The organism is Pseudomonas sp. NY15364, from assembly GCF_048068235.1.
Taxonomy (GTDB): domain Bacteria; phylum Pseudomonadota; class Gammaproteobacteria; order Pseudomonadales; family Pseudomonadaceae; genus Aquipseudomonas; species Aquipseudomonas mendocina_D.
Genome location: NZ_JBLUPX010000030.1, coordinates 1 through 46,487 on the forward strand (window position 1 = coordinate 1; position 46,487 = coordinate 46,487).

The window sequence follows — 46,487 nt, forward strand, 5'->3', positions numbered from 1 at the left end:
CCAGTAGCGTCGAGGATTACGAAGCGCTGCTGCCGTGGAACTGCTCGCCAGCTTCTGCCTCTGCTTCCTGAAAAAAACCGTCCGCTAGGACGGGGTTTATGGAGCGGTTACCCTTGACCAAGATTGCTTCCGGCCGTCTGAACCTGTCCAAAGGAGAAAAGACAGCTTTGAAGTACCTGTTGGAACGATTGGAGATCGAATGCTGAGCAGAGACTGGCTCAGGTCATCGCGAGGTGCTCGCTGGGGCTGGCTGGTCGGAGAGGTTGGGCCAGGCCAGTGAATGGTAAAGCGGCGAAATCTTATGATTTACGCCGCTTGGTCATTTCAGTTCGTCGCTGAGCGCTCTGTCAGGCTCAACACTTTCTTGACGTCGCGAGCTGCGAGATCTGAATCGCCCCTAGTTTCGTAGACACCTCCAAGCCTCATAATGAGGCCCATCAGGAGGTGCCATGAGCAACCAGCGTTACCCCGAAGAATTCAAGATCGAAGCGGTCAAGCACATCACTGAGCGCGGCTTGCGTGTTGCCGATGTGGCAGAGCGTCTAGGTGTGTCCGCGCATAGCCTGTACGCCTGGGTAAAGCGCTACAGCAAGCCCCAAGTACAGCGGCAGCAGGTAGATGATCAGCAAGCCGAACTGCGTCGTTTGCGCGCTGAACTCAAGCGAGTGACCGAAGAGCGAGACATCCTAAAAAAGGCCGCCGCGTACTTTGCCAAGGAGTCCGGCTGAAGTACGCCGTTATCAGCAAGCTGTCGGTGGAGTACCCGGTGCGGCGCCTCTGCCAGACCCTCCAGGTACATCCCAGCGGTTACTACGCCTGGCTGGCCGAGCCGAAATCTGCACGCGCCAAGGAGGATCAGCGTCTGCTCGGATTGATCAAGCATGCCTGGTTGGAAAGCGGCGGGGTCTACGGCTACCGCAAGATCCACGACGACCTGCGTGAGCTGGGCGAGTCTTGTGGTCGGCACCGCGTGGCTCGCCTGATGCGGGGAGAGGGACTGCGCTCGCAGACCGGTTATCGTCGGCGCCCCGGGTACTATGGTGGCAAGCCGACTGTGGCCTCGCCCAACCGTCTGGAGCGGAAGTTCAACGTCAGTGAACCGAACAAGGTCTGGGTCACCGACATCACTTACATCCGCACCTATGAGGGTTGGTTGTACTTGGTGGTGGTACTGGATCTGTTTTCGCGCCAAGTGATTGGCTGGTCGATGAAGCCACCCGCGCCTTCTTCCACTCGGCGTAGACGTAGGGTTGCACCGGCAAGGGGCGCAGCGCCAGACGATCCAGAGCCTCGAAGGCCGAGTGCCGGGAGCCCGGCAGCTTGCGAAACGGGCGGCGATTGAGCCGCTCCAGCAACACGGAGATGGCGCTGTTGAGTTCATCCAAGGAGAAGAACTGACGGTTGCGCAGGGCCGCGAGGATCCAGCGCTCGACCACCTGCACGCCGACTTCGGCCTTGGCCTTGTCGCGCGGCTTACGCGCCCGCGCCGGCACCACCGCCACTCCGTAGTGCTCGGCAAGGTCGCGGTAGCTGGGGTTGATGTCCGGCTCGTAACGATGGGCCTTGCTTACCGCGCTGCGCAGGTTGTCCGGCACCACGATCTCCGGCACGCCGCCGAGGAAGGCGAAGCAACGGGTATGCGAGCCTAGCCAGTCCGGCAGCTGCTGCGACCAGGTGGCTTCGGCGAAGGTGTAGCTGGACGCGCCAAGCACCGCGACGAACACCTGCGCCCGGCGGATCTCGCCGCTGTGGCGGTCGATAACCGGCACCGTCTGCCCGGCGTAGTCGACGAACAACTTCTCGCCGACGCGATGCTCCTGGCGCATCACCACGTCCAGCTTGCCCTGCCAGGCCCGGTAGTGCTCGCAGAACCAGCTGTACTGAAAACCCTGCGGCTGGTTCAGGCGGTACTCCTGCCAGAGCAGCGCCAGGGTCACGCCGGGGCGACGCAGCTCGGCATGCACCCAAGACCAATCAGGCAGCGGTCGTTGTTCGGAGGGTACCGCCGGCGGTGGCGGGAACAGCTGCTGCTCCAGTTCGGAATCGGACAACGAACAGGGCCAGGCTAGACCGCTGGCGGCAAAGCGGTTGAGGTAATCGCCGACGGTGACACGACCGACCTGCACACTGACTGCAATCTGGCGAGCCGATAGCCCGACCTCGAACTTGAGACGAAGTACTTCGCGAATCTTACGCATGGATAAACGCTCCACGACGACCTCTCTGCTTCGAAAAAGAGGTCGATGGTAGTGAAGAAATCCTGCGTTACTGCCTGCCCGGTTGAGTGGCCGGATGGCCGTGGAATCAGTGGCCGGATCACCGTGGAATCGGTGGTCAGATGCTTATGGAATGGGTGGCCAGATGACCGTGGAATCCGCACTATACCTAGTGAGAGGCTATGAACCAGCTGTTCCTTTGGACTTCGATTCTGCGGCCCGACGGAGCGTCCCGAATGAGTTGTCTCAAACCGGGAAGCGAATCTTGCGTTGTTTTCGGTAGCTGCTGCTCAGTTTTGAAGTCAGCGCGACTTCTAGCTCTTTCGCCGCCATATTCCCGGCCGCCTTTCCGCTCTGGTTCTACCCGATCACTCTCCTGCTGACTAGAGTGCTACTCCTAGGTTGGCAAATCGGGCTCGTTTGGATTTTCGGCACGTTGGCCTTTCGTGATGGCTACCTGCGTATCGGGCTATGAACGGTTGGGCCGGTGGGGCACTGGTGGCATTTGGGTTCCAGAAGATCTTCGCGCGCTGAGACGCCTGAGCAGTTCAAGGTCGTCGTGTAATCCTGACGCGTAACCTGCAGGCGACGTTGCGCAATCGAGAGCGAACCCAGTTCGCTCTCGAGATCGCCGCCGAAACGGGGTTAGAGCACCGACCAATCCTTGATGATCGGCGCGTGATAGGCATCTACGGCGTAGCGTCTGCTCGCCAGTGGACGTTACGCCGTGCTCGATGACGGTAAGGGATTCAGCCTAATGCCGTGAACCCCATCATCGAACAACGACTCGGGCAGCAAATTGCAGTGACCCATGCGCCATGGCAGAGTGTTCTGGGAGATTAGTCGGTCGCAAGGCTGAGATGTAGAGTCGAAGCATACTGGTGAAAACCAAGTGAACCTCGTAGCCCTCTAGATTGTCTCGAGTTTGTCCAAGTTATCGCGATGCAGATGGCCGGGCTCGAACATGTTGGCATCTCTCCTTCAGCGATAGGCGATGGCGCTGTAATCCAGGCTGATCCGGGTACCGGATTTGCCCTGGACGATGGCCTCGATATTTTCCAGCGAGCCGATCACCGCCGTGCTGCCAGTGTTGCGGGCGAACTCGCAGGCGGCTTGCACCTTCGGCCCCATGGAGCCGGCGGCAAAGCCGAGTTTGTCCAGCTCGTCGGGGTGAGCTTCGGCGATGGATTTCTGCGTCGGCTTGCCCCAGTCGATATAGGTGGCGTCGACGTCGGTGGCGATTACCAGCAGGTCGGCGTTGAGCTGTTCGGCGAGCAGTGACGAGCACAGATCCTTGTCGATCACCGCCTCCACGCCATGCAATTTGTTGCCGTCGTACATGGTGGGAATACCGCCGCCACCGGCGCAGATCACCACGCTGCCTTTTTCCAGCAGCCATTTGATCGGGCGAATTTCGAAGATGCGTTGTGGCCGTGGGCTGGCCACGACGCGGCGGAACTTGTCACCGTCCGGGGCGATGCTCCAGCCTTTCTCGGCGGCCAGGCGTTCGGCTTCTTCCTTGGCGTAGACCGGGCCTATAGGTTTGGTTGGTTTCTTGAACGCTGGATCGGCGCTGTCCACTTCGACCTGGGTGAGGATGGTGGCGAAGGGCACCTCGAACGGCAGCAGGTTGCCCAGCTCCTGCTCGATCATGTAGCCGATCATGCCTTCAGTTTCGGCGCCGAGTACATCCAGCGGGTAAGGATTGGCGGCGTCGAAGGCATTGCCCTGCAGGGCCAGCAGGCCGACTTGTGGGCCGTTGCCGTGAGCGATCACCAGCTCGTTTCCGCCTGCAACCTTGGCTATCTGCTCACAGGCGATACGTACATTTTCACGCTGGTTTTCCGCGGTCATGGCTTCGCCGCGACGAAGCAGGGCGTTGCCGCCCAGGGCGATGACGAGTCGCATGATGGTTGCTCCTTGTTCTCGTTCGTAGCCCGGATGCAATCCGGGGATGGCGAGGGGGCGATTGCCCCGGATTGCATCCGGGCTACGGTTTAGATGTCGGCCAGGGTCGCGACCAGAATCGCCTTGATGGTGTGCATGCGGTTTTCCGCCTGCTCGAAGGCGATGTTCCATGGCGACTCGAAGACGTCCTCGGTCACTTCGATGCCGTTCTTCAGGTGCGGATACTGTTCGGCGATCTGCTTGCCGACCTTGGTTTCGCTGTTGTGGAAGGCCGGCAGGCAGTGCATGAACTTCACCCGCGGGTTGCCGGCGGCCTTCATGATTTCGGCGTTGACTTGGTACGGCAGCAGTTCCTGGATGCGTTCACCCCAGGCTTCCACCGGCTCGCCCATCGACACCCAGACGTCGGTGTGGACGAAGTCGACGCCCTTGACCGCTTCCTTCGGGTCTTCAGTGAGCAGCAGGCGGGCGCCGCTTTCCTCGGCGAATTTCTTGCAGGCGGCGACATGTTCGGCGCTCGGCCACAGCGCCTTGGGCGCGGCGATGCGCACGTCCATGCCGAGCTTGGCGCCGATCAGCAGCAGCGAGTTGCCCATGTTGTTGCGCGCATCGCCGAGGTAGGCGTAGGCGATGTCGTGCAGCGGCTTGTCGCTGTGCTCGCGCATGGTCAGCACGTCGGCGAGCATCTGCGTGGGGTGGTACTCGTCGGTCAGACCGTTGAACACCGGCACGCCGGCGTAGGTGGCCAGTTCCTCGACAATCTCCTGCTTGAAGCCGCGATACTCGATGGCGTCGTACATGCGTCCGAGCACGCGAGCGGTGTCCTTCATCGACTCCTTGTGACCGATCTGCGAGGAGCCGGGGTCGATGTAGGTGACGTTGGCGCCCTGGTCGTAGGCGGCCACCTCGAAGGCGCAGCGGGTGCGGGTCGAGGTCTTCTCGAAGATCAGCGCGATGTTCTTGCGGCTCAGGTGCTGCTGCTCGGTGCCGGTGTACTTGGCGCGCTTGAGGTCGCGCGACAGGTCGAGCAGGTAACGCAGCTCACGGGTGCTGTGGTGCATCAGGCTGAGCAGGTTGCGGTTGTGCATGTTGAAAGCCATGAGATTTCGCTCCGTTGGCAAGGGCAACTGTAGGGCGGACATGCTGCAGGCTTGTCCGCCTTCTTGCTGGCAAAGGTGGACAAGGCTGCGCCATGTCCACCCTACGAATATGTGTCCGTCAGTAATCGATTGGGTCGCGGATGATCGGACAGGTCATGCAGTGGCCGCCGCCACGGCCGCGTCCCAGTTCGCTGGCGCTGATGGTGATGACCTCGACGCCGGCCTTGCGCAGCAGGGTGTTGGTGTAGGTGTTGCGGTCGTAGCCGATGACCACGCCGGGTTCCAGGCAGACCACGTTGTTGCCGTCGTCCCACTGCTCGCGTTCGGCCTCGTAGGCGTCGCCGCCGGTTTCCACCACGCGCAGTTTCTTCAGGTTGAGCGACTCGGCGACCACGTCGAGGAAGCTGCGCTCGTCGCGGCGCAGGTCGATACCGCCAGGCTTGCTTTCATCCGGGCGCAGCACGAAGGGCACGATGGAGTTGGCCACTTCCGGGAAGATGGTCACTAGGTCGCGGTCGCAGAAGCTGAACACGGTGTCCAGGTGCATGGCCGAGCGCGATTTGCCCAGGCCGGCGACTATCACCTTGTCGGCGGCGCCTTTGGCGAACAGGGTACGCGCCACCTGGCCGATGGCCTGGTGCGAGCTGCGCTCACCCATGCCGATCAGCACGGTACCGTTGCCGATTGGCATCACGTCGCCGCCTTCGAGGGTGGCCGAGCCGTGATCCTGATCCGGGTCGCCATACCAGACCTCGAACTCTTCATTGATGAAGTCCGGGTGGAATTTGTAGATGGCACTGGCGAGCAGGGTTTCCTGGCGGCGCGCCGGCCAGTACATCGGGTTGAGGGTTACGCCGCCGTAGATCCAGCAGGTGGTGTCGCGGGTGAACTGGGTGTTGGGCAGCGGCGGGAAGATGAAGCTGGACTCGCCCAGATAGGCGTTGAACATCTTCGCTGCTTCCGAATCTTTGTATTTCTGCAGGTCTGCGCCGGACACGCCGCCGATCAGGAATTCGGCGATGCGCCGTGGCTCCAGGCTTTCGATAAACGAACGAACTTCGTTCTGCAGACCGAGGCCGACGCTGTTGGGGGTGATCTTGCGCTCGAGAATCCACTGCAGCGCTTGCGGGTTGCGCACGGTCTCTTCGAGCAGGTTGTGCATCTCCACGACCTCTATACCGCGTTCACGCATCTTGGTCATGAAATCGAAATGGTCGCGCTTGGCCTGCGATACCCAGATCACGTCGTCGAACAGCAGTTCGTCGCAGTTGGCGGGGGTCAGGCGCAGGTGCGCAAGGCCGGGCGAGCAGACCATCACCTTGTGCAGCTTGCCGGCTTCGGAATGAACGCCTAGGGCTTTCTTGGACATGTCAAACTCCTTCTCGTGGAACGTGGCCCCGGAAGGTCCGGGGCGGCACTTTTACAAACTCAGGAAACCGTCATACAGGCCGAATGCGGCAATGCCGGCGCCGATCAGTACGGCGATGAAGATCAGCTTCTCGACGCCCGTGAACACCGGTTGGCCCAGCTCGCGCTTGGCCTTGGCGAACAGGATTGCGCCAGGGGCATAGAGCAGCGCGGAGAGCAGCAGGTACTGCACGCCGGCGGCGTACACCAGCCACACCGCATACAGCGTGGAGATCAGCGCGATCAGCAGATCCTTGTTGCGTTCGCCGGCGGCGTTTTCGTAGGTCTCGCCGCGCAAGGCCAGCAGCACGGCGTAGGCACTCGACCAGAAGTACGGCACCAGAATCATCGAGGTGGCCAGATACAGCAGGCTGAGGTAGGTGGACTCGCTGAACAGGGTGATGATCAGAAACAGCTGGATCAGCCCGTTGGACAGCCACAGCGCGTTAGCCGGGACCTGGTTGGCGTTCTCCTTGCGCAGGAACTCCGGCATGGTGTGGTCACTGGCGCTGGCGAAGAGAATCTCGGCGCACAGTAGTGTCCACGACAGCAGCGCCCCGGCCAGCGAGATGATCAGGCCGATGGAGATCAGTTGCGCCCCCCAGGGGCCGACTACCTGTTCCAGCACGGCAGCCATCGACGGGTTTTTCAGTCCGGCCAGTTCGGCCTGGGCGAGGATGCCCTGACTGAGGATGTTGACCAGCACTAATAGCAGGAGCACGCCGATGAAGCCGATGACGGTGGCCTTGCCGACATCGCTGCGTTTCTCGGCGCGGGCGGAGAAGATGCTCGCACCCTCGATACCGATGAACACCCAGACGGTGACCAGCATCATGTTGCGCACCTGATCCATCACGCTGCCGAGCTCGGTGTTGCCGCTGCCCCAGAAGTCCGAGGTGAACACGTCCATCTTGAAGGCGACGGCGGCGATGACGATGAACAGCGCCAGCGGCAGCATCTTGGCGATGGTGGTGATGGTATTAATGAAGGCCGCTTCCCTGATCCCGCGCAGCACCAGAAAGTGCAGCAGCCAGAGCACGATAGAGGCGCAGATGATCGCCGGCAGGGTGTTGCCCTCGCCGAATACCGGAAAGAAGTAGCCGAGGGTGGAGAACAGCAACACCATGTAGCTGACGTTGCCGATCCAGGCGCTGATCCAGTAACCCCAAGCCGAGGAGAAACCCATGTAGTCGCCGAAGCCGGCCTTAGCGTAGGCATACACCCCGCCATTGAGGTCGGGTTTGCGGTTGGCCAGGGTCTGGAAGACGAAAGCCAGGGTGAGCATGCCGACACCGGTGATCAGCCAGCCAATAAGGGTGGCGCCGGCACTGGCACTGGCGGCGATATTCTGCGGCAGGGAGAAGATCCCGCCGCCAACCATTGAACCAACAACCAGAGCGATCAACGCGCCGAGGCGCAGTTTTTGAGTCGAGTCAGACATAGCGAGACCTCCTTGGTCTAGTAATAACTACCGGGCAGACTCTTTCGGAGTTTTCCTAATGTTTAACAAGTTCAATGCAGTCGTGATAAATGGGGTTAGAAAGTTTGAAGGTGGTATCACGAAACCGCTGTCATTGCTGAATCAGAGCGTCCTGATGGTATTCACCTGATCTTTATTTATACGTTGGGGTTTCCCGTCAGGTTGCTTAAATTCGTAGAAACCACTTTTTGCATCGTATTTGGGTTCGTCTAGTGTCTGGATTTCCTGACCGCTGTTGAGCACGATCAGCGAGGGGGTAGAACAGCCAGCAAGCAGGCTGAGAGTCAGAGCGGAAAGTACAAGGCAGATTTTTTTCATGATGATGCTCCTAAGTTGTCGTCAGTAAAGTTGGCTTCTAATGTTTCTTCCGGTAGGAAGTCTTTGTCCGGGTTGTAGTCAGGCTTGAGGAAGCTGTCCAGCGCTTCCAGGTCAGCCGGACTGAGGGTGCCGGCGGCCTGCTTCAGGCGCAGGTTGTTGAGGATGTAGTCATAGCGCGCGTCGTTGTAGTTGCGCACCGCGCTGTACAGCTGACGCTGGGCATCGAGCACATCGACGATGTTGCGGGTGCCGACCTGGTAGCCGATCTCGGTGGCTTCCAGGGCGCTCTGGTTGGAGATGATCGACTGGCGGCGCGCCTGCACGGTCTCCACGTCGGTATTCACCGCACGGAACAGGTTACGGGTGTTCTGCACCACCTGGCGGCGCAAGCTTTCGCGCAACTGCTCGGTCTGCCCCAGGCGCTGATAGGCCTCACGCACCTGCGAGCTGGTCAGGCCGCCGCTGTACAGCGGGATATTCAGTTGCAGGCCGATGGAGCGCTGCGAAACATCGCCACCGTATGTAGTGGGTGACGCAGCAGAGTTGGTAAAGCCCAGGCTGTCATTGTCGCCCTTCTGATAGCTGGCCACGGCATCCAGGGTCGGCGCATGGCCGGCCTTGCGCTGGCGCAGGTTTTCCTCGGCAGCATCGACCGCGAAGAAGCTGGCCTGCAGATTGAGGTTCTGCGCAGCGGCGGTATCGACCCAGGTTTTGGCGTCGTTCGGTGTCGGCGCCAATACCGGCAAGGTATGCACGATACCTTCGACTGCCGTGTAGCTGCGATTGGTCAGCGCCACCAGGGCCTCGAAGGCATCATCCACGGCGCGCTCGGCGAGAATGCGGTTGGCTCGGGCAGTGTCGAAACCGGCCTGCGCTTCGAGCACGTCGGTCTTGTCGGAAAGGCCAACATCGAAGCGCTCGTTGGCCTGATCCAGCTGGCGCTTGAACGCCGCCTCTTCGGCACGGGTCGAGGCCAGGGTGTCCTGGGCGCGCAACACGGCAAAGTAGGTCTCGGCGCTCTGCAGAATCAAGCTCTGCTCGGTCGCTGACAGCTCCAGCGCCGCCTGCTCACTGGTCGCCTCGGCCGCCTGCAGCTGGAACCATCGATCGGCACGGAACAGTGGCTGGCTCAGGTTGGCCTGATACACCAGGCCGCTGCGCGACAGGGTGTTACTCGGCGAATCGAGCTCGGTGCGGGTATCGCCATAATTGGCCCCCGCCGACAGGTTGGGCAGCAGCCCGGCACGCGCCTGCGGCACCACTTCGCGACGCGCCTGGTAGTCGGCGCGAGCGGCAGCGATATCGGCGTTGTTCTTCGCTGCTTGTTTGTACACGGTGACCAGGTCGGTTTTGGCCGGGGTGGGTAGGGAGGTTGCCCAGCCCTGTGCTGGGATGCCCAGGCAGATGGCTGTCACCAGGGCCAACCTAGCGGTTGTGGTTATCTCCACGTATTAGTTTCCTTATTTGGTCTGTCTTGCATGTCTATTCGAATGGCACCGTGTGGATGGCCTTCTCAATGCAGGGATTTGCGCAGCCGCGACAAGGCACCGATGAAAAACACGCTACCGATGGCGCCTAGGGCAAGCATTTGCGGCCAGACGACAGCCGGGCCGGCGCCACGGAAGAGAATGGCTTGGGCTAGCTCGACGAAGTGCGTGGTGGGTGCCGCCAGCATGACGTTCTGTACGACTTCCGGCATGCTTTCGCGCGGGGTCATGCCGCCGGAGAGAATCTGCAGAGGCATCAGCACGAGAATGATCAGCAGGCCCAGCTGTGGCATCGAGCGGGCCAGGGTGCCGAAGAAGATGCCCATCGAGGTGGTGGCGAACAGGTGCAGGGCGACACCGCCGAGGAACAACAGCACGGAGCCGGGAATGGGGACGGCCAGCCAGCCCTCGATGATGATGCGCATGGACAGGGCGGTGGCGGCCAGCACCACTAGGCCCATCGACCAGACCTTGGCCGACATGATCTCGAACGGCGTGACGGGCATCACCAGCAGGTGCTCGATGGTGCCGTGTTCGCGTTCGCGGATCAGTGCGGCGCCGGTGAGGATGATCGACAGCATGGTGATCTGGCTGACGATTGCGTTGACGGAGCCGAACCAGGATTGCACCAGGTTGGGGTTGTACTGCATGCGTACCACCGCTTCGACGGGTACCGCGTTGGCGCCACGAAAGCGCCTGAGGAACTCGCCGACCTCGTCATTAATGATCTGCTGGATATGTCCAGCCCCCGTGAACGCTTGGCTGACTTGTGTGGCATCGACATTGAGCTGGATGGTTGGCTGGCGTCCGGCTAGCAGATCTTGCTGGAACTGCGGCGGGATGTTCAGGGTGAAGGTATAGCGCCCGGCGTCCATGCCGCTGTCCATGGTTTCCAGGTCGATGGCCGCGGGCTTGATGAAGTAGGGCAACTGGAAGCCGCCGACGATGCGCGTCGACAGTTGCGAGCGATCCTCGTCGAGCACGCCAATGCTGGCCCGGTGCGGCGACTCCGGCACACTGTTGGCTTGGGAGTAAATGCTCAGGGTGAAGGCGTAGAGGATCAGCAGCAACAGGGCCGGGTCGCGATACAGGCTGCGCAGTTCCTTGATGCCCAACTGCAGGATGTTGTTCAGTTTGCGCATCTTATTTCTCCTGCTTCTTCAGGCCGGCGACGCTGAGCAGGGTCAGTGTGGGGATGGTGATCAGCAAGGGAATGAAGTAGGGGTAGAGTTCGGCCAGGCCCAGCGCCTTGGAGAACACGCCACGGCTGATGATCAGGAAATGGCTGGTCGGGTAGAGGTTGCCGATCAAGGCGCTGGCGCCTTCCAAGGCCGATACCGGGTAGATCAGACCGGAGAATTGCGTAGCCGGCACCACGGTGGCGATGGCGGTGCCGAAGATCGCGGCGATCTGGCTATTGAGCACCGAGGAGATCAGCAGGCCGAGGCTGGTGGCGCAGGTCACGTAGAGCAGTGCGCCGAGTGTCAGGGTCAGCATGCTGCCCTTGACCGGCACATCGAAGAAGCAGACCGAGAAGGCCACCAGCATGAAGAAGTTGGCCATGCCCAGGGCGATATAGGGCAACTGCTTGCCGATCAGGAACTCCAGGCGGGTCACCGGCGTGACGTAGAAGTTGGTGATCGAGCCCAGCTCCTTTTCCCGCACCACGCCCAGGGCGGTGAGCATCGCCGGAATCATCATCAACAGGATCGGGATCACCGCCGGCACCATGGCTTGCAGGCTTTGCACATCGGGGTTGTAGCGGTAGCGCAGGGCGATGTCGAACTGGCTGCGGGCCGCATTCCCGGGAGCCGTCGCGGCAAGCTGCTGCAGGTAGCCCTGGTGGATGCCCTGTACGTAGCCCTTGACCGTATTGGCGCGGGTCGGCATGGCGCCGTCGACCCAGAATCCCAGCTGTGGTACGTCACCGCGCTTGAGCTCGCGACCGAAGCCTGGCGGAATCTCCACGGCCAGGCTGATATCGCCCTGGCGCATGCGCCGTTCGAGTTCGTCGTAGTCGCGCAGTGGCGGTTTTTCCTGGAAATAGCGCGAGCCGGTAAGGGCCTCGGCATAGGCGGCGCTGGTGGTGGTCTGGTCGCGATCGAGTACCGCGTAGCTCAGATCCTCGACATCCAGGTTGATGCCGTAGCCCATGATGAACATCAGCAGAACCGTACCGATCAAGGCCAGGGTGGCGCGAACAGGATCGCGGCGCAGTTCCATGGCTTCGCGCTGGGCGTAGCTGTACAGGCGCCGAGGGCTGAAACATGATTTTGCCGCGCTGGCATGGACGAATTCCGCCTCCTCTGGTGCCTGCTGCGGGGCGTCCGCCGGTGTGTCGTCAGCGGCATCGCGCAGGTAGGCGATGAAGGTTTCTTCCAAGGTGGACAGGCCGCGCTTGGCCATCAGCGCCTGCGGCGTGTCACTGTCCAACACGCGGCCGGCGTGCATCATCGACATGCGGTCGCAGCGCAGCGCCTCGTTCATGAAATGGGTGGAAATGAAGATGGTCACGCCATCCTTGCGCGACAGGTCGATCAACAGCTCCCAGAAGCCGTCGCGGGCTACCGGGTCGACGCCGGAAGTCGGCTCGTCGAGGATCAGGATCTCCGGCTGGTGAATCACCGCCACCGCCAGCGACAGGCGCTGGCGCACCCCCAGGGGCAGATCCTCCGGCAACTGCTCGGCGACTCCCTGAAGATCGAACCTGTCGAGCATTTCCTGAATGCGCGCGGGACGCCGTTGCGGCGGGATTTCGAACAGCCGGGCATGCAGGTCGAGGTTCTGCAGCACACTCAACTCGCTGTACAGCGAGAACGCCTGGGACATGTAGCCGACCCGGCGGCGGGTGTCGATGTTCCTTGGGTCGACCGGTTTGCCGAACAGGAAGGCTTCGCCTTCGCTGGCCGGCTGCAGCCCGGTGAGCATCTTCATGGTGGTCGACTTGCCGCAGCCGTTGGAGCCGAGGAAGCCGAAGATTTCCCCGCGCTCGATGCGGAAATCTACATGATCGACGGCGACGAAATCACCAAAGCGGCAGGTCAGGCCGTGCGCCTCGATGGCCACCGCATTCTCGCCGCTGGCCGCCGGGCGCGGTGGAATCACTAGGGTATGGTGGCCGCTGCGCTTGGCTTCGGGCAACAGGGCGATGAAGGCTTCTTCCAGATTGTCGGTGCCGGTGCGTTCGAGCAGTTCGCCAGGGGTTCCGATATCCAGCACCTTGCCGTCGTCCATGGCCACCAGCCAGTCGAAACGCTGGGCTTCGTCCATGTAGGCGGTGGCGACCAGCACGCTCATGCCGGGGCGGCGCTTGCGAATGCGCTCGATCAATTCCCAGAACTGGTTGCGCGCCAGCGGGTCGACGCCGGTGGTGGGTTCGTCGAGGATCAACAGATCCGGATCGTGGATCAGCGCACAGCACAAGCCGAGCTTCTGTTTCATGCCGCCGGACAGCTTGCCCGCCGGGCGTTCGACAAACGGCGCCAGGCCGGTGCTTTGCGTCAGGTCGGCAATCCGCGCCCTGCGCTCCTGCTCATCCTGGCCGAACAGGCGGCCGAAGAAGTCGAGGTTCTCGAACACGGTCAGGGTCGGGTAGAGATTCTTGCCCAGGCCCTGGGGCATGTAGGCGATGCGCGGGCAGACGTCGCGGCGGTGGCCGGCATCGGCCATGTCGCCGTCGAGCACCCGTATCGTGCCGTCCTGCATCCTACGCGCCCCGGCGATCAGGGCCAGCAGGCTGGACTTGCCCACGCCATCTGGGCCGATCAGGCCGACCATGCGGTTGGCGGGGATGTCGAGGGTGACCGCGTCCACCGCGCAGGTTTTGTTGTAGCGCAGGCTGACCTCGATCAGTTGCACCACGCTGGGGTCGTTCGCTGTCATGGTGTGATTCGCACGTGCAGGCTTTCGGGCCACTCGGCGGCGGCGTCAAGTTTCAGGTAGGCCATGCCGGGAACCCCGGTCTTGACCTGTTCGAGGTGTTTTTGCAGCAGTTCTGGATCGATTCGGGCCTTGACCCGGAACATCAGTTTTTCCCGTTCGTTGGCGGTTTCCACTGTCTTGGGGGTGAACTGTGCGACGCTGGCGACGAAGGTCACCTTGGCTGGAATTACATATTGCGGTGCGGCATCCAGGATCAGTCGCACGTCCGCGCCCAGGGCGACTCGACCAGCCTGTTGCGCCGGCAGGAAGACGTTCATGTACACGTCGTTGAGGTCGACCAGATTGAGTACCTTGCCGCCGGCACCCAAGACTTCACCTGGCTGGCTGACGCGATACTGCACACGGCCACTTCGGGGCGCCTTTAGCCGGCTGTCCTCGATATCCGCTTGCAGCCGCTCGACGCTGGCCTGGGCTGCCTCCACGCTGGATTCGGCCTCGATCACCTGCGATTGCGCAGCATCTATGGCGGCCTGGCTCGACAGAACCTGGGAACGGGCGGCGCTGAGTGCGGCCTGGCTGCTTTGCAGGGCGGCCAGGTCATCGTCGAGTTTCTGCTGGGGCAAGGCATTGCGTCTGACCAGGGTCTCGGTACGGGCGTAGCGCTTCTGCGCCGCAGTCAGCTCGGCCTGACGCTGGTGCACAACGGCTTCGGCGGTGGCTTTCTCGCTGATGCGCAGGGAAACTTGGGAATGGGCCGTGCGGGTGGCGTTCTGCGCCTGGCGAACCTGGGCCTGGGCCTGGCTCAACTGGGCGGTGAGCACCTGGATGTCCATTTGCGCGAGTACTTGTCCGGCGGCGACGAAATCGCCTTCGTCGACGTCGATCTGCAGCAGACGGCCAGCTAGTTTCGTGGCGACGTCCACTTCGGTTGCCTCGATCCGGCCATTGGCGCTGGCGAAACCGGAACCCAGGCCGCTCGGGCGCAGTTCCAGCCAGACCAGTGCGGCCACGGCGGCCAGGGCGACGGCGGAGGCCGTGTGGATCAGGGTTTTCTTCTGTTGTGGCTTCATCGAGGGTTTTCCTAAACTTCGGGCGGTCATTGCTTCACGTAGCGCCCAGGCGCTTGTTCTAGGGGAGGGTATTCGGCATTGCCCATCCGCGTGATGGCGGGCCGGAGCTCGCCGGCATGCCCGGCCAGCCAGGCGAACCAATCGACCCACCAACTACCTGCGTGTTGTTGAGCGCTTTGTAGCCAGTCGTCAGCAATCGGCGTGATGTGCTCGTTTACCCAGTAATGGCGTTTGTTGCTTGCTGGTGGGTTAATCACTCCGGCGATGTGGCCAGAAGATCCGAGGACGAAGCGTTTCGATCCCCCAAGAAGAGCCGTGCTGGCATAGGCACTGCGCCATGGGACTATGTGGTCATCGTGGGTTCCGAGGAGGTAGGCTGGCGCCTCTATGGAGCGCAGATCCAGCTTGACCCCGCACAGCTCCAGCTCGCCCGACTTGAGGTCGTTCTGCAGGTAGGTGTGGCGCAGATACCAGCAGTACATGGGGCCAGGTAGGTTGGTACTGTCGTTGTTCCAGAACAGCAGATCTAGGGCGCGTGGTTTCTGTCCCTTGAGGTACTTGTCGACGTTGTAGTTCCACCACAGCTCGTTGGGCCGCAGCAGGGAGAAGGTGTTGCCCATATCCTCTCCGCGGAACAGGCCACATTTACCACCATGGCCACCGATGGTGCGCTCGCGGTAGGCCACCAGTTGCTCATCGACAAAGACACTGATCGGCCCGGTATCAAGGTAGTCGAGGAAGGTGGCGAACAGGCTCAGACTGGCAATGTCGTGGTCGCCCCTCGCAGCCAGCACTGCCAACGCGCAGCTCAGCAGGGTGCCGCCGATGCAGAAGCCCAGGCAGTTCAGATGACGCTCGCCACTGATGACCCGGGTAGTGCGTAGGGCGCTGATCACTCCGTCCTGGATGATCTGCTCCCAGGTGATGTCAGCCTGTTTCTGGGTGAAGTTGCGCCAGGACATCAGGAATACCGGGTGACCCTGTTCCAGCAGATGGCGAACCAGAGAATTTTCCGGGCTGAGGTCGAGGATGTAGTACTTGTTGATGGCCGGCGGGACGATAAATATTGGCCTCTGGTACTGTGTATCGGTGAGCGGCAGGTATTGGATCAACTGGAACAGCGGAGTTTCCAGCACCACCTCACCGGGAGTGACGGCGAGATTCACGCCAACTTCGAAGTCGCCTCGGTCGCATTGACGCAACTTGCCTTCTTGTAGGTCTCCGGCCAGATGCAATAGACCACTGAGCAGGCTGGCCCCCTGGGTTTCCACCAGGCATTTCAGGGCATCGGGATTGCTCAGCAGGAAGTTGCTCGGGGCGCTTGCGGCGATTGCCTGCTCGATCAGGTAGCGCAGACGCTGACGTGGCTTCTCTTCTTTGATGGTGAGCAGCTCCAGCAATTTCAGCAGAAATCCGGAATTCAGCAGGTAGAAGGCGGCCATGGAACCGAACAACGGTTCACTCCAGTTGCCACTAGCGAAACGCCGGTCGTCGAAGTCGAACGGTTGACGGGCCAGCAGTTGCTGGCCAAGCGCTGTCCATTGTTGCTGGTAGTCAACCTGCAATTGTTCCAACGCTTCGGGGGAGACATTGAACCACTGGCTTTGGTCATGCCCGTTGAACCAAGAGTTTTGCGCTACGTACAGGCGCAGTTGCTGTAGGGCGAAGCTGGTGATGAAAGGCGCCTGTCCTGACCAGTAGTGAGCGAAAGAATGTGAATTGTTCATGTTCATGGTTTGTCCAAGAAAATGAAAAAAGGCCGCGCCCGGCAAAGGGCACGGTGCGATCATTTCGGGGAATACCCTCACCGCCATCCAGGCGGTGAGGGTGCAGGGGAGCTCGCCCGATAGATCCGCGAAATCGTTAGTCAGCGTTCAATGGCCAGCGCCACGCCCTGGCCGCCGCCGATGCACAGCGTTGCCAGGCCTTTCTTGGCATCGCGGCGGATCATCTCGTGCAGCAGGCTGACCAGCACGCGGCAGCCGGAGGCGCCGATCGGGTGGCCAAGGGCGATGGCGCCGCCGTTGACGTTGACCTTGGCGGCATCCCAGCCCAGCTCCTGACCAACGGCCAGTGCCTGGACGGCGAAGGCTTCGTTGGCTTCGATCAGGTCTAGCTCGTTCAGGCTCCAGCCGGCTTTGTCCAGGCAGTGGCGGCTGGCCGAGACCGGGGCGATACCCATGATCGCCGGATCGACGCCTGCGTTGGCATAGGCGCTGATTTTCGCCAGCACCGACAGGCCCAGCGCTTTGGCCTTGGCTGCGCTCATCAGCAGCACGGCGGCGGCGCCATCGTTGAGGCTGGAGGCATTGCCGGCGGTAACGCTGCCGTCCTTCTTGAACGCCGGCTTGAGTTTGGCCAGCGACTCGGCGGTGGTGCCGGCACGCGGCTGCTCGTCACGGGCGAAGGCGATTGGATCGCCCTTGCGCTGCGGGATCAGCACCGGGGTTATCTCGGCGTCGAAACGACCAGCTTCGATGGCGGCCACGGCCTTCTGCTGCGAGGCGGCGGCAAAGGCGTCCTGGGCTTCACGGCTGATGCCGTACTTGTCCACCAGGTTCTCGGCGGTGATGCCCATGTGGTAATCGTTGAAGGCATCCCACAGGCCATCGACGATCATGCTGTCGAGCATCTGCGCATGGCCCATGCGCAGGCCGGTGCGGGCTTTGGGCAGCACGTAGGGCGACAGGCTCATGTTCTCCATGCCGCCGGCAATGATCACCTCGGCATCGCCGCAACGGATAGCCTGGGCAGCCAGGTGCAGGGCCTTGAGGCCCGAGCCGCAGACCTTGTTCAGGGTCATCGCAGGAACGACGTGGGGCAGGCCGGCGCGAATCACAGCCTGGCGTGCGGGGTTCTGTCCGGACGCGGCAGTGAGCACCTGGCCGAGGATCACTTCATCGACCTGGGCAGCATCGAGGCCGGTCTGCTCGAGCAGGCGCCGGATGACGATGGCGCCGAGTTCCGGTGCCGGAATCTCGGCCAGGCTGCCTTGGAAGCTACCGATGGCGGTGCGGGTTGCAGCGACGATAACGACGTCGATCATCTGGAATGCCTCATGTTATGACTAGTCGATTGCGCATCACTGCATATTCATGCCGCCGTTCACCGAGAAGTCGGCGCCGGTGGCATAGGCGGATTGATCAGAGGCTAGCCAGGCTACGATCGAGGCAATTTCCTCAGGCTGGCCGAGGCGACCGACGGGGATTCCGGCAATCATGCCTTCAAGGATGTCTGGGCGAATTGCCGCAGTCATATCTGTCTTGATATAGCCAGGGGAAACCGTATTGACGGTCACGCCCTTGCCACTCACTTCTCGGGCCAAAGCCATGCTGAAACCATGGATACCGGCTTTGGCTGCAGAGTAGTTGGTCTGGCCGAACTGACCCCGCTGTCCATTGATCGAGGATATGTTGATGACACGCCCCCAGCCCTTGGTCAGCATGCTCTCGATGACCTGACGGGTTGTGTTGAACAGGCCGGTGAGGTTGGTATCGATCACTGCTTTCCAGTTTTCGGGAGGCATCTTGCGTAGCGTACCGTCTCGGGTGATCCCCGCATTGTTGACCAGTACATCAATCGGGCCGACATTTTCGCGCACCATCTCAAAAGCCTGGCGGGTGCTGTCCCAGTCGGTGATGTCGCAGTCGATGCAGTGGAAGTGGAAGCCAGCCTCTAATTGCTTCGCCATCCAAGAGGCTTTGCGGCTTGAGTAGGGGCCGCAACTCACCACTACGGTGAAACCATCCTGGTGCAGGCGCTGGCTGATCGCTGTGCCGATGCCGCCCATGCCGCCGGTGACCAGTGCTATACGTGTCGAATTACTCGAAGTAGCCACTGACCATGCCTCCTTAATCGAAGCCTTGATATTTTGGTCAAGCTTCCGGTGCTTCACGGGCAGGAACAATGTTTCTGGGTGACGCTGGGTTGTCCTTGCGCGCCAATTCTGTCGCGTTTTGACAGTGGTTCGGCCTGGTCTTGATCTGGATCAGGAAGAATGCCTTGCGGGCCTCTAATATGCGTATTTCACGGCGATCAATCGTTTGCCTTTCGGCTGGGAACGGGCGCAGAGGGATGCTATGTACAGGATCAGTTCCAGTTACGTCGGGATGCTGGTGGCTATGCTGCAGGCGGAGGGACTGGATGCGGTGCGTTTGTGTCGTGAGGCAGGAATCGATATGTGTTTGCTGGCACAGGAGGATGCGTTCTTCACGCGCGCTAGCGCCTATCGACTGATGGCGCTGGCCGAGTTGGATTCGGACAATCCGAATCTCGGCCTCAAGGCTGCCGTGCATTTCAAACCTGGCAGTTTCCAGTTGGTGGGCTACGTGATGATGTCCAGTGCCAACCTGAAACAGGCTCTGGAGCATTTTGTGCGTTTTCACTTGCTACTTGGCAATGGTGTCACTCTCGCACTGTCTCCTGAGCAAGGCGGGCGTCTGCGTTTGACATGTTTGGAGCATCCTGAAGAGGGCTGTCCCAGAAATCGAGCGTTTGAGGATGCCGGTGCCGCAGCCCTGTTGGGTTTTTGCCGTTGGCTGATGGGGGGAGGGCTGCCGCAACCGCTGCAATTCGATTTTGTCCATGACGAGCCGGGTAATCTCCCTGAATATCAGCAGTTATTCGGGTGTTCGTTACGTTTCGGTGCCCAGCACACTAGTGTCCTGTTCGACCAGCAAGAATTGTTGCGCCCGTTGAGCACGGCCAATGAGGCGCTTGCGTTGTTACATAAGCGCTTCGCCGAGTTTCGTCTGGGGCAGTTGGGTGGTGTCTCCTTGGGGGGGCGCGTGCGTGGCCTGATAATCGAGCGCCTGGGTCAGGAAGGATGCGACATGGAGTCGATCGGACTGGCTCTTTGCATGAGCAAGCGTACCCTGCAGCGAGGCCTGGAAAAGGAAGGGCTGAAGTTCAAGGACATTCTCGGTGATGTTCGCCGGCAGTCGGCCGATTATTACCTGTGCCGCAGCTCATACAGTCTGACCCAGGTGGCCGAGTACCTGGGGTTCCACGATCAGAGCAGTTTCCACAAGGCCTGCCTGCGCTGGTTCGGGAGGTCTCCGGGTCGATACCGGCTGGACGAAGGCGAGCAGAGTACGCCCCATGAGGATGTCTCAGATGCCGCTCATCAGGCTGATGATCAGTGCATTGACGATATCGATGAAGAAGCCGCAGACCAGCGGAACGATAATGAACGCCTGGTGCGCGGCTCCGTAGCGCTGAGTAACTGCCGTCATGTTGACGATGGCCGTTGCAGTTGAACCCAGGGCGATGCCGCCGAAGCCGGCGGCTATCACGCTGGCTTCGTAGTTGCGGCCCATACAACGGAAAACCAGCAATACGGTATAGAGGATCGTCAATGTTATCTGCAATGTCAGGGCTGTGACGACGAAGACCAGAACACCGCCTAACTGCCACAACTGCAGTCCCATCAGCGCCATGACTAGAAACATACCCAGGCAGATATCGGATATCAGCGCCAACCCTTGGCCGGCTCCGCTCCAGTGCTTGATGCGTTGACCGCCGATGGCTGCTTGCAACAGGTTACGAATGACGATCCCGGCCAACAGGCAACTGACAAACGAGGGGAGGGTGATTCCGCTGTTGAGCAGCAGCAAGTTGAAGCCGTGGCCCAACATCAGCGTCATGTTCAACCACATCCAGGCCCACAGGATGTCGTAATGGCTGATGGGGGCGGAGATGTCTGCCGAGGTTGCTGGTACTCCAACTTCCAGGTCTGAATCGCGAGAGGGGGTTAAGGCGTGGCGGCGTATCAGGTAGTTAGCGATCGGCCCGCCGATACAGCACGCTGCGATCAACCCCACTGTGTTACTGGCAATACCTAGCTCCATGGCATTTTCGATGCCCAATTGCTCGGTGAACAGCGGTGCCCAGGCCAGGGTGGTACCGACGCCGCCGGTGAGCGAGATCGAGCCGAGCATCAGGCCGGCTCTGGGATCCAGGCCGAAACCGCTGGCCACGCCCATACTCAGCAGGTTCTGCAAGACGATGAACACGCTGGCGAGTACCAGCAGAATTAGCAGCGGGCGGCCACCCTTGACCAGGTTGCGGATATCCGACTTCAACCCGATGCCTGCGAAGAAGTAGAGCAGCAGTACATCGCGTACCTCCAGGTCGAAGACCACTTCGATATCCAGTATGTAGAACAGAACGGCGGTAACAGCGGCACAAAGGAAGCCACCGAGCACTGGTTCTGGAATGCTGTAGCGGCCTAGTGGTTCGTAACGCTGTGCGAGCCTCTTGCCCGCGAACAGCAGCATGATCGCCAGAGTAAAACTGACCAGCCCCTCAACGAGAAAGGTATTGTCCTGCATGAAGAGTCCTTGCGGTTAGCCGAGGATGTTCAGGCCGCCATCGACGAAGTGGACGCCGCCAGTTTGGCCCTGACTGGCATTACTGACCAGCCATGCGCACAGACCGCCGACTTCTTCCAAGCTGACTAGGCGGCGCAGGGGCGCGCGATGGGTAGAGGTTTGCAGCAGGTGATCAAAGTCTTTCAGCCCGGATGCTGCTCGAGTCGGCATGGGGCCGGGGGAAATGGCATGCACGCGGATGTTGTGTGGCCCCAGCTCGGTGGCCAGGTAGCGCACACTTGATTCCAGGGCGGCTTTGACTGGGCCCATCAGTGCGTATCCTTCGATCGTTTCCTGGGCTCCCAAGTAACTCATGGTTACCAGACTGCCGCCCTGGGGCATCAACGGCTCGGCCAGGTGCGCCATGCGGATGAAGGAGTGGCAGGAAATGTCCATGGCCTGCTGAAAGCCGCTGCTGGAACTGTCCAGCAGGCGGCCGCGGATTTCCTCTTTGGGTGCGCTGGCCAGGCAGTGTACGACGAAGTCCAGTGATCCCCATTGCTCTGTAATGTGCTCGAATAGAGCCTCTAGCTCGCCGGGCCGGGTGACGTCCAGCGGCATCCGCACGCTGGCTTGCACCTGTTGCGCCAGGGGCTCGACATGCGCCCTGGCTTTCTCATTCAGCCAGGTGATGGCCAGTTCCGCGCCCATTTCATGTAGCGCTTGGGCACAGCCCCAGGCGATCGAATGGGTGTTTGCGATGCCTACCACCAGGCCGCGCTTGCCAGCCAGGGACAGACTTTCTTTGATGCTCATGGGTGTTGCTCCTGATACAGGTGCCAGCTATGGCGCGCGATGATGCTCTCTTCGTCGGTGGGGATGACCCATACTGATCGGGTGCTGGATGTACCGGATATAAGCTCGGCGTTGCGTCGGTTCGCCGTGTCGTCTAGCTGCAGCCCGAAGAGCGGCGCGAGATGCTGTAGTACCTGGGCACGCAGCTCAGCATCCTTCTCGCCGATACCGGCCGTGAATACCAGTGCGTCCAGTCCGCCCAGGCATGTGGCAAGCCGACCGACTTCCTGGGCGATACGGTAGGCGTAGTAGTCGATGGCCAGGGCCGCGCGCGGCTCGTTGCTGGCGCGTAGCTTGCGCATGTCGCTGCTGACCCCGGATATGCCGAGCAGGCCGGATTGTCTGTACAGCAGTTTTTCCAGCTCATCAACAGATATGCCTTGCCCCAGCAGGTACAGCAATACGCCTGGATCCACGGCGCCGCAGCGGCTTCCCATGGGTAAGCCGTCGAGAGCACTAAAACCTGTTGTCATTTCGATGCTGCGGCCAGCTTCGATAGCGCAAAGGCTGGAACCATTGCCTAGGTGAGCGATGACCAGCTTGCCAGTAGCGAGCTCCGGTGTTTTGTCGATTAGGCGCTGGCTGACGTATTCGAAGGACAGGCCATGAAAGCCGTAACGGCGTACGCCCTGTTCGTATAGCGCGTAGGGCAAGCCGAAGAGTTGACTGATTTCATTGCGTCCAGCATGGAAAGCCGTGTCGAAGCAGGCGATCTGGGGCAGTTGAGGGTCGTGCTCGAGCGCGGCATGGATTGCCGCGAGGTTGTGCGGTTGATGCAGTGGTGCCAGAGGCTCCAGCGTCTTCAGACGTGCCAGTGTAGTGTGATCCACGCGCACCGGTGCGCTGAAATCCATGCCCCCGTGCACCACACGATGGCCGATCAGCACCGGTGGGCGATCCTGTAGGCCTTCTTCAAGGACACGATAGATCTGCTGGAAGGCCGCCTGCATATTGGCAATCTGTTCCGGCTCGAAACTCGTGTCCTGCATTATCGTTCCGTCGGCCATGACGACCTGTAGACGTGGCGCCACGCCAATCCCGTCCAGCTTTCCGCGCGCCAGCAAGCGAGGTTGATCTTCGCCCCGGCGACCGGAGAATAGGCCGGTCTTAATGCTCGAAGAGCCTGCGTTGACGGTGACGATGAGTTCGTCCTGAACAGGGCTCATACAGGTATCCCCAGGCGAGCGCGCCGTGCTTCGGCAAGTAGCACGGCCAGCCCACAACTGGCGATGCGCGCTCTTGGACTGTCAGCGCGGCTGGTGAAAACAATAGGTACTCGGGCGCCAAGGACGATGCCAGCAGCTTCGGCTCCGGCTAGATAGATCAGCTGCTTGGCGAGGATGTTGCCCGCTTCCATGTCCGGTACCAGCAGGATGTCCGGGTCGCCGGCGACTTCTGAGTGGATACCCTTGACCCGCGCGGCTTCGGCGTTGATCGCATTGTCGAAGGCCAGTGGCCCGTCGAGCAGCGCGCCGTCGATCTGTCCGCGCCGGGACATGACCACCAGTGCGGCGGCCTCCAGGGTTGAAGGCAGCTTGGCGGTGACGGTTTCCACCGCCGACAGCAGCGCCACCTTGGGCTGTTCGATGCCGAGAGCGTGCAGCATCTGGATCACATTGCGGCAGATGTCGGCCTTGTCTTCCAGGCCGGGGAAGATGTTGACCGCCGCGTCGGTGACGAACAGCGGCTTGTGGTAGCTGGGCACGCTCATGGCGAACACATGGCTGAGGCGCCGTTCCGTGCGCAGACCGTTTTCGCGGTCGGCCACGGCATGCAGCAGTTCATCGCTGTGCAGGCTGCCTTTCATCAGCAACTCGCCACGGCCTTGGCGGATCAGGGCGACACCACGCTCGGCGGCGGCGTGGCTGTGTGGCACGTCCTCCACGGTCAGCCCGTCGATATCCAGACCGGCTTCGCTGGCGGTTGCCGCAATCTTCTGGCGCGGGCCAACCAGAATCGGTGTGATCAGCCCGGCCTGGGTGGCCTCCAGCGCCCCGCGTAGCGCGTTCGCCTCGCAAGGATGCACGACGATGGTGGGCAGCGGGCCAATCTCGGCGCAGCGGTTCAGCAGCGCCTGGTAGTGATCCAAGCTCATTCGGCGTTGCCTCCCTTGTCCGGGCTCGCGAGGCCAGGTGCGGGCGCGGAGCGGGTTGCCTTGATGCGTGCTGGTTTTTCCGGCGCGGCCACTGGGCTCCTGCTCCGGGTCGCTGCCGGGGGCGGGCTGGCATCAGTCTGTGCCTGCGCCTTGGCAGGCCGGGCGGCATTTTTCTTCCTTGGTCGCGTGGCGGCCTTGGACGTAGGGGCGTCCGCCTCGGGGAGGCGCAGGCTTGCCTGGATTTGCTCTGGCGGGCTGTCCACCGTGATGAGTGGCACGGATGGTTGGGCGAAATCCGGCAATGGGTGTTCGAGCAGATCATGCAACCGACGCCAAAGATCACCCACGGCACCCTCGGCGTACAGCAACTCAGGCACGAGGTGCGTGGCGGCTGTCAGGACGACTTCACGCTGGCTGGCCTTGGCTAGCAAAAGGGGCAAGGTGTTCAGGCTTTCCTCGGGGTGGGCGAAGACCAGTAGATCCTGCAGGCGGACGCTGTCACGTACGGCGAGAGGGTCGATGCCGAGCTGTTGCGAGAGCGTGCGAGCGCGCTGGGCGAGCTCTTCGATGCGTTCTTTGCCGAACCTGCCGCTGGCACGTGCGAGCAGGCAGAAAATGCGAATGAGCGCTTCCCGCTCCCCACCCTGGAGAAGCGAGTCGTGCAGATGCTCGATCAGAGCCTTGTCCCGTTGTTCTATGTGGCTCTGTTGCGAGCGCGGTGCTTGCCCTCCGGTCAGGGTGCTCAGCCCGCCGTAGAAGCTGTGGAAGAGCAACTCCTGGGATGCATCGCGGATGTCGCGATAACCATCGAGCTGGGCCTCGATGACGCTGGAGAATACCTCTTGCCAGGCAAGCAGGGGGTTGTTGGGGGATGCCGGGCGGCGATTGGTGCGGGTCAGGGCCGCGCTTCCCGCCAGCCACCAGAGGGCTGGATTGAGGCTGCTCCAGACGATCTGCTGCTGGTGAAATGGGTGGCTCTTGCGCAGGGATTCGGCGAGTGGTTCGTTGATCGCCCTGCGCATCCAGGGCCGCACGAACCAGTCGTAAAGCGTGCTGTTGAGTCCGGAGACGCGGTCGACCAGGGCGAATTCACGCTCGTCGCTTCGGCCATCTTCATCGTGGGCGAGAATATCGGCGATACGCCGGGACTCGAAATGTACCTGATACGCCTGGTCACCACTGGGGGATGCCGGTAGATCGTCGATCATCAACTCGTACAGGCCAGGCGACAGCAGGGCGATGGCATCGATGGCGCCGAGCAGCTGCCGGTGTTCGCGCCGGGCGACCTTGCCGGAGACGAAGATGCCCAGGTGGCCGATGCTGGCATGCTGCAGGTAGACGATGGTGCGTCCGGCGCTGCGCAGTGCCAGGTCGCTGGGGTAGACGTCGGCTATCCAGTTCAGTGCCTGCTGCGGCGGAGTGATGTTGTCGCCGTACGAGCAGAACACCACCACGGGCGCCTCGATGCGTTTCAGATCGATGCCGCTCGTGCGACCGGAACCGCCGGCCAGGCGGTTGCCGATGAACAGGTCGTCGACGATCACCTCGATCTCCTCGCTGTTGAGCAGGGTCGGGCTGCCCCACCAGCGTTCGAAATCGAGAAAGCGCGGGGTTTCGGCGTCGACGTCGCGGAACAGGTTGTAGTACTTGCTCCAGTAGGTGTTGGCCGGGTTCAGGCTCTCGAAGTTGCTGACCAGCCAGGTGCCGTCGAAGCGGCCGTTGCCCAGGTCGCTGCCCAGGCGGGTCATCCAGGCGCCGCCGAGCAGGCCGCCGGCATAGCGCATCGGGTTGCGCCCGTTGACGCCGGCCCAGTAGGACAGCGGCGCACCGTTGACGATCACCAGGCCCGGCAGTTCCGGACGTGCCGCCGCCAGGCCCATCAGCGCCCAGCCGGCCTGGCAGTTGCCGATCACCACCGGCTTGCCGGCCTCGGGATGGCGCGCGCTGACCGTTTCGATATAGCGGGCTTCGGCCTCGGCGATGTCGAGCAGGGTCTGGCCGGGCGCGGGGGCATGGCTGAAGGCGATGAAATAGGTCGGATGCCCGGCGCGCAGGCTTTCGCCAATTTCGGAGTCTTGCTTGAAGCCGCCGATGCCGGCGCCATGACCGCCGCGCGGATCGATGACGATGACCGGCTGACGCGTGGCATCGCTTGGCTGGTCAGCCGTTGGAAGGATGCGCAGCAGGGAATAGTTGACCGGATGAGGCAGGTCGTGGCCGTCGATCAGCACCTCGTAGGGAAACTTGAGCAGCAGGGGATAGCCGGCGCGCTCGTGGGCCAGGGTATTGTCGCCACGCTGGCGCAGTGCATCCCAGAACAGCAGGCCGCGTTGCCCGCAGTCGACCAGGTATTCCCAGCAGTCTCCCGGGCTGGGGGCACGCAGGCGACCTTCGTTGAGGGGCGCGAGCAGGGCCGCATGGCGTTGGCCGAAGGCATCGAGCATAAGCTTGCCGTGCAACTGCTGCAGACGGCTGAGGTGTTCGAACAGATTATGGAATGAGGAAAAGCTGTCTTCTCGCTTCGCAAAAAAACTTTCCTGGCTCATGAGCATTTCCTATCTCGGTGGCGTGCTAAAGGCCTGCGCTCAATCCTCCCCTTGGAGAGGCTGCATGGCGTTAAGGCTAGGTTTATAGCGAATCGCTGCGGCTTGGGCAAAATTTTTTTGCAGTGCAAAAAAGCTCTTGCGATCTTTTTTGTGCGGTGCAATATTATGCTGGCGCGGCAGCTCCATCATGGATGGCTTTCGCGTGTCAGGCCGTAGGTGGCCTTCCCCATTGCCAGGAGATCCGACCATGTCTTTTTTTGATTCGGAAAAACTGCAAAGCGCACAGAAAGCCAACCTTGACCTGCTGCAGCAGATCAGTGGCAAGGTATTCGAGAGCGTCGAGCAGCTCAGTCAGTTGCAATTCAAGGCGCTACGCGCTTCCAGTGGCGAGCAGTTCGACAGCTTGCGCAAGCTGCTGTCAGTGCGTGACCCGCAGGCCTTCGCCGAGTTGCAGGCGTCCTTCGCTCAGCCGGCAGCCCAGGCGGAGCGCCTGCTGGAGTTCAATCGCGAGGTGTACGATCTGGTCTCCAGCACGCAGGCGGATATCGCCAAGCTTGCCGAGCGCCAGGTCGAGGCGGGCACCAAGCAGGTGCGGGAACTGGTGGACGTTATCGCCAAAAACGCCCCGGCGGGTGCGGAACCGGCGGTAGCCGTGCTCAAGTCGGCACTGGAAAGCGCCGGCAGTGTCTATGAAAGCGCGCAGAAAGCCGCCAAGCAGGCAGCCGAGATCGCTGAGAACGGCATCGCTGCCGCCGCTTCCGCGGCCGGTCAGGCCACTCGTGAAGCCGGCAAGGCTGCGGGCGGGCGCAAGTAAGGCAGGGCGGCCGTGTCACGGACGGTGATGAGTTTCATTGCTCATCACCGTCTTTTTTCGTCTGCCTGAAATTGCCGGGTGGGATGCCGCCGAACATACCGAATAGGTTCTGGGTGCCCAAGTAGAGCTTCTTCGACTGTTCTACGTACTGGCTCATCATCTCCTGCATGACGGGCACCTGCTTGTGCATAAAGTCGCTCCAGGCCTGTGAGGATTGCACCCCGGTCTGGGTCTGGATTTCGATCACAGTCTGGATGCTCTTTTCCAGATAGTTGCCGAGCATGCCCTGGAATGGGCCATAGAAACGGATGATGCCCTTGAGCATATCGCTGGAGAAGAGCGGCTCGCCGTCGCTTTCCGCTTCCTGAATGATCTGCAGCAGGATGCTGCGAGTCAGATCCTCGCCAGTCTTGGCGTCGACCACCTGGAACGGTACTTCGTCGATGACCAACTGGCGGATGTCGGGGAGGGTGACGTGGGTGCTGGTATGGGTGTCGTACAAACGGCGGTTGGCGTATTTCTTGATCAGGCGTGGGGCTCTGTGGCCGTCATCGGACATGTGTAGCGTCTCATTATGAGTCGGAGTGTCTGTGGCAGGTATTATCTCAGGCCTCTCCCGGTGTAGATATATTGTTAATGCGGGGATAATTGGTTGTTTTAGTTTTTCGGATATAAGGCCGTAAGATATTCGCAGATACTTACTTGGGGCTGGCATCTACCGCCAGCAGAATCACTTCGCGCTGTATCAGTCGAGATGGCGTCTGAACCATATGCGGATCGTGATGATCCGCGCCATTTCCGACGTAATGGGTATCTACCGATTGTGAGCTCTTCAACTTATACCACCACTTCGTTCACTGTGAGTCGTTCACTGCGTTGCTTTCCGTCAGTCCTGCTGGTTCTAGTGCTGGCCGGGTGTGCAGGGGTCAAGGTCACGGCGGTCAGCAACAATGATTACCTGGCCCAGCGCCGCGGTGATGTGTTGACCACCGGCAACCTCAGTGCTTCGGCGGTTGCTGCCCTGCAGGTCGTGGGCAGTGATGAGAAGCGCTGCCTTGCTGACCTGCCGGCCTGCCGCGAGGCGCTGGACAGCACAACGGGGTTGCGTGACGAACAGCGGCTTTCCACGCTGGCCGAGCTGTGGCTGAAGGAAGCCCAGGACGGCGGCAAGGTGATGGCGGCGGAGGCCCGCACCGATGCCTACCTGGAGAGTGCCCGGTATGCCTACGCCTACCTCTTCCTGACCACCCGCACACCGAGCCAGCGCGCCCTGGAAGACCGGCAGACGCAGGTGCGCGACTACTACAACTTTTCGGTGCAGCAGGCGCTCGTCGAGGTCTTCGATCGCTACCGTGGACGGCCACCATCACCCGAGGACACTCAGGGTAATTTCCGCCTCAAGACCGGGCGCTGGACGATCGGCGGGCGCATGACCGATGTGAGGCTGGCCGATGACCGCCTGTTGCCGAAGGAGCTGATTCCGGCTGCGTCCCTGTCCTTTGGCGGGTTGCGCAACCAGTACCGTCGGGATGGACTGGGTGCCGAGTTGGTAGCGGTGACGGCCAAGCGCGTGGTGAGCAAGGGGAGCGATGAAATACCCTGGAGCGAAACCCCCTTCCCGGCGATTACTGCCGTGGCGCGCTTTCCCGGGGAGACCCTGGAGCAGGTGTTGTCCACCTATCAGGTGGAAGTGATCGGTTATGACCCCTACCGGCAGGATTCGGTGGACATGGCAGGTGTGCAGGCGCCCCTGGCGGCCAACTTCACGTCGGGCTATGGCCTGTGGCTGGCGCGTTCCGGGTTTGCCCGGCAGTCCCTGCTGACTCTGGTCGGACGCGGCGAAGTGTTGGAACGCCCCCATGTCTACCTGCTGCAGCCGTTCGATCCCGACCGGCGCATCGTGGTCATGCTGCATGGCCTGGCCAGCAGCCCGGAGGCCTGGATCAACGTGGCCAATGAAGTGCTGGGCGACGAGGAACTGCGCCGCAATTACCAGATCTGGCAGGTCTACTACCCGACCAACCTGCCGCTGGCCGTCAACAATCAGGCCATCCGCGAGGCCATCGAGCAGACCTTGGCGAATTTCGATCCGCAAGGCACGGCCAAGGCCAGCCACGATATGGTGCTGGTCGGGCACAGCATGGGGGGCGTGTTGTCACGGCTGATGCTGTCCTCATCGGGTGACCAGTTGTGGGATGCCATGCTGGGAAGTTACGGGATGCAAGGCGCGCGCCTGGAAAAAGCCCGGGCGAAGCTCGGGCCCTACCTGTATTTCGAGCCATTGCCTCAGGTGAGCCGGGCCGTATTCGCTGCGGCGCCACACCGGGGTACCCCGTTTGCCGAAAATCGCGTGTCGCGCTGGGCCGCAGGGCTGGTGAAGATGCCGGTGTCGATGTTGAACCGTTTCAAGGAGGTTGCCCAAGTGCTGGTTGACCCCAATGCGGCGGCACCGGTCGCGTTGGTGCGCCCCCTCAACAGCATCGACAACCTGAGCAACCAGGACCCCTTCGTCAAGGCCGCAGCCGACCTGCCCATTTCGCCACGAGTGCACTATCACTCGATCATCGGCAACTACACGCCAGACCTCGAGGTCCTGCTGTCCAGTGACGGCGTGGTGCCGTACGCCAGCTCGCACCTGGCTGGCGCCGACTCGGAGCTGGTCGTGCCATCGTGGCACAGCGTGCAGGAAACACCGCAGGCGATCATCGAAATTCGCCGCGTGCTGCATGAACACCTCACCGGCCTGGCCAGCCCCAAGGTGGCTACGGTACGAGCGCCATGAACGGGCTGTTGGGTCTTCTCCTGCGCAGTGTCCTCGCGCTGTCGTTTTTTCTGATCATGGCCTGGGGCGTGCTGGCGCTGTTCTACCAGACTGGAGGGCTGGCAACCTGGGTGCTGATTGCGGGCTGGTGCCTGCTTGGCTGCATTCTGCAGGTTCTGCTGTGGCGCGGGCGTCCCATACTGGCGCTTGTCGGTCAGGTGCTTGTCTTCGCCGCGTTGCTGGTCTGGTGGACAAGCCTGGAACCGTCAAACCAGCGTATCTGGGCTGGTGATGTCGCGCAGATGACCCAGGGCGAGCTCGTGGGCAATCAGCTCATCCTGCACAATGTGCGCAACTTCAACTGGCGCAGCGATGATGACTATGACGTTGCCTGGGAAACACGTCGCTACGATCTCGACCAGCTCGCCTCGGTCGACCTGATCACCTCCTATTGGGGCATGCCGGCCATCGCCCATGTTCTGGTTTCTTTCGGCTTCACGGATGGGCGTTTTCTGACGTTCACCGTTGAGGTGCGCAAGGAGCAAGGCGAGGCCTATTCGGAGATTGGTGGTTTCTTCAAGCAGTTCGAGTTGAGCATCGTCGCCACTGACGAGCGTGATGCCTTGCGCGTGCGCACCAACGTGCGCGGCGAAGACAGCTATCTCTATCGTATTGCTATGCCCGACGAGGCGATGCGTGCGTTGCTGCTCTCCTATGTGCAGCAGGCCAACGCCCTGGTCGATCAGCCGCGTTTCTACAACACCATTACGGCCAACTGCACCACCATCGTTTTCGACATGCTGCAGACGATCATTGGCGGACTGCCGGTCGATTACCGTTTGCTGCTGACAGGCTACCTGCCGGCCTATGTCATGTCGGTCGGTGGCCTGCAGGGTGGCTACAGCCTCGATACGTTGCGTCAGCACGGGCGCTTTACCGAACGGGCACGGATGGCCAACGATGCGAGCGATTTTTCCAGGCAGATCCGGCGCGGAGTGCCCGGCTGGGTGTCTCCCACCGATACCAGCCACAATGATGAAGGCAGAGACTGATGCGAGAACTTGAAGTGATGATTGGCCTGATCGGCCTGGGATTCCTGCTCCTGATGGTCGGCTACAGCCGGCGGGAACGGGACAGTGGTGTGCTGGTGATGGCCACAGGGATAGTGGTGATGTTGGCTACCATTGGTTACAAAATCTACATTGAGCTGAGGTAATGAACCATCCTGCACTCGTTGTTTGTTAGTTTTTGCAGCAGAGCGCCCGTTCCGTGAGCTTAAGTCGGGGCGGAGGCTCTCGATGGGGTATTGGTGAGCTAGTTTTGAATTTCGATAAAGTAGCCTGATGACTTTACCAATGGGTGATGTCGCTTGGGTTGCCACAACTATGTCGAACCGTCTACCGTCCCCGAATGAAGTGAATCCCTCACCCAGGCCACCCGGCCCCGCGAAGAGGTCCACCACCTGAATGGCGTGGTCGAGCTCACCTGTAGGGTCTGTGGGCGTACTATCGAAAAGATTCTTTTGGCCTTGAGTCATGGACATAGTCAGTAAGGAAGTCAGGTCTCGCATGATGGCGGGCATTCGGGGCAGCAACACGTCACCAGAAATGAAGGTCCGACGCCTGCTGCATCGGCATGGTTTCAGGTATCGCCTGCACCAGAAGGATCTTCCTGGAAAGCCTGATTTGGTGCTTTCTCGCTATCGTGTCTGCATTTTTGTTCACGGTTGCTTTTGGCACAGACACCCCGGATGTCGCTACGCTACTAGCCCCAAGACCCGGTTGGACTTCTGGCAGAGAAAATTTGACCAGAACGTCGCCCGAGATACCAGGAACAAGGCTGTGTTACTGGCATCGGGGTGGCGGGTGATACAGCTGTGGGAATGTGGGATACGTGCACCTGATGCCGAGATAATCTGGGTCTTGGATGCAATCCGTAATTCTAATCAAAAAACGGTCTCTTGGCCTGACCTCTCGACGGAACTTGCTCCATATCGCGGCGTGGTGACGTCATCCACACCGCATAGCCAGAGCCCGGCCCACATTCACCAGGTCAAGCTAGATCAACCGATTTCCGTTTTTGGGGTGCAGCGCGACTTGATCCACGTCCCGATATGGGAGCCAGAGCCCAGCGGGCACACCATCGAGAAAGACCACACCGCCTAAAGAATCGTAAGCCCAGGCTTATGTGTGTATTCCAGTGATGCTGACACCCAGCTCCAGCGATTGCGCCCTCGCACTGAGCCAATCGAACTCTCAACGCACCAGATGGCGCGCTAGCCTGCGGGGCGTACCTGAAACTCCGGGGCGGCTCTTCCTTTCAGGTGCAGATCCATCCAGCGCAGCAGGTAGTGAATGCTGAGACCACGGTGGCGCGCGTCATTACTTCCTCTAATAACGTGCCCCGCACCCTCGAATTGAATCAGTGCAGTGGGCACTCTCAGGTGCTTAAGCAACTTGAACATCAACTCGCTGCCTACGGATGAAGGCGTTCGATAGTCTCTGGTTCCACTCATGAAAAGCGTAGGCGTCGAGACGTCGAGCCCATGAGTTATCGGCGACCGAGCCTTATCCTTTTCATCCAGCCAGGGATATTTATCGGGGTCTGCCATGTCAGGCTGATCGCCCAAGAACCAATAGAGCGAATTATCCGCAACGCTACTGATCGAAACGGCAGCGCCGAATCGGTTCGTGTGGGTTATGGCCCAGTCCGTCAGGATCGCGCCTGCTGAACCACCTGCGATGCCGATTTTTTCTGCATCGATCTCATGGTGGGCAAGCACGTAATCCACGCCCGCCATCGTGTCATCATACTCAGGCCCTGGCCATTCTCCGGCGAGGCTGCCGGCAAAAACTTGGCCGTATGACATGCTGCCTCGCGGGTTCACATACAAGACGAAATAGCCAGCAGCAGCCATGGCCTGGATATCTCCGTCAAAAGCGCTGCTCCACCAGCTATATGGCCCGCCGTGCGCCCATACGATCAGGGGATACCTCTGCGAGGCAGTGAGCATCGGTGGCTGATGCAAGTAGCCATGAATTGTTTCGCCGCCTGGGCCTTCGTATGTGATTTCTTCAGGGGCAGTGAGCAGCAATTCATCTCGAATATGCCGATTGATCTCGGATATCTGCATGCCGGTACCATCAGCAACCTCATAAAGCTCAGGCGGGCTTACGAAGCTAGAGGCGACAGCAATCAGCCGATTGCTTTCCTGAGCTAGATGAAAACTCTGTACCACGTGGCGGCCAATCCATAGTGGCCGAACCTTCTGGGTCAGGATGTCCAACTCGATCAGATTGGCGTTGCCCGCGTCGCTTTTGATACTGATCAGTCGGCGATCATCCCGCCACATCAATCCATCACCGCCCACCTCACGGTCATAGCCCACGGTTATGTTGGTAGTTTCGCCAGTAACCATATCCATCACGAAAACATCATCTTGGGCGAAGTCCGACGGGGCTTCTGGATTGCCCATTGAAAAGGCGACCTTCGAACCGTTGGGGCTGAGGTAAAGCTGCGGAGCCGCTTCCATGTCTGTGCTGGTTCCCGGCACCTTGAAAGGCCTAACCACGCTCTGCTGGCCATCAATTAGGGCAACACTGCGCAAAGTAGACGTGCCTGCGCCGTAATAGGCTTCCATCGTATCGTTCGTGGTGAACAGGATAGAGCGGCTATCGACAGACCAGAATGCCAACGTGGCTGCTACAGACGCCTGCGTCAGCTGTCTTGGGGTCTGCGTGCCACAGTGAGAGTCGACCGCCACCACCCAAATTTGGGGCAAAGAGGCAGTACCGCCCCCTACTTCTTCAGATCGGAAATCGGCCCGTGTGATTATCCTGACCCCAGGCGGCGGCACGGGCGCCTGAGCGATGGCTACAGCCGAGGTGAAGGCAATGTTTTGACCATCAGGTGACCATCGATAGTCGTTAACGCCGTTCTCCAGATCGGTCAGTGAACAGACCAGGCCTCGTGTCAAATCCAGGACATGAAGCTGCGTCGCTCCCTCATCGGCTCGAAGGAACGCCAGCTTCGAACCATCAGGCGACCAGGCAGGCATGCTGTCATCATGCTGATCAGGGAAAAGTTTCGAAGCGCGTCGTTCCTTCAGACTCATCTTCCAGAGCGCGCCCTCCCGCTGATCGCCATCACCGTTCAGTTCGGTTACTTGGAAAATTAGTGTTGTCCCGTCGGGAGAAATGGCCAGCTCGCCGAGTTCTTTTACCCTGGCGATATCTTCGGTTTTGAATATCCGTTTTTCTGTGGCTTGTGTTGAAGCCACTAGGTGAGAAGTCGACATCAACCCTGCTATGCATATGGCCAAGCTGGCAAGCTTGGATGTTATCCAGACGTGGGCCATTGAGCACTCCTGGCTTCATGGCTCGCTGGTGAAAGAGCCGCTGGCGTAAAGCCTACCATCACCTGCAACCTGGGTGATCACCGCTATCGATGAGCGATGCCGTCCGCTTAAAAAACGAGGACTTAATGCAGGAGTTCGGAAGGTGGCTTGGCCGAACGTTTACTGGCCTTGCGCTGCATTACGTCAGCATCGGTGCAACCGAGATCGGCATAGACATTTTTGCTGCCTTCCTCAATCAATTGCGGTGACCTACAGGACGTGAGAGCAGACAGTTTAGTGCTTGAGGGATGGGTCAGAATCACCAGCAAAGTGGCTCACAATCACTGGAATGGAGGGACAGAACCATCAGCGCGAGTGGGTCAGAACCCCCGGAATAACGTGTCAGAACCTCAAGCGCCCACACCGTAAATTGACATGTCGCCAGGCATTAAAAGCTGATGCGCTGCACCCCAAATCGCAACGGCGTGCCGCCAAAGTGCTGTTAGCGCAGATCAAGCCTGAAGGGTACGTGGGGAGCAGCCTACTCACTGCGTTCATCCGCGCCTGGCGCGGTCAGCAAGGCATTGCTGGTGATACTGGTCAACGGCACAGATGATCCTATCAATTCCGTAGAGGGCGGAGACGTTGGCTTCTGGGGGATGAGCGAGCGAGGCTAGGTGATTTCAGCGCAGGTGAGCGAGAGCTACTTTGCTCGACTTGCTGGATATACACAGCCTGCACTAGTCCAGCGTATTCCGGCTTCCAGGTGATGCGAGCGAGCCCTAGCCTGAGCTATTCCAGTGGCAGGAGGCTAGGACGGCAAGTGTGGAGCTGGTGCCCATCCACGGTGGTGGTCACAAGGTGCCACAGCCATACTTCCCCGGCCCCAGAGTGCTTGGCCGCAATAGCTCATTCAATAGCCCCGAGCATGTCTGGAGATTTTTCATGCGAGCTATAGATCCCTGCGACTAGGGGCCACTCACAGCAGTCACGTGGCTACGACTGCGGAGCAGGTAGGATCTTGCCTGCTTGCCGTTGCTTCATCTCCGTATACCAATGGCCCCGGGTTGCGGCGGGAAATTCGATTGCTCCCAGAATGCGCCCCTGACCATATCGAGGTGGCTTCTGCGGCTGGCGAATGCTCGCCAAGACGGCGCTCTCTGCGGGGCGTACATGTGATTTCATGCCTGCGCCCAGTCGGCCATCACCGTACACGCTGATCGACGAGATGGACTGGTGCCCCATGATGTAAGCCATGCTTTCTGGGCTTTCTCCGGATGCTTTCAGAATTGATCCCATCTGGTGCCGGAAGCTTTTCAGCGTTGGCTGCTTTTTCCTCTTGGGCCAGAGGCGTCGGCACTCCTTGCGCAGGCAGTCTCTGATGGCGGTATTAGTGCGTGGGCACCCGGCCATCCACTGCGCGGCCCATTCCACCAACTTCAGCGTTCTTGGTTTGTCGATTACCAAGGTGCGGTCAGCGCCACGGTGCAGTTCAGCCGATTTCTTGCCTCCAATGATGTGCACGTGGTTGCCGGAGATAGTGATCGTGCGCATCTCGCATGGGCGTACACCGAGGCAATAAGCGAGCACCAGTGATGCGGCTTCGTCGAGATTGCCGCCTGCGCGCAGGTGCTGGTGCAGCAATTTAAAGTCTTCGAAGGGGACTTTCCGAATCTGCCCCGGCTTGGGCTTTTTCACTATCTGACTGCCTGGTGCCGTGACCGGGTTGACCAGCGCTCTGATGGTGTTTGCTGCCTCGATGTTTCGCCGGGCAAGCTGGTCATTCATTAGGGTGTTCTTGAGGGTGCTGAACGCATTCGGTCGATAGTCCGGTGCACAGGCAAGCAAAGCTGCGCAGATCTGCGCCGAAGATGGATCGTCCTCACCGCAGTGAGACCGATAAAAGTTTTGTGCCCGGGTTTGGTACCGCTGCAAGGTCGTAGGTTGCATCGCTGTCATCTCTCTTCTTGTTGTTTTGATGACAAAGCTAAGCCGCTTCGCGAACGGCGTTGTGTCAGCTCGAACTCCACTGAAACACTCCGCAGCCGCTCCGTTTTTCTCGTTACGTCCGAACTGCCTCAACGCCCCCTTACTCGCGGCGCGAGTAAGGGTTGCGCGCTCTCACTCACGCGACCCGCTTCATCTAAATTCAGCGTGCGCCGTGAGCAAAAGCGCGCGCAAGCGTTTTGTCATCAAAATCGAAGAGCAGCCAGCGCCATGGCGCTGAAAGGACGAGCCGGGGTAGCGCGAAGCGGTGCGTGGCTGGCGTGTCGAAATGGGGCATTCAAAAATGCTAGCCACGCAGTGGCGATTTGGTTATGAAAAAAGTCGCCGAAGTCAGTGTTTTCAAGGGTTGTAGCGATAATATAACCAAAAAAAGGAGTGCCAGTTTTGGCACGCTGAGCGCCATAACTGGCCAGCTCGGTGTCGGTTTGGGCCACTTTCAGCGCCGTATTGGGCACTCAAACTGCCGCTAGCGGCACGACCCCGAGTGTCGCAAAGTCATGGTGCGACATACACGGTGTATCGTTGCGACATGGCCAGCGTGTCGCAGCGTATCTGTGCGACAGTCCACGTGTGTCGCATAGGGGTTCCGCGACACTCACTGAGTGTCGCAGTGCCTCCTGCGATACGCAGGTCATGTCGCATCGGCTATCCCATCGCACTGCTAGTGCAGCTGCCATGGCTCTGGATACTCCATAGTTAGCATTCGATGCAGATAGTCATCCAGCGATTGCGCACCTTTTAAAATGTTGAAGCTGAGGATTACGTAGAAGCTGCCACTTAGCGTGTGCAGCACCCAAAACGGCCCCTCTCGCTCAGCCTGAACGATGGCTGATGTATGAATGTAGGCACCGTCACTGAAACGATCAGCTCTCACATGCCGGTAAGTGATCCCGTAGCCGCTTGATCCGCGAATATAGGCATCAGTCAGGTATCCGGTGACGGGTCTGCTGAAAGGAAGGTCTTCGACCTGCTCCAGCAGCTTCTGCAAGACTGGGTGTGTATACATGGCTATGTCGACAGATCAGTAAATGTGTTGGCTCGATCAGAAAATGCTCGCAACGGCGTCTGCGCTGACCTGGATGCGCGTGCCTGGTCCTAGAAGCAAGTAGGCTGTATTGAGCGTTCTGAAATGGAACTCCTCGTGATGGTGCAGAAGCGACGTTCGGACGAAGTCTCCGACATCCCACCGTCTTTCACTGTCGAAGATAACCGTGTGTGCATAGACCAGAGCAGGTTGTCGTCGGGTCTTTGCCAGTTGTAGGCGCTGGCTTTCAGTGACATCCAGATCAAGCCACCGCCAGTTCCGCACCAAGCAATAGCCGCCATAAACAAAATGCTGCCGTGCATAGGCCATGGCCTCAGTGTCGTTCATGCCACTGCCGCTCATCGGCTCGCCTGCTGAATACAGCAAGTCCGCCATTTCCCTAAGTGTGGCCATGGTCTAAGGCTGTTCGTGCTGAGCGCTGCTATGGTGGTGCTCCTCAAGCTCAATGCTGCACAACAGGGCCGCAAAGTCCGAGTCGAGCAGATGAATGCGCTGAGGGCGGGCATCCACGATGGATTTGATGATCGCGTCGACCCGTTGTGAAACAGGCATCTGGCTTGGCGATTTCGAGCGGTCATGCTGATAAATGATCGTGCTGAGCGAAGCGACGGCTCCACGCAACTGGTGCTCCTGCGCTTCAGCAATTTCAAAACCGTTTTTCGCACTGAATTGGTCGGAGAGCTCTTTGAGCACGGCTTTGCGGTTTCCTGGCTCAGCCTGTTGCGCTCGCCAGTTCAGAATCCGCTTCAGCACCGCAGGTGCTGCCGTTGCAGTTGGCGGTGTCGGCCCTGCCAGCGGTGTGGGCTCACCAAAGAAATGTGCGCGCAACTGATCGAGTCGCATGCGGGCGCCGGGGGAAACCTTGCGCGAGCTAAGGCTTTTCAGCCAGAACTCGAATTCCGACTGCGGCAGGCACAGCATTCGTTTCAGCAGTGGTTCCCCAGGCAGGGCAACGTCATGCTCGGTCGGGCTGTAGCGAGGGGGCTGCAGTTTGGCGGCTTGAGCATGCCAGTTAAGACCCATAGCTTCGCAAATGGGGCGTATCGGCCAGTAACGCTCATTGTCGCTGCTGATCAGACTTGGAATCGACAGTCCCTGGATTTTGATTTTGGTGGCGCGCATCGGATTACTGTCCTCCCGGAGCTGCATGGTTGGGGGAAGTGGCCGGTGGGTGTTGATGCTGTCTGCTGAGGATCTTGTGCATTGTTTGCGTGGCTTCATCAGAGTCCATCCACTTCAGCCATGTCTCGTAGACGTGGGGTTTGGTCTGTTGCAGCCTGGAAATCTTGTTGGCGCTAGCTTCAATGGTTCGGCAAGCATCTCGGAATTGCACGGCATCTGTTCTGCTATCTGAATCCAACTGGTCAAGAATCAGATCGATGAAGTCAGCAGATAGCTGCATTGGTAAGTAGTACAGCGGTGATCCTGAGTCGGGATCCTCTTTAATTAAGAGCTCGTTTTCCCAGATCGAAGCTGCAGCTTTAGCCAGGGTGGTGGGTGCGCTGAACGCGCAGAGCAGTGAGCCAAGTTCGATCTTGGTTTGCTGTGTTTTCTTGTCGATCAAAAACAGGATTTCCGAATTGCTCGATGGTGTCTTGGTGAGGGTATCCATGAATGGCTCCGTGAACCTTTATCCAGATAATCTGTAAATCAGATATCTGTAGATTAGATATACCCTTGCCGGATTGTCAAGCGTGAGGTGTACCCGTTGGAAAAGTCGGTGTATCGGGATGAGAACCTGGTGCTGCTCAGACTGCTAAAGCAGTGTCGAGTGGAAGCTGGTTTGACCCAGGCGCAATTCGCCCAAGCGCTGGAGCGCCCACAGTCGTTTGCTAGCGATATCGAGCGCGGCTTGCGCCGGATTGATCTCGTCCAACTGCGGGATATCTGCCACGCGCTGAACATCGGCCTCGTCGAATTCGTGCAGCGCTTCGAGACCGAGTTAGCGCGTAAGGACGCTTAAGGCTGGAGCAGATTTTCTGCTTTGCTGCGTTCGCATGCTGCCGCGTACAGCGCAGCCGCATCGGAGCACAGCAGCCGTAGTGCCATGATGCAGTCCAGAAGCAAATGGTTTTCCAAGGTGTTCAAGTCACTTGCACTGGAGAGTGCGTGGAGCATGCCGACTGCGGCGTTTTGGCGAAGCTGGGCTTCATCATGCAGTTGGCCGGAGGTGACGTCAGTGCGAACAGTGAACAGGCCATTAAACGCGTCGAGGGCTTGGGGCACTGAGTCGGTGGTGCCCGAAGGGATGTTGGTCTGCGGCATAGGGTGACCTCTAGAGTTTTAGAGAGGCCACCACCTTTCGCTTCCACACGAAGGGTGGCGGCTGCATGCGGGTGTGGAAGACCGAGACTCTAGGAACTCGGCGCGCCGAAGCGCCCCGCATGCAGCCACCATGACACAAGAATCCTCTGGCGCTGTGTTCCTGAAGCCAGGTCTGTCGACCCGCCCAATCACCCTATGCTGCCCGCAGAGGCCCTGCAAGGTGGCACTTTACGGGATATCGGCGAAAAAGGCTCTGACCATGAGTAGCCTTCAAGATGCTGGTAATGCCTAGATTTTGATGGCGGGGGATGTGATGCGGAGGGCGTCATCGGTGATGGCGGATGAAATAGCCCGATGAGCGGTCGTAAGACTGGCGCAGATTTTTTCTAACCGAGTGGTGGTGTGGTGGCAAATCCCTACCCCAATCCTACCCCAAGCCGAATTTCAGGCACAAAAAAGGGCTACGCTTTCACGTAACCCTTTGATTTGTATGGTGCCGGCACCAGGAGTCGAACCCGGGACCTACTGATTACAAGTCAGTTGCTCTACCAGCTGAGCTATACCGGCACTGAAGGGCCGCTATTATATCCATTCATCGGCCTTAGTAAAGCCACCTTCGTGCCGGGTTTTTCCGGGCTCGGCTATCAGCAGCTTTTGGCTTATGCACAAAGAGAAGGCGCGCGCGACGGTCGCGCACTGGCTCTGTGCGTTCGATCACTATTTTTCGCAAGTTATTGTTTTTGTTAGGGCTTCGAGGGCTGTTCGAAAAATGATCAGATGTCTACGAGGCAATTACCAAGTGGCTTTGCAGCATTTGCCCAGAAAGGATCAACAGAGTTATCCACAGCTTCTGTGTGCAACTCAGTCGCGCTCGGCCAACAGCAGCAGGTTGCGCGGGCTCAGTTGGTAATCGCAGAAGGTGCCTAGCTTCACGTGGTAGCCCTGTTCCTGCAGATAGAGGGCGCGGTCGAGCAGTAGCCAGAGTTCCAGTGGCCGGCGGAACAGATTGCGTAGCAACTCCAGGTTGCGCACTTCGGCCAGGCGTTGCCAGCCGTGGGCTTCCAGTGCCGGCCAGTCCTGCTCACCGGGCAACGGCACGTCGCGCAGCTTGGCGAGGTCATGACAGAAGTTGGCGAAAGGTTTGCTGAACCAGTCGCTGGGCAGCGATGGTGTCGGCAGATATTCATCGATGCCACGTAGCTGGCGTTGCAGCAGGTCGAAAGCCAGGCGCCAGGCCATCGATTGATTGCGTTGTCTGCGTACGCGAGCACCGGCGGTGACGGTTTCGCTCAGTGGCAGGCCGAGGTCGTCACGTGATAGCTGCAGGCTTGAGTCCTGCGCCGCTGCTGACAGCGGCTGGTACTGCATGCCGGCGATACGGTTGTAGCAGCAGGGCGCGACCGCCAATTGGGTGCAGCCGCTGCGACTGGCCAGTTGCAGCAGGCGTACGTGCAGGTCGCCGCAGGCGTGCAGGGCCACGGGCGTGTGCTCTTTGCGCAGGCGCTCGCTGCAATCATCGGCCAGCACATCCTGCTGTAGATGGGCGGCAGCCAATCCCAGGCGCTTGCTCAGTGCGCTACCGGACTCGATCAGTGCCGGATCGTATTCCAGGCAGGTCAGATGCTGGTCACCCTGAGTCAGCCAGCGACCGAGGTGGCCTTTGCCGGAGCACCAGTCGAGCCAGTGCGTGGGGCGCTGGCGAAACTGCAGATGATTGGCGAAGGCCTGGATCTGCGCCAGCTTTCTGCCGGGTACATCGACGCTGAAGGTGTGCGCACGCGGAGGACTGTCCAGGCTTGGAATCTCGCCGAGCCCGCTAAGCGCTTGCGCTCGGTGGGCCAGGTCAGGAAAGGGTGCTGGTGCAGAGAGGACGAAAGGGCTGTTGTCGCTGGCCTCGGCCTGTTCCAGGGAGCGGCTGCGTAGCCAGGCGGCTAGCTCTGGCAGCTCGCTCTCCCATGGCAGTTGCAGGTAATGAAACGGCCGAGGGCGCCAAAGCGCCTGATGCTGCAGAAGAAAACTGTCCAAGGCCTGGAAGCGAGCGAGCAGATCGCCTGAGGTAAGAATGGGCTCGGACATGATGCGTATGCGTCTGGTCGAGCCGGGCGGCCCACATAAAGAGGGCTGCCCGGTTGGCTTAGCGGCCCTGGCAGGCGTCGACGCGTAGCCAGCGTTCGAGCAGGCGGAAGGCCTGTACTAGCACGAAGGTTATCGCCAGGTAGAACATTGCAGCGGCGAAGAAGATCTCCACTGGCAAATAGGTGCGAGCGATGATGGTCCGGGCCATACCGGTCAGCTCCAGCAGCGTCACCGTGCTGGCCAGGGCGCTGGCTTTGAGCATCAGGATCACTTCGTTGCTGTACGCCGGCAAGCCGATGCGAGCAGCGCGTGGCAGGATGATGTACAGCATCGCCTGCGGTCGCGACATACCCAGCGCCCGTGCCGCTTCGATCTCGCCGGGAGGTACGGCCTGGATGGCGCCACGCAGGATCTCGGCAATATAGGCGGCGGTGTGCAGCGTCATGGTCAGCACAGCACACCAGTACGGGTCGCGCAGGTAGGGCCAGAGTGGGCCCTGGCGGACGGCATCGAACTGGGCCAGGCCGTAATAGATCAGGAACAACTGCACCAGCAGCGGCGTGCCGCGGAAGAAGAAGATGTAGCCATAGGGCAGGGCGCGCACATACCAGTGCTTGGATGCGCGGGCGATGCCCATCGGCAGTGCGAGGATCAGCCCGGCGACGACAGCGATGGCCACCAGTTCGAGGGTCAGCAGCGCGCCTTCGGACAGGCGTGGCAGCCATTTGATAATAACTTCCCAATTCATGAGACGCTCCGGACGAAGCCGCGGCTGGCGCGCTTTTCAAGGAAGTGCATGCCGATCATGGCGAGAACGGTCAGGCCCAGATAGATGAAGGCGGCGACCATGTAGAAGGTGAAAGGCTCTTTGCTGGCGGTTACGGCGATCTGCGACCGGCGCATGATCTCTTCCAGGCCAATTACCGACACCAGCGCGGTGTCCTTCATCAGAATCATGAACAGGTTACCCAGGCCGGGCAGGGCGATGCGCCACATCTGCGGCAGGATCAGCTTCCAGAGAATGCGACCCTTGGACATACCGAGCGCCTGGCCGGCCTCGCGATGGCCCTTGGGGATGGCCAGGATGGCGCCGCGGAACACTTCGGTGGCGTAGGCGCCGAAGCACAGGCCGAGGGCGATGGTGCCTGCGGCGAAGGCGGAGAGCTCCAGGCTCTCGACACCAAGCAGATCGGCCAGGCTGCGCATCAGGCCGACTGTGCCGAAATAGATCAGCAGTACCCAGAGCAGTTCGGGGATACCCCGCACCAGGGTGGAATAGCTGCCGCCGAGCCACTGCAGCGGCTTGTACGGCGAAGTCTTGGCCAGCGCACCGAGCAGGCCGAGCACCAGACCTACAGCCAGCGCGGACAGCGCCAGTTTGATGGTCATCAGGGTGCCGGCGGCCAGGGCGGGGCCGAATCCGTGGAGGTCAAAAATCATCGGAGGGCTCGGGCAACTGCGCCGCCCAATGGGCGGCGCGGTGCCTTCAGGTCATCAGTAGATGCTGAACGGGAAGTACTTGTCGTTGATCTGCTTGTAGGTGCCGTCTTCGACGATGGCTTGCAGAGCGGCGTTCAGCTTCTCGCGCAGCGGATCGCCCTTGCGTACGGCGATACCGATCTTGTCGTTGTCGAATACAGGGTCGCCCTTGAATTCGAACTCTTTGCCGGCATCGCTCTTGAGCCATTCCCAGTTGACGAAGGTGTCGGCCAGAACGCCGTCGAGGCGACCGGAGGCCAGGTCGAGGTAGGCGTTTTCCTGGGTGTCATACAGCTTGATGTCGACCACCTTGCCCAGGTTGTCTTCCAGCCAGGTGCCGGCGATGGTGGCGCGCTGGGCGCCGATTACCTTGCCTTTGAGGCTGGCGGCATCGGTCTTGAAGTCAGCCGACTTCGGAGCGATGAACTGCAGCTTGTTGGTGTAGTAGGGCTCGGTGAAGTCGACCGCAGCCTGGCGCTCTTCGGTGATCGACATCGAGGCGATCAGGAAGTCGAACTTCTTGGCGTTCAGAGCCGGGATGATGCCATCCCAGTCAGAGGTGACCACTTCGCACTCTGCCTGCATCTTGGCGCACAGTGCCTGACCGATTTCGATATCGAAGCCAGTGACCTTGCCGCTAGCGTCGATCAGGTTGAAGGGCGGGTAGGCGCCTTCGGTGCCGAGTTTCAGTTTGTCAGCTGCGACAGCGCTGGTGCCGAAAGCCAGAGTAGCGGCTGCGGCCAGCAGGATCTTCTTATAGTTCTGCATGCATGTTGCTCCGTGTTAGCGATTGCTGGACATGAATTGTTTACAGCGTGCCGAGTTCGGGTTGTCGAACACCTGGGCGGGTGGCCCCTGCTCCTCGACCAGGCCCTGGTGGAGGAACACCACCTCACTGGAAACCTGGCGAGCGAAACTCATCTCATGGGTCACCAGCAGCATGGTGCGACCCTCATCGGCAAGCGCGCGAATCACATTAAGCACTTCTTGTACCATCTCCGGGTCGAGGGCAGAAGTTGGCTCGTCGAACAGGATTACCTTCGGCTGCATGGCCAGGGTGCGAGCGATGGCCGCGCGCTGCTGCTGGCCGCCGGAAAGCTGGTTGGGATAAACATGGCGTTTGTCGGCGATGCCGACCTTGGCCAGCAGCGCTTCGGCTATCTCGGTGGCTTCGGCCTTGCTCTGGCCGAGCACGCGGCGCGGCGCCTCGATGATGTTGTCGAGCACGCTCATGTGCGGCCAAAGATTGAAGTTCTGGAAGACGAACCCGATCTCGCTGCGCAGGCGGTTGATCTGCTTGTTGTCGGCAGCAATCAGATCGCCATTCTTCGCGGCCTTGAGTTTGAGCTCCTCGCCGGCGACGAAAATCTGACCCTGGTGTGGGTTTTCCAGCAGATTGATGCAGCGCAGGAAAGTGGACTTGCCGGAGCCGGAGGAGCCGAGAATCGAGATGACGTCGCCGTCTTTGGCCGTCAGGGAAATACCCTTGAGCACTTCGAGATCGCCGTAGCGTTTGTGCAGGTTGCGGATTTCCAGCGCGGGCGTCGCCTCGGCCATGGGGTGGGGTCCTCTTCTTCTTCGAATGCACTCCGGCGTACGGCGGGCCGTCCTGGCTGGCGGCCAAGCTAGCATAGCGTTTCCGTGACCGCCAAGCCGTTTGCTGGCCTATGGCTTGCTCTGCGGTCAGGGTGTCGCCTGGCTGCAGATGGTTGTCGCGCAGATGCAAAACGGGTCGATCAGCTTGCGTCGTTCAAATACAGCTCGGCCATGTTATCGAGATGCTGCTCATGTTTTGAGCAATGCGTTGAAGAGGTCACTCCTATTTACGCCGAGGTCACCTGCATTTGCTCAGAGGTCACCCGTATTTACAGGGTAAGTCACCTGTATTTGCCGCTGAGCTCACCTGTATCTGAGGCGAGATAGCTGTCATTCGGCTGCGCTGCTACGAGGCAAGAAGCACCAAGCCCATAGGGCTGTGGGTTTAGTAGGACGAATTTCGCGTCCAGCGTTTGGAGTAGCTTGAATCCCAAGCCATACCGGCAACGGGCGCTCATCCTAAGTGGCTTGCCCTAATGTGGCAAGGGCTACACACCAGTAGCTCAGCTGTGCCGTTTGCCCTGTAGGAAATCCCGAGCTGGGATCAGGAGACGGCTGCGGACTGGAGGCGCTCACTGCATTCTGCTGGAAGCAGAGTAGTCCGTGATATCCGGCGGCCCGGATGACCTCAAGTCTCGGTACTTTGTGATCGGATGAGCACCTTGATCAATTCAATGGCCACGTTTCGATTGGCAGGTGACAAAGTCTGAAAGTGGCGGCGCATTAGCACGAACTCATTTGCGTAGTCTGCTCGCCCTTCCTGCAAGGGTGAGGTGCCCGTATCAGAGACACTTTCAGCTATTGAATATAACTCGGACATACGGATGCTCAGTACCTGAGCGATTTTGTGCAGCAGCTCCAGTGACGGCGGGTGCTGGTCGCGCTCCACCTTCGAGAGATTGCCTGCATAGGTATCCGCATCGAAGGCAACCTGTTCCAGCGTTAGCCCCCGCTCAAGTCGAATTTTCCTGATTGCTGCGCCGATTTTCATGGCGCGATTCTGTTGAGCCTTTTCCTGAGCGACAAAGCTGCTCAGGAAAAAATTGCATTTGCTAATTTTCCTTGTGAGAACATTTGGCGGTTTTTCGTTTGCTCCATAAGCAAACGACACCCATTAAATGTTGGCGCTGATGGAAAATTGACCCACCCTGCCGATTGAAATTTGACCCAGGGCGGATTGCTGATTTTTTTACCAGCAACTGTGGATAAGTCTACCAGCGCAGCTGCTGTTGCCCCCACTCCTTCGCTAGCCCAGTTCAGTTGTTTAAGACCTGCCACACGCAGCCATGTAGCAGGCCGTCGTCGCCATGAAATCAGAACGGCTCATCGTCCTCCGGTTCCTGGCCGCCCTTACGCTTTCGCTCCCGTGATTTGATCTTGGCCTGGGCCGCCAAGCTACTGTGTTGCAGGCGATAGGACTCGTTACCGGTTTC

40 protein-coding genes, 1 tRNA gene and 7 pseudogenes are annotated in these 46,487 nt (G+C 60.0%); 11 read left to right on the forward strand and 37 right to left on the reverse strand.

Annotation, left to right across the window (positions count from 1 at the left end):
* Positions 1 to 449 precede the first annotated feature (449 nt).
* A pseudogene (locus tag ACNFCJ_RS19665) lies at positions 450 to 1,216 on the forward strand (IS3 family transposase); the annotation flags it as partial.
* On the opposite strand, the pseudogene istA reads toward ACNFCJ_RS19665, so the two are convergent.
* A pseudogene (gene istA, locus ACNFCJ_RS19670) lies at positions 1,215 to 2,198 on the reverse strand (IS21 family transposase); the annotation flags it as partial. The pseudogenes ACNFCJ_RS19665 and istA sit on opposite strands and share 2 nt — an antisense overlap.
* Positions 2,199 to 2,765: 567 nt before the next feature.
* Between istA and ACNFCJ_RS19675 the strand changes: the two are divergent.
* A pseudogene (locus ACNFCJ_RS19675) lies at positions 2,766 to 3,075 on the forward strand (DUF3363 domain-containing protein); the annotation flags it as partial.
* 122 nt (positions 3,076 to 3,197) lie between these two features.
* Here the strand turns inward: ACNFCJ_RS19675 and arcC are convergent.
* The 12 genes from arcC to phbB form a co-directional block, all read right to left on the reverse strand.
* On the reverse strand, positions 3,198 to 4,124 hold the full coding sequence (arcC, locus tag ACNFCJ_RS19680; protein ID WP_038664471.1) for a carbamate kinase: 927 nt from the start codon (positions 4,122 to 4,124) through the stop codon (positions 3,198 to 3,200).
* Positions 4,125 to 4,213: 89 nt separating this feature from the next.
* Entirely contained in the window at positions 4,214 to 5,224 is a 1,011-nt protein-coding gene (locus ACNFCJ_RS19685; protein WP_038664468.1) for an ornithine carbamoyltransferase, read from the reverse strand.
* Positions 5,225 to 5,342: 118 nt separating this feature from the next.
* Positions 5,343 to 6,593, reverse strand: a complete 1,251-nt coding sequence (gene arcA / locus ACNFCJ_RS19690; protein WP_038664465.1) for an arginine deiminase — start codon at positions 6,591 to 6,593, stop codon at positions 5,343 to 5,345.
* Positions 6,594 to 6,644: 51 nt separating this feature from the next.
* A complete protein-coding gene (arcD, locus tag ACNFCJ_RS19695; protein ID WP_011911900.1) occupies positions 6,645 to 8,072 on the reverse strand; it encodes an arginine-ornithine antiporter in 1,428 nt (475 codons plus the stop codon).
* A gap of 141 nt (positions 8,073 to 8,213) precedes the next feature.
* Positions 8,214 to 8,429, reverse strand: a complete 216-nt coding sequence (locus ACNFCJ_RS19700) for a YgdI/YgdR family lipoprotein (RefSeq protein ID WP_010563423.1) — start codon at positions 8,427 to 8,429, stop codon at positions 8,214 to 8,216.
* Positions 8,426 to 9,877: a TolC family outer membrane protein gene (locus tag ACNFCJ_RS19705; RefSeq protein ID WP_038664460.1), complete on the reverse strand. Its 1,452-nt coding sequence runs from the start codon at positions 9,875 to 9,877 to the stop codon at positions 8,426 to 8,428. Before ACNFCJ_RS19705 ends, ACNFCJ_RS19700 begins: the two co-directional genes overlap by 4 nt.
* 65 nt (positions 9,878 to 9,942) lie before the next feature.
* Positions 9,943 to 11,058 carry an ABC transporter permease gene (locus ACNFCJ_RS19710; protein WP_038664457.1) on the reverse strand — a complete coding sequence of 372 codons (1,116 nt, stop codon included), beginning with the start codon at positions 11,056 to 11,058 and terminating at the stop codon, positions 9,943 to 9,945.
* A 1-nt stretch (position 11,059) separates the two neighbouring features.
* Complete coding sequence (gene rbbA, locus ACNFCJ_RS19715; protein WP_416773181.1) at positions 11,060 to 13,798, reverse strand: ribosome-associated ATPase/putative transporter RbbA; 2,739 nt, start codon at positions 13,796 to 13,798, stop codon at positions 11,060 to 11,062.
* Positions 13,795 to 14,868: an HlyD family secretion protein gene (locus tag ACNFCJ_RS19720; protein WP_003464255.1), complete on the reverse strand. Its 1,074-nt coding sequence runs from the start codon at positions 14,866 to 14,868 to the stop codon at positions 13,795 to 13,797. The genes rbbA and ACNFCJ_RS19720 overlap by 4 nt, the downstream gene beginning before the upstream one ends.
* A gap of 26 nt (positions 14,869 to 14,894) precedes the next feature.
* Positions 14,895 to 16,595 (reverse strand): class I poly(R)-hydroxyalkanoic acid synthase, encoded by a 1,701-nt coding sequence (phaC, locus tag ACNFCJ_RS19725; RefSeq protein WP_011911904.1) that lies wholly within the window; start codon positions 16,593 to 16,595, stop codon positions 14,895 to 14,897.
* Positions 16,596 to 16,735: 140 nt separating this feature from the next.
* Positions 16,736 to 17,914, reverse strand: a complete 1,179-nt coding sequence (locus ACNFCJ_RS19730; protein ID WP_003464250.1) for an acetyl-CoA C-acetyltransferase — start codon at positions 17,912 to 17,914, stop codon at positions 16,736 to 16,738.
* Between the two features lie 36 nt (positions 17,915 to 17,950).
* On the reverse strand, positions 17,951 to 18,706 hold the full coding sequence (phbB, locus tag ACNFCJ_RS19735) for an acetoacetyl-CoA reductase (protein ID WP_011911905.1): 756 nt from the start codon (positions 18,704 to 18,706) through the stop codon (positions 17,951 to 17,953).
* Between the two features lie 283 nt (positions 18,707 to 18,989).
* Here phbB and ACNFCJ_RS19740 point away from each other — a divergent pair.
* A pseudogene (locus ACNFCJ_RS19740) lies at positions 18,990 to 19,928 on the forward strand (AraC family transcriptional regulator); the annotation flags it as partial.
* A gap of 51 nt (positions 19,929 to 19,979) precedes the next feature.
* Here the strand turns inward: ACNFCJ_RS19740 and gltS are convergent.
* From gltS to ACNFCJ_RS19770, 6 genes are read right to left on the reverse strand one after another with little or no spacing between them, the layout of a single operon-like run.
* Positions 19,980 to 21,200 (reverse strand): sodium/glutamate symporter, encoded by a 1,221-nt coding sequence (gene gltS, locus ACNFCJ_RS19745; protein ID WP_010563430.1) that lies wholly within the window; start codon positions 21,198 to 21,200, stop codon positions 19,980 to 19,982.
* Positions 21,201 to 21,215: 15 nt separating this feature from the next.
* Positions 21,216 to 21,995, reverse strand: coding sequence for an enoyl-ACP reductase FabI (gene fabI / locus ACNFCJ_RS19750; RefSeq protein ID WP_010563431.1), 780 nt, complete (start codon positions 21,993 to 21,995; stop codon positions 21,216 to 21,218).
* On the reverse strand, positions 21,992 to 23,200 hold the full coding sequence (locus ACNFCJ_RS19755) for an acetate/propionate family kinase (RefSeq protein WP_003464233.1): 1,209 nt from the start codon (positions 23,198 to 23,200) through the stop codon (positions 21,992 to 21,994). Before ACNFCJ_RS19755 ends, fabI begins: the two co-directional genes overlap by 4 nt.
* The gene (locus ACNFCJ_RS19760) at positions 23,197 to 24,129 is read right to left on the reverse strand and encodes a phosphate acetyltransferase (protein WP_003464230.1); all 933 of its coding nucleotides are present in this window, start codon (positions 24,127 to 24,129) and stop codon (positions 23,197 to 23,199) included. The genes ACNFCJ_RS19755 and ACNFCJ_RS19760 overlap by 4 nt, the downstream gene beginning before the upstream one ends.
* Entirely contained in the window at positions 24,126 to 26,675 is a 2,550-nt protein-coding gene (locus ACNFCJ_RS19765) for a DUF3141 domain-containing protein (protein WP_003464227.1), read from the reverse strand. Before ACNFCJ_RS19765 ends, ACNFCJ_RS19760 begins: the two co-directional genes overlap by 4 nt.
* A gap of 39 nt (positions 26,676 to 26,714) precedes the next feature.
* Positions 26,715 to 26,864 carry a hypothetical protein gene (locus ACNFCJ_RS19770; RefSeq protein ID WP_153336801.1) on the reverse strand — a complete coding sequence of 50 codons (150 nt, stop codon included), beginning with the start codon at positions 26,862 to 26,864 and terminating at the stop codon, positions 26,715 to 26,717.
* A gap of 58 nt (positions 26,865 to 26,922) precedes the next feature.
* Here ACNFCJ_RS19770 and ACNFCJ_RS19775 point away from each other — a divergent pair, with 58 nt between their 5' ends.
* Positions 26,923 to 27,489 (forward strand): phasin family protein, encoded by a 567-nt coding sequence (locus tag ACNFCJ_RS19775; protein ID WP_003464225.1) that lies wholly within the window; start codon positions 26,923 to 26,925, stop codon positions 27,487 to 27,489.
* 34 nt (positions 27,490 to 27,523) lie between these two features.
* Here ACNFCJ_RS19775 and phaR read toward each other — a convergent pair whose 3' ends face one another.
* Positions 27,524 to 28,048: a polyhydroxyalkanoate synthesis repressor PhaR gene (phaR, locus tag ACNFCJ_RS19780; RefSeq protein ID WP_010563433.1), complete on the reverse strand. Its 525-nt coding sequence runs from the start codon at positions 28,046 to 28,048 to the stop codon at positions 27,524 to 27,526.
* A gap of 345 nt (positions 28,049 to 28,393) precedes the next feature.
* Between phaR and ACNFCJ_RS19785 the strand changes: the two genes are divergently transcribed.
* From ACNFCJ_RS19785 to ACNFCJ_RS19800, 4 genes and pseudogenes are all read left to right on the forward strand, one after another.
* Positions 28,394 to 30,271, forward strand: a complete 1,878-nt coding sequence (locus ACNFCJ_RS19785) for an esterase/lipase family protein (protein ID WP_010563434.1) — start codon at positions 28,394 to 28,396, stop codon at positions 30,269 to 30,271.
* Positions 30,268 to 31,302 carry a DUF4105 domain-containing protein gene (locus tag ACNFCJ_RS19790; RefSeq protein WP_003464218.1) on the forward strand — a complete coding sequence of 345 codons (1,035 nt, stop codon included), beginning with the start codon at positions 30,268 to 30,270 and terminating at the stop codon, positions 31,300 to 31,302. Before ACNFCJ_RS19785 ends, ACNFCJ_RS19790 begins: the two co-directional genes overlap by 4 nt.
* Positions 31,302 to 31,466 (forward strand): hypothetical protein, encoded by a 165-nt coding sequence (locus ACNFCJ_RS19795; RefSeq protein WP_010563435.1) that lies wholly within the window; start codon positions 31,302 to 31,304, stop codon positions 31,464 to 31,466. Before ACNFCJ_RS19790 ends, ACNFCJ_RS19795 begins: the two co-directional genes overlap by 1 nt.
* Before the next feature lie 319 nt (positions 31,467 to 31,785).
* Positions 31,786 to 32,187: pseudogene (locus tag ACNFCJ_RS19800) on the forward strand (very short patch repair endonuclease); the annotation flags it as partial.
* A gap of 338 nt (positions 32,188 to 32,525) precedes the next feature.
* On the opposite strand, the gene ACNFCJ_RS19805 reads toward ACNFCJ_RS19800, so the two are convergent.
* Positions 32,526 to 34,607, reverse strand: a complete 2,082-nt coding sequence (locus ACNFCJ_RS19805; RefSeq protein WP_003464215.1) for a S9 family peptidase — start codon at positions 34,605 to 34,607, stop codon at positions 32,526 to 32,528.
* A gap of 89 nt (positions 34,608 to 34,696) precedes the next feature.
* On the opposite strand from ACNFCJ_RS19805, the gene ACNFCJ_RS19810 reads away from it, so the two are divergent.
* On the forward strand, positions 34,697 to 34,855 hold the full coding sequence (locus tag ACNFCJ_RS19810; RefSeq protein WP_153529665.1) for a hypothetical protein: 159 nt from the start codon (positions 34,697 to 34,699) through the stop codon (positions 34,853 to 34,855).
* Positions 34,856 to 35,019: 164 nt separating this feature from the next.
* Positions 35,020 to 35,175, forward strand: a pseudogene (locus tag ACNFCJ_RS19815) (IS21 family transposase); the annotation flags it as partial.
* A 407-nt stretch (positions 35,176 to 35,582) separates the two neighbouring features.
* Here the strand turns inward: ACNFCJ_RS19815 and ACNFCJ_RS19820 are convergent.
* The 6 genes from ACNFCJ_RS19820 to ACNFCJ_RS19845 all read right to left on the reverse strand — a co-directional run bounded on the left by ACNFCJ_RS19820 (position 35,583) and on the right by ACNFCJ_RS19845 (position 39,250).
* The gene (locus ACNFCJ_RS19820) at positions 35,583 to 36,545 is read right to left on the reverse strand and encodes a site-specific integrase (RefSeq protein WP_003464213.1); all 963 of its coding nucleotides are present in this window, start codon (positions 36,543 to 36,545) and stop codon (positions 35,583 to 35,585) included.
* Between the two features lie 233 nt (positions 36,546 to 36,778).
* Positions 36,779 to 37,027 carry a hypothetical protein gene (locus ACNFCJ_RS19825; protein ID WP_125835803.1) on the reverse strand — a complete coding sequence of 83 codons (249 nt, stop codon included), beginning with the start codon at positions 37,025 to 37,027 and terminating at the stop codon, positions 36,779 to 36,781.
* 227 nt (positions 37,028 to 37,254) lie between these two features.
* A complete protein-coding gene (locus ACNFCJ_RS19830; protein ID WP_045107818.1) occupies positions 37,255 to 37,581 on the reverse strand; it encodes a hypothetical protein in 327 nt (108 codons plus the stop codon).
* A 54-nt stretch (positions 37,582 to 37,635) separates the two neighbouring features.
* Positions 37,636 to 38,013, reverse strand: coding sequence for a DUF6957 family protein (locus ACNFCJ_RS19835; protein WP_416773188.1), 378 nt, complete (start codon positions 38,011 to 38,013; stop codon positions 37,636 to 37,638).
* Between the two features lie 21 nt (positions 38,014 to 38,034).
* On the reverse strand, positions 38,035 to 38,760 hold the full coding sequence (locus ACNFCJ_RS19840) for a phage antirepressor N-terminal domain-containing protein (protein WP_003464201.1): 726 nt from the start codon (positions 38,758 to 38,760) through the stop codon (positions 38,035 to 38,037).
* A 4-nt stretch (positions 38,761 to 38,764) separates the two neighbouring features.
* The gene (locus ACNFCJ_RS19845) at positions 38,765 to 39,250 is read right to left on the reverse strand and encodes a hypothetical protein (protein ID WP_003464199.1); all 486 of its coding nucleotides are present in this window, start codon (positions 39,248 to 39,250) and stop codon (positions 38,765 to 38,767) included.
* Positions 39,251 to 39,346: 96 nt separating this feature from the next.
* On the opposite strand from ACNFCJ_RS19845, the gene ACNFCJ_RS19850 reads away from it, so the two are divergent.
* Complete coding sequence (locus ACNFCJ_RS19850) at positions 39,347 to 39,601, forward strand: helix-turn-helix domain-containing protein (protein WP_003464196.1); 255 nt, start codon at positions 39,347 to 39,349, stop codon at positions 39,599 to 39,601.
* Here the strand turns inward: ACNFCJ_RS19850 and ACNFCJ_RS19855 are convergent.
* The 10 genes and pseudogenes from ACNFCJ_RS19855 to ACNFCJ_RS19900 all read right to left on the reverse strand — a co-directional run.
* On the reverse strand, positions 39,598 to 39,903 hold the full coding sequence (locus ACNFCJ_RS19855) for a hypothetical protein (protein ID WP_038664426.1): 306 nt from the start codon (positions 39,901 to 39,903) through the stop codon (positions 39,598 to 39,600). The genes ACNFCJ_RS19850 and ACNFCJ_RS19855 overlap by 4 nt on opposite strands.
* Positions 39,904 to 40,394: 491 nt before the next feature.
* Positions 40,395 to 40,470 (reverse strand) — tRNA-Thr (locus ACNFCJ_RS19860).
* Between the two features lie 294 nt (positions 40,471 to 40,764).
* Positions 40,765 to 41,979, reverse strand: a complete 1,215-nt coding sequence (locus tag ACNFCJ_RS19865) for a methyltransferase (RefSeq protein WP_416773190.1) — start codon at positions 41,977 to 41,979, stop codon at positions 40,765 to 40,767.
* Positions 41,980 to 42,037: 58 nt separating this feature from the next.
* On the reverse strand, positions 42,038 to 42,727 hold the full coding sequence (locus ACNFCJ_RS19870; protein WP_106733388.1) for an ABC transporter permease: 690 nt from the start codon (positions 42,725 to 42,727) through the stop codon (positions 42,038 to 42,040).
* Entirely contained in the window at positions 42,724 to 43,419 is a 696-nt protein-coding gene (locus ACNFCJ_RS19875) for an ABC transporter permease (protein ID WP_416773192.1), read from the reverse strand. Before ACNFCJ_RS19875 ends, ACNFCJ_RS19870 begins: the two co-directional genes overlap by 4 nt.
* A gap of 54 nt (positions 43,420 to 43,473) precedes the next feature.
* On the reverse strand, positions 43,474 to 44,226 hold the full coding sequence (locus ACNFCJ_RS19880; protein WP_416773194.1) for an ABC transporter substrate-binding protein: 753 nt from the start codon (positions 44,224 to 44,226) through the stop codon (positions 43,474 to 43,476).
* Between the two features lie 15 nt (positions 44,227 to 44,241).
* Entirely contained in the window at positions 44,242 to 45,015 is a 774-nt protein-coding gene (locus ACNFCJ_RS19885) for an ABC transporter ATP-binding protein (RefSeq protein WP_416773196.1), read from the reverse strand.
* 667 nt (positions 45,016 to 45,682) lie between these two features.
* A complete protein-coding gene (locus ACNFCJ_RS19890) occupies positions 45,683 to 46,045 on the reverse strand; it encodes a helix-turn-helix domain-containing protein (protein WP_416773198.1) in 363 nt (120 codons plus the stop codon).
* A gap of 41 nt (positions 46,046 to 46,086) precedes the next feature.
* Positions 46,087 to 46,332, reverse strand: a complete 246-nt coding sequence (locus ACNFCJ_RS19895; RefSeq protein WP_416773200.1) for a hypothetical protein — start codon at positions 46,330 to 46,332, stop codon at positions 46,087 to 46,089.
* Positions 46,333 to 46,367: 35 nt separating this feature from the next.
* Positions 46,368 to 46,487 (reverse strand): annotated as a pseudogene (locus tag ACNFCJ_RS19900) (AAA family ATPase); the annotation flags it as partial.

Excerpts from the sequence above, each read along its gene's own strand:
- arcC (WP_038664471.1), bottom strand. The coding sequence starts at position 4,124 with ATGCGACTCGTCATCGCCCTGGGCGGCAACGCCCTGCTTCGTCGCGGC.
- ACNFCJ_RS19685 (WP_038664468.1), bottom strand. The coding sequence starts at position 5,224 with ATGGCTTTCAACATGCACAACCGCAACCTGCTCAGCCTGATGCACCAC.
- arcA (WP_038664465.1), bottom strand. The coding sequence starts at position 6,593 with ATGTCCAAGAAAGCCCTAGGCGTTCATTCCGAAGCCGGCAAGCTGCAC.
- arcD (WP_011911900.1), bottom strand. The coding sequence starts at position 8,072 with ATGTCTGACTCGACTCAAAAACTGCGCCTCGGCGCGTTGATCGCTCTG.
- ACNFCJ_RS19700 (WP_010563423.1), bottom strand. The coding sequence starts at position 8,429 with ATGAAAAAAATCTGCCTTGTACTTTCCGCTCTGACTCTCAGCCTGCTT.
- ACNFCJ_RS19710 (WP_038664457.1), bottom strand. The coding sequence starts at position 11,058 with ATGCGCAAACTGAACAACATCCTGCAGTTGGGCATCAAGGAACTGCGC.
- rbbA (WP_416773181.1), bottom strand. The coding sequence starts at position 13,798 with ATGACAGCGAACGACCCCAGCGTGGTGCAACTGATCGAGGTCAGCCTG.
- ACNFCJ_RS19720 (WP_003464255.1), bottom strand. The coding sequence starts at position 14,868 with ATGAAGCCACAACAGAAGAAAACCCTGATCCACACGGCCTCCGCCGTC.
- phaC (WP_011911904.1), bottom strand. The coding sequence starts at position 16,595 with ATGAACAATTCACATTCTTTCGCTCACTACTGGTCAGGACAGGCGCCT.
- ACNFCJ_RS19730 (WP_003464250.1), bottom strand. The coding sequence starts at position 17,914 with ATGATCGACGTCGTTATCGTCGCTGCAACCCGCACCGCCATCGGTAGC.
- gltS (WP_010563430.1), bottom strand. The coding sequence starts at position 21,200 with ATGCAGGACAATACCTTTCTCGTTGAGGGGCTGGTCAGTTTTACTCTG.
- fabI (WP_010563431.1), bottom strand. The coding sequence starts at position 21,995 with ATGAGCATCAAAGAAAGTCTGTCCCTGGCTGGCAAGCGCGGCCTGGTG.
- ACNFCJ_RS19755 (WP_003464233.1), bottom strand. The coding sequence starts at position 23,200 with ATGAGCCCTGTTCAGGACGAACTCATCGTCACCGTCAACGCAGGCTCT.
- ACNFCJ_RS19760 (WP_003464230.1), bottom strand. The coding sequence starts at position 24,129 with ATGAGCTTGGATCACTACCAGGCGCTGCTGAACCGCTGCGCCGAGATT.
- ACNFCJ_RS19765 (WP_003464227.1), bottom strand. The coding sequence starts at position 26,675 with ATGAGCCAGGAAAGTTTTTTTGCGAAGCGAGAAGACAGCTTTTCCTCA.
- ACNFCJ_RS19770 (WP_153336801.1), bottom strand. The coding sequence starts at position 26,864 with ATGATGGAGCTGCCGCGCCAGCATAATATTGCACCGCACAAAAAAGAT.
- ACNFCJ_RS19775 (WP_003464225.1), top strand. The coding sequence starts at position 26,923 with ATGTCTTTTTTTGATTCGGAAAAACTGCAAAGCGCACAGAAAGCCAAC.
- phaR (WP_010563433.1), bottom strand. The coding sequence starts at position 28,048 with ATGTCCGATGACGGCCACAGAGCCCCACGCCTGATCAAGAAATACGCC.
- ACNFCJ_RS19790 (WP_003464218.1), top strand. The coding sequence starts at position 30,268 with ATGAACGGGCTGTTGGGTCTTCTCCTGCGCAGTGTCCTCGCGCTGTCG.
- ACNFCJ_RS19795 (WP_010563435.1), top strand. The coding sequence starts at position 31,302 with ATGCGAGAACTTGAAGTGATGATTGGCCTGATCGGCCTGGGATTCCTG.
- ACNFCJ_RS19805 (WP_003464215.1), bottom strand. The coding sequence starts at position 34,607 with ATGGCCCACGTCTGGATAACATCCAAGCTTGCCAGCTTGGCCATATGC.
- ACNFCJ_RS19810 (WP_153529665.1), top strand. The coding sequence starts at position 34,697 with ATGAGCGATGCCGTCCGCTTAAAAAACGAGGACTTAATGCAGGAGTTC.
- ACNFCJ_RS19820 (WP_003464213.1), bottom strand. The coding sequence starts at position 36,545 with ATGACAGCGATGCAACCTACGACCTTGCAGCGGTACCAAACCCGGGCA.
- ACNFCJ_RS19835 (WP_416773188.1), bottom strand. The coding sequence starts at position 38,013 with ATGGCGGACTTGCTGTATTCAGCAGGCGAGCCGATGAGCGGCAGTGGC.
- ACNFCJ_RS19840 (WP_003464201.1), bottom strand. The coding sequence starts at position 38,760 with ATGCGCGCCACCAAAATCAAAATCCAGGGACTGTCGATTCCAAGTCTG.
- ACNFCJ_RS19845 (WP_003464199.1), bottom strand. The coding sequence starts at position 39,250 with ATGGATACCCTCACCAAGACACCATCGAGCAATTCGGAAATCCTGTTT.
- ACNFCJ_RS19855 (WP_038664426.1), bottom strand. The coding sequence starts at position 39,903 with ATGCCGCAGACCAACATCCCTTCGGGCACCACCGACTCAGTGCCCCAA.
- ACNFCJ_RS19865 (WP_416773190.1), bottom strand. The coding sequence starts at position 41,979 with ATGTCCGAGCCCATTCTTACCTCAGGCGATCTGCTCGCTCGCTTCCAG.
- ACNFCJ_RS19870 (WP_106733388.1), bottom strand. The coding sequence starts at position 42,727 with ATGAATTGGGAAGTTATTATCAAATGGCTGCCACGCCTGTCCGAAGGC.
- ACNFCJ_RS19875 (WP_416773192.1), bottom strand. The coding sequence starts at position 43,419 with ATGATTTTTGACCTCCACGGATTCGGCCCCGCCCTGGCCGCCGGCACC.
- ACNFCJ_RS19880 (WP_416773194.1), bottom strand. The coding sequence starts at position 44,226 with ATGCAGAACTATAAGAAGATCCTGCTGGCCGCAGCCGCTACTCTGGCT.
- ACNFCJ_RS19885 (WP_416773196.1), bottom strand. The coding sequence starts at position 45,015 with ATGGCCGAGGCGACGCCCGCGCTGGAAATCCGCAACCTGCACAAACGC.
- ACNFCJ_RS19890 (WP_416773198.1), bottom strand. The coding sequence starts at position 46,045 with ATGAAAATCGGCGCAGCAATCAGGAAAATTCGACTTGAGCGGGGGCTA.